General features: G+C 37.6%; 53 protein-coding genes (1 of these 53 running past the window's edge). 22 read left to right on the top strand and 31 right to left on the bottom strand.

What is annotated here, in order from left to right; genetic code table 11:
* The 5 genes from IQ226_RS08800 to IQ226_RS08780 form a co-directional block, all read left to right on the top strand.
* Nucleotides 1-465, top strand: partial view of a virulence factor SrfB gene (locus IQ226_RS08800; RefSeq protein ID WP_193894595.1) — the 3' end only. It extends 2,949 nt beyond the left edge of the window; the window shows 465 of its 3,414 coding nt (coding positions 2,950-3,414); its start codon lies beyond the left edge, outside the window; it ends in the stop codon at nt 463-465.
* A 68-nt stretch (nt 466-533) separates the two neighbouring features.
* Nucleotides 534-1,658: a hypothetical protein gene (locus IQ226_RS08795; protein ID WP_193894593.1), complete on the top strand. Its 1,125-nt coding sequence runs from the start codon at nt 534-536 to the stop codon at nt 1,656-1,658.
* 327 nt (nt 1,659-1,985) lie between these two features.
* Entirely contained in the window at nt 1,986-2,561 is a 576-nt protein-coding gene (locus tag IQ226_RS08790) for a Uma2 family endonuclease (protein ID WP_193894591.1), read from the top strand.
* 51 nt (nt 2,562-2,612) lie between these two features.
* The gene (locus tag IQ226_RS08785; protein WP_193894589.1) at nt 2,613-3,347 is read left to right on the top strand and encodes a Uma2 family endonuclease; all 735 of its coding nucleotides are present in this window, start codon (nt 2,613-2,615) and stop codon (nt 3,345-3,347) included.
* Nucleotides 3,348-3,575: 228 nt separating this feature from the next.
* Nucleotides 3,576-4,130: a Uma2 family endonuclease gene (locus IQ226_RS08780; protein WP_228039327.1), complete on the top strand. Its 555-nt coding sequence runs from the start codon at nt 3,576-3,578 to the stop codon at nt 4,128-4,130.
* A gap of 105 nt (nt 4,131-4,235) precedes the next feature.
* Here IQ226_RS08780 and IQ226_RS08775 read toward each other — a convergent pair whose 3' ends face one another.
* Nucleotides 4,236-7,001: an ATP-binding protein gene (locus IQ226_RS08775; protein ID WP_193894587.1), complete on the bottom strand. Its 2,766-nt coding sequence runs from the start codon at nt 6,999-7,001 to the stop codon at nt 4,236-4,238.
* 67 nt (nt 7,002-7,068) lie between these two features.
* On the bottom strand, nt 7,069-8,235 hold the full coding sequence (locus tag IQ226_RS08770) for an ATP-binding protein (RefSeq protein ID WP_193894585.1): 1,167 nt from the start codon (nt 8,233-8,235) through the stop codon (nt 7,069-7,071).
* A 123-nt stretch (nt 8,236-8,358) separates the two neighbouring features.
* Between IQ226_RS08770 and IQ226_RS08765 the strand changes: the two genes are divergently transcribed.
* A complete protein-coding gene (locus IQ226_RS08765; protein ID WP_193894583.1) occupies nt 8,359-8,664 on the top strand; it encodes a hypothetical protein in 306 nt (101 codons plus the stop codon).
* Nucleotides 8,665-8,769: 105 nt separating this feature from the next.
* On the opposite strand, the gene IQ226_RS08760 is transcribed toward IQ226_RS08765, so the two are convergent.
* Nucleotides 8,770-11,028 (bottom strand): DUF839 domain-containing protein, encoded by a 2,259-nt coding sequence (locus tag IQ226_RS08760; protein ID WP_193894581.1) that lies wholly within the window; start codon nt 11,026-11,028, stop codon nt 8,770-8,772.
* Between the two features lie 193 nt (nt 11,029-11,221).
* Nucleotides 11,222-11,827: a TIGR02466 family protein gene (locus IQ226_RS08755; protein WP_027401426.1), complete on the bottom strand. Its 606-nt coding sequence runs from the start codon at nt 11,825-11,827 to the stop codon at nt 11,222-11,224.
* A gap of 126 nt (nt 11,828-11,953) precedes the next feature.
* On the opposite strand from IQ226_RS08755, the gene IQ226_RS08750 reads away from it, so the two are divergent.
* Complete coding sequence (locus tag IQ226_RS08750) at nt 11,954-12,412, top strand: DUF4079 domain-containing protein (protein WP_193894579.1); 459 nt, start codon at nt 11,954-11,956, stop codon at nt 12,410-12,412.
* A gap of 174 nt (nt 12,413-12,586) precedes the next feature.
* On the opposite strand, the gene IQ226_RS08745 is transcribed toward IQ226_RS08750, so the two are convergent.
* Nucleotides 12,587-13,885, bottom strand: coding sequence for a sugar ABC transporter substrate-binding protein (locus tag IQ226_RS08745; RefSeq protein WP_193894623.1), 1,299 nt, complete (start codon nt 13,883-13,885; stop codon nt 12,587-12,589).
* Between the two features lie 339 nt (nt 13,886-14,224).
* Here IQ226_RS08745 and pilM point away from each other — a divergent pair, with 339 nt between their 5' ends.
* From pilM to IQ226_RS08725, 4 genes are all read left to right on the top strand, one after another.
* Entirely contained in the window at nt 14,225-15,334 is a 1,110-nt protein-coding gene (gene pilM, locus IQ226_RS08740) for a type IV pilus biogenesis protein PilM (RefSeq protein WP_193894577.1), read from the top strand.
* A gap of 1 nt (nt 15,335) precedes the next feature.
* Entirely contained in the window at nt 15,336-16,136 is an 801-nt protein-coding gene (locus tag IQ226_RS08735) for a PilN domain-containing protein (protein ID WP_193894575.1), read from the top strand.
* Nucleotides 16,133-16,894, top strand: a complete 762-nt coding sequence (locus IQ226_RS08730; RefSeq protein ID WP_193894573.1) for a pilus assembly protein PilO — start codon at nt 16,133-16,135, stop codon at nt 16,892-16,894. Before IQ226_RS08735 ends, IQ226_RS08730 begins: the two co-directional genes overlap by 4 nt.
* A 169-nt stretch (nt 16,895-17,063) precedes the next feature.
* Nucleotides 17,064-19,385, top strand: coding sequence for a type IV pilus secretin family protein (locus tag IQ226_RS08725; protein ID WP_193894571.1), 2,322 nt, complete (start codon nt 17,064-17,066; stop codon nt 19,383-19,385).
* A gap of 352 nt (nt 19,386-19,737) precedes the next feature.
* Here IQ226_RS08725 and IQ226_RS08720 read toward each other — a convergent pair whose 3' ends face one another.
* The 4 genes from IQ226_RS08720 to IQ226_RS08705 form a co-directional block, all read right to left on the bottom strand.
* On the bottom strand, nt 19,738-20,148 hold the full coding sequence (locus IQ226_RS08720; RefSeq protein WP_193894569.1) for a hypothetical protein: 411 nt from the start codon (nt 20,146-20,148) through the stop codon (nt 19,738-19,740).
* A 177-nt stretch (nt 20,149-20,325) separates the two neighbouring features.
* Entirely contained in the window at nt 20,326-21,294 is a 969-nt protein-coding gene (gene secF, locus IQ226_RS08715) for a protein translocase subunit SecF (protein ID WP_193894567.1), read from the bottom strand.
* A complete protein-coding gene (gene secD, locus IQ226_RS08710) occupies nt 21,291-22,703 on the bottom strand; it encodes a protein translocase subunit SecD (RefSeq protein WP_193894621.1) in 1,413 nt (470 codons plus the stop codon). Before secD ends, secF begins: the two co-directional genes overlap by 4 nt.
* Before the next feature lie 151 nt (nt 22,704-22,854).
* Nucleotides 22,855-23,838 (bottom strand): alpha-ketoacid dehydrogenase subunit beta, encoded by a 984-nt coding sequence (locus IQ226_RS08705; RefSeq protein WP_039204864.1) that lies wholly within the window; start codon nt 23,836-23,838, stop codon nt 22,855-22,857.
* 533 nt (nt 23,839-24,371) lie between these two features.
* Between IQ226_RS08705 and IQ226_RS08700 the strand changes: the two genes are divergently transcribed.
* Entirely contained in the window at nt 24,372-24,905 is a 534-nt protein-coding gene (locus IQ226_RS08700) for a hypothetical protein (protein WP_228039326.1), read from the top strand.
* On the opposite strand, the gene IQ226_RS08695 is transcribed toward IQ226_RS08700, so the two are convergent.
* Nucleotides 24,902-26,032, bottom strand: a complete 1,131-nt coding sequence (locus IQ226_RS08695) for an extracellular solute-binding protein (protein ID WP_193894565.1) — start codon at nt 26,030-26,032, stop codon at nt 24,902-24,904. The two genes, IQ226_RS08700 and IQ226_RS08695, sit on opposite strands and share 4 nt — an antisense overlap.
* Nucleotides 26,033-26,216: 184 nt before the next feature.
* Between IQ226_RS08695 and IQ226_RS08690 the strand changes: the two genes are divergently transcribed.
* Complete coding sequence (locus IQ226_RS08690) at nt 26,217-26,564, top strand: hypothetical protein (RefSeq protein WP_193894563.1); 348 nt, start codon at nt 26,217-26,219, stop codon at nt 26,562-26,564.
* Here the strand turns inward: IQ226_RS08690 and cobT are convergent.
* The 3 genes from cobT to IQ226_RS08675 form a co-directional block, all read right to left on the bottom strand.
* Entirely contained in the window at nt 26,558-27,661 is a 1,104-nt protein-coding gene (gene cobT, locus IQ226_RS08685) for a nicotinate mononucleotide-dependent phosphoribosyltransferase CobT (protein WP_193894618.1), read from the bottom strand. The genes IQ226_RS08690 and cobT overlap by 7 nt on opposite strands.
* A gap of 112 nt (nt 27,662-27,773) precedes the next feature.
* Complete coding sequence (locus IQ226_RS08680; RefSeq protein WP_193894561.1) at nt 27,774-28,484, bottom strand: DUF2232 domain-containing protein; 711 nt, start codon at nt 28,482-28,484, stop codon at nt 27,774-27,776.
* A 64-nt stretch (nt 28,485-28,548) separates the two neighbouring features.
* Nucleotides 28,549-29,247, bottom strand: a complete 699-nt coding sequence (locus IQ226_RS08675; RefSeq protein ID WP_193894559.1) for a Crp/Fnr family transcriptional regulator — start codon at nt 29,245-29,247, stop codon at nt 28,549-28,551.
* A gap of 611 nt (nt 29,248-29,858) precedes the next feature.
* Between IQ226_RS08675 and IQ226_RS08670 the strand changes: the two genes are divergently transcribed.
* Nucleotides 29,859-33,587 carry a hypothetical protein gene (locus tag IQ226_RS08670; protein ID WP_193894557.1) on the top strand — a complete coding sequence of 1,243 codons (3,729 nt, stop codon included), beginning with the start codon at nt 29,859-29,861 and terminating at the stop codon, nt 33,585-33,587.
* Between the two features lie 269 nt (nt 33,588-33,856).
* Here the strand turns inward: IQ226_RS08670 and IQ226_RS08665 are convergent, their stop codons facing one another.
* A complete protein-coding gene (locus IQ226_RS08665) occupies nt 33,857-34,108 on the bottom strand; it encodes a WG repeat-containing protein (RefSeq protein ID WP_193894556.1) in 252 nt (83 codons plus the stop codon).
* Between the two features lie 225 nt (nt 34,109-34,333).
* Nucleotides 34,334-34,843: an allophycocyanin subunit beta gene (gene apcB / locus IQ226_RS08660; protein WP_193894555.1), complete on the bottom strand. Its 510-nt coding sequence runs from the start codon at nt 34,841-34,843 to the stop codon at nt 34,334-34,336.
* A 370-nt stretch (nt 34,844-35,213) separates the two neighbouring features.
* On the opposite strand from apcB, the gene glnA reads away from it, so the two are divergent.
* Complete coding sequence (gene glnA / locus IQ226_RS08655; protein WP_193894554.1) at nt 35,214-36,629, top strand: type I glutamate--ammonia ligase; 1,416 nt, start codon at nt 35,214-35,216, stop codon at nt 36,627-36,629.
* A gap of 68 nt (nt 36,630-36,697) precedes the next feature.
* Here glnA and IQ226_RS08650 read toward each other — a convergent pair whose 3' ends face one another.
* The 4 genes from IQ226_RS08650 to IQ226_RS08635 form a co-directional block, all read right to left on the bottom strand.
* Nucleotides 36,698-36,898 carry a hypothetical protein gene (locus IQ226_RS08650; protein ID WP_096669614.1) on the bottom strand — a complete coding sequence of 67 codons (201 nt, stop codon included), beginning with the start codon at nt 36,896-36,898 and terminating at the stop codon, nt 36,698-36,700.
* A 393-nt stretch (nt 36,899-37,291) separates the two neighbouring features.
* A complete protein-coding gene (locus tag IQ226_RS08645; RefSeq protein ID WP_193894552.1) occupies nt 37,292-38,338 on the bottom strand; it encodes a zinc-dependent dehydrogenase in 1,047 nt (348 codons plus the stop codon).
* Between the two features lie 56 nt (nt 38,339-38,394).
* On the bottom strand, nt 38,395-39,246 hold the full coding sequence (locus IQ226_RS08640) for a PIN domain-containing protein (protein ID WP_193894549.1): 852 nt from the start codon (nt 39,244-39,246) through the stop codon (nt 38,395-38,397).
* A gap of 1 nt (nt 39,247) precedes the next feature.
* Nucleotides 39,248-39,724 carry a helix-turn-helix domain-containing protein gene (locus tag IQ226_RS08635; RefSeq protein WP_193894547.1) on the bottom strand — a complete coding sequence of 159 codons (477 nt, stop codon included), beginning with the start codon at nt 39,722-39,724 and terminating at the stop codon, nt 39,248-39,250.
* Nucleotides 39,725-40,195: 471 nt separating this feature from the next.
* On the opposite strand from IQ226_RS08635, the gene IQ226_RS08630 reads away from it, so the two are divergent.
* Nucleotides 40,196-42,337 carry a serine/threonine-protein kinase gene (locus IQ226_RS08630; protein WP_193894545.1) on the top strand — a complete coding sequence of 714 codons (2,142 nt, stop codon included), beginning with the start codon at nt 40,196-40,198 and terminating at the stop codon, nt 42,335-42,337.
* A gap of 64 nt (nt 42,338-42,401) precedes the next feature.
* On the opposite strand, the gene IQ226_RS08625 is transcribed toward IQ226_RS08630, so the two are convergent.
* A complete protein-coding gene (locus IQ226_RS08625) occupies nt 42,402-43,232 on the bottom strand; it encodes a DUF1828 domain-containing protein (protein ID WP_193894543.1) in 831 nt (276 codons plus the stop codon).
* 234 nt (nt 43,233-43,466) lie between these two features.
* On the opposite strand from IQ226_RS08625, the gene IQ226_RS08620 reads away from it, so the two are divergent.
* Together IQ226_RS08620 and IQ226_RS08615 are read left to right on the top strand one after the other, a co-directional pair.
* Nucleotides 43,467-44,846, top strand: a complete 1,380-nt coding sequence (locus tag IQ226_RS08620) for an AAA family ATPase (protein WP_193894541.1) — start codon at nt 43,467-43,469, stop codon at nt 44,844-44,846.
* Entirely contained in the window at nt 44,836-45,399 is a 564-nt protein-coding gene (locus IQ226_RS08615) for a hypothetical protein (protein ID WP_193894538.1), read from the top strand. Before IQ226_RS08620 ends, IQ226_RS08615 begins: the two co-directional genes overlap by 11 nt.
* A gap of 105 nt (nt 45,400-45,504) precedes the next feature.
* Here the strand turns inward: IQ226_RS08615 and IQ226_RS08610 are convergent, their stop codons facing one another.
* From IQ226_RS08610 to IQ226_RS08565, 10 genes are all read right to left on the bottom strand, one after another.
* On the bottom strand, nt 45,505-45,759 hold the full coding sequence (locus IQ226_RS08610) for an excisionase family DNA-binding protein (RefSeq protein ID WP_193894536.1): 255 nt from the start codon (nt 45,757-45,759) through the stop codon (nt 45,505-45,507).
* 27 nt (nt 45,760-45,786) lie between these two features.
* Nucleotides 45,787-46,743, bottom strand: a complete 957-nt coding sequence (locus IQ226_RS08605) for a hypothetical protein (RefSeq protein ID WP_193894534.1) — start codon at nt 46,741-46,743, stop codon at nt 45,787-45,789.
* Between the two features lie 17 nt (nt 46,744-46,760).
* A complete protein-coding gene (locus IQ226_RS08600) occupies nt 46,761-47,951 on the bottom strand; it encodes an AAA family ATPase (protein ID WP_193894532.1) in 1,191 nt (396 codons plus the stop codon).
* Between the two features lie 220 nt (nt 47,952-48,171).
* Complete coding sequence (locus IQ226_RS08595) at nt 48,172-48,840, bottom strand: MAE_28990/MAE_18760 family HEPN-like nuclease (protein WP_193894530.1); 669 nt, start codon at nt 48,838-48,840, stop codon at nt 48,172-48,174.
* Nucleotides 48,840-49,919, bottom strand: coding sequence for a DUF262 domain-containing protein (locus tag IQ226_RS08590; protein ID WP_193894528.1), 1,080 nt, complete (start codon nt 49,917-49,919; stop codon nt 48,840-48,842). The genes IQ226_RS08595 and IQ226_RS08590 overlap by 1 nt, the downstream gene beginning before the upstream one ends.
* A 138-nt stretch (nt 49,920-50,057) precedes the next feature.
* Complete coding sequence (gene leuS, locus IQ226_RS08585; protein ID WP_193894526.1) at nt 50,058-52,634, bottom strand: leucine--tRNA ligase; 2,577 nt, start codon at nt 52,632-52,634, stop codon at nt 50,058-50,060.
* Nucleotides 52,635-52,769: 135 nt separating this feature from the next.
* Nucleotides 52,770-53,498 carry a DUF4351 domain-containing protein gene (locus tag IQ226_RS08580; protein WP_228039325.1) on the bottom strand — a complete coding sequence of 243 codons (729 nt, stop codon included), beginning with the start codon at nt 53,496-53,498 and terminating at the stop codon, nt 52,770-52,772.
* Nucleotides 53,456-53,914 (bottom strand): caspase family protein, encoded by a 459-nt coding sequence (locus IQ226_RS08575; RefSeq protein WP_193894524.1) that lies wholly within the window; start codon nt 53,912-53,914, stop codon nt 53,456-53,458. Before IQ226_RS08575 ends, IQ226_RS08580 begins: the two co-directional genes overlap by 43 nt.
* On the bottom strand, nt 53,907-54,089 hold the full coding sequence (locus IQ226_RS08570; protein ID WP_228039324.1) for a hypothetical protein: 183 nt from the start codon (nt 54,087-54,089) through the stop codon (nt 53,907-53,909). The genes IQ226_RS08575 and IQ226_RS08570 overlap by 8 nt, the downstream gene beginning before the upstream one ends.
* A gap of 279 nt (nt 54,090-54,368) precedes the next feature.
* Complete coding sequence (locus tag IQ226_RS08565) at nt 54,369-55,157, bottom strand: TIGR01548 family HAD-type hydrolase (RefSeq protein ID WP_193894522.1); 789 nt, start codon at nt 55,155-55,157, stop codon at nt 54,369-54,371.
* 494 nt (nt 55,158-55,651) lie between these two features.
* Between IQ226_RS08565 and IQ226_RS08560 the strand changes: the two genes are divergently transcribed.
* The 4 genes from IQ226_RS08560 (at nt 55,652) to IQ226_RS08545 (ending at nt 57,275) form a co-directional block, all read left to right on the top strand.
* The gene (locus IQ226_RS08560; protein ID WP_193894520.1) at nt 55,652-55,987 is read left to right on the top strand and encodes a hypothetical protein; all 336 of its coding nucleotides are present in this window, start codon (nt 55,652-55,654) and stop codon (nt 55,985-55,987) included.
* A 20-nt stretch (nt 55,988-56,007) separates the two neighbouring features.
* A complete protein-coding gene (locus tag IQ226_RS08555) occupies nt 56,008-56,244 on the top strand; it encodes a DNA-directed RNA polymerase subunit omega (RefSeq protein WP_015079483.1) in 237 nt (78 codons plus the stop codon).
* 156 nt (nt 56,245-56,400) lie between these two features.
* The gene (locus tag IQ226_RS08550; RefSeq protein ID WP_193894518.1) at nt 56,401-56,901 is read left to right on the top strand and encodes a hypothetical protein; all 501 of its coding nucleotides are present in this window, start codon (nt 56,401-56,403) and stop codon (nt 56,899-56,901) included.
* A gap of 11 nt (nt 56,902-56,912) precedes the next feature.
* Nucleotides 56,913-57,275, top strand: coding sequence for a hypothetical protein (locus IQ226_RS08545; protein WP_193894516.1), 363 nt, complete (start codon nt 56,913-56,915; stop codon nt 57,273-57,275).
* 285 nt (nt 57,276-57,560) lie between these two features.
* On the opposite strand, the gene IQ226_RS08540 is transcribed toward IQ226_RS08545, so the two are convergent.
* A partial coding sequence (locus IQ226_RS08540) for a transposase (RefSeq protein WP_143336292.1) occupies nt 57,561-57,671 on the bottom strand: 111 nt, incomplete at its 5' end.

The raw sequence follows: 57,671 nt of genomic DNA, 5'->3' as shown, positions 1-57,671 counted from the left end.
ATTGCTGTCAATGTTTTAGAATCTGCCACAGTTGATCAACCTCATGCTTATCATTTGGTATTTGCCGTTGATAATCATGAAAATAAATCAATGGAAATATTTCATTATTTACAAGATGGTGTGAAGCAACCAGGAACAGGATTAATTAGTAAACCTTTGCCATCATTTCCCCAAAGTGGTCAACATACTTTCTACATTTATCAAACTGATAGTGAGACAAATACTAAAAAATGGCTACGGATTGGTACACTCAGTAAACCGGATATTATCACAGATTATCCCTGTCAATATCATGTAACTCTTGATAATACAGGCATATTAAGAATGCACGCGGGGGCAGTTCCTTATTGGACATCTAATAATCAAGAATGTCTTGAACAAGAAGGATGTGTTTATCGTGCTGAATTGGAATTACAACCCAATGAAGTTGATAAAGAACGTGATCCTTTTTGCGGTATTCATTAAGTTCAAGATCCCCGACTTCTTCAAGAAGTCGGGGATCTAAAATCTTTTATTTTCATCCTGATAAAATTATGCAGAATCTACATAAACTATTAACTATAGAAAACTCAGAATTAGCCAAAATATTGCGGTTTAATTTATATGGATTAGCTGCAACTTTAACAAAAGCAAATCAAGAATATCCATTTGATGCCGGATGTCAGATATGCGAAGAACTGTTGCAAGAACTTCATCAATTATTAGAACCTGTACCATTCCCAGATCCCCGACTTCTTCAAGAAGTCGGGGATCTAAAACAACCTGAATTAACAAATGAATTAAAATTATTAAAATTAAAAGAAATTTTCAATAACAATTCAGAATTAAATTCTTATTTAGGTAATTCTCATATTCAAGGTCAAACTGATGCAGAGATATGGAACGAAATTCATAGGAAACTATTGCGAGTTCCTGAAGATGTAGCGATATCTTGGCGACATAAGGCTTTAGAATTAGCACAGGAAGCAGGTGCAGTTGTAGATAATATCAATCTGGATGAATTGCCATTTGTACGTGATGAAATTATTTATCCGGGGTTGAGTGGTACAGTTCAAGCTAAAGGACTATGTTTATCTCAAACAGCTTTGATAAATTCAGAAATTTCCCAAACTCATCTTGCCGATAATTTATATTTAATCGCCGGATTTTTACTTTTATATATTAAGTTTATAGAAATAGATCCAGACTTACATCATGCTTTAAAAAGTGTTTTTAGCTTTGATGTGGTTTCTTTATCTGCCAAATTGGAACAACGTCATCAATATATTGATGCTTTAAGCGATCGCTTGCACCGCATCCAAAAAATAGATGAAAATACTGACATAGTTCTTAATTTATGTGCTTGGATTGACATGGATGAAGCCATTCATTCCTTAGTATTTATCCCTCCTGCTGAACGTTATTCTTGGTGGGGAAAATTACAAAAAGAATCCCGGCATCTGTTAAAAAAAGCCGCTGATAAAGCAGTTAAAGCAGGTAATGAAGTCCGACTCAAACAATTATCAGGACTATATGCTGATGTTTGTGAATTTTCTAAAGATGACCTACAGTTAGACTGTGGTGGCAATCCTGGCGAGGTATTAACCTGTTTACGAGTCTATGCCAAAATTAATCAGCAACAGTATCCAGGAAGGGTAATATTTCGGACTTTACGCTAAAAAAAAGAACTTTGTCCGTAATACTGGAATAGCTGAGTAATCAAAATTCTCCTCCTAGTGAATCAAGTTCAGATATTGTACTAGTTTTGATATGTATAATTAGTCCCTTGATGGGAGCGATCGCCATCTATCTAACTGCTTTGTACCTATAGATTTAAAGTAATGGTCAAGTTACCTATGACTTAGCGCAGTTAATAGAACCACCTGTACAAACATTAGAATGTTCTGAATTTGCAGACGCAATCATCAAACATTGCGGCTAATTTCTATTAACCGTGCCTTTGATACTATAATATATTTATCACCATCACTAACCAGGTTATTTGTATGGTTATCACTCCTTTGAAACTAAACTTCAACACAGTTAATTTTACCGATGAACAGTTTTATCAACTATGTCAAAAAAACAGCGATTTAAAATTTGAACGCACATCTACCGGAGAATTAATTATTATGCCACCAGTAGGAGGAGAAAGTGGTAATAGAGAAGCTGATTTGATTACTGATTTAGGTATTTGGAATCGTCAAACAGGACTCGGTTACACCTTTAGTTCTTCCACTATATTTAAATTACCCAATGGTAGCGATCGTTCCCCTGATGCAGCTTGGATTAAAAAAGAACGCTGGGAAGCACTCACCCCCGAACAAAAACGCAAATTTCCCCCCATTGCACCGGATTTTGTCATTGAATTAAGGTCAGCAACAGATGATTTAAAAACTCTGCGTCAGAAAATGCAAGAATATATAGATGCAGGAGTGAAACTGGGATGGTTAATAAATCCTCAACAGCAACAAATAGAAATTTATCGTTTAGGAAAAGATGCGGAATTGCGAGATTTGCCTACAGAATTATTAGGAGAAGAGATATTACCAGGATTTAGTTTGAGTTTAGATTGTTATTAAAATCTCAAGTAAAGTGTTATAATTTCCATACCTCAACTAGTGGATACAATCATGATTGACCAACTTCTCATCAAAACTGAAATTGATGATTGTGATGTACCAGATGCCAACCTGCTAGTCACTGAAGATGATACACCTGTGGATAATCTCGCATCTGAAAAACAACAACGCCTTTTAGTCGGTTCTCTTTACAGTTCTTTACAAAATCAGATTTTTTTAGCAGCAGCTAATGTTGGTGTTTACCATACTTATGGTGAACCTGCGATAGTTCCTGATGTATTTGTTAGTTTTGATGTACAAACTCCGCAAAACTGGTGGGAAAAACAAAATCGTTGTTATCTAGTTTGGAAATTTGGTAAATCACCAGAAGTTGTCATTGAAATTGTATCAAATCAAGAAGGTGCAGAACTAGATAAAAAGTTGCAAATTTATGAAAAAATGCGAGTTTCTTACTATATTGTCTATGACCCACATCAAAATTTAGGAGAAGACATTCTCAGAATTTATTCTATCAAGGGTAGACGTTATATAGAAACTACAAATAATTGGTTAGAAGATATTGGTTTAGGAGTAACTTTATGGACTGGAGAATTTGAAGGTAGAAATGATTCTTGGTTGCGTTGGTGTGATCAAAATGGTAATATTTTACTAACCGGTGATGAACTCGCAAAAGCCGCAGAAGAACGAGCTAAAAATGCCGAAGCACGCACCAAAAATGCCGAAGCACGCGCTCAATTATTAGCAGAAAAGTTAAAGGCTTTGGGTGTAGATCCTGATAGTATTTAAATCTGACTTAATGATTTTTAGCAAAAGTAGCAAAAGTAGGGTGTGTTAGCGACAGCGTAACGCACCATTCCAGCTTAAATAAGAATTGCAGGTTATTAAATTTGCATTCATAAATACTAATTACAAAAAGTACAGGATTAAAGGATGAACAGGATTGGATTGAGAAAATGTATAAAAATTCTATTTGAGTCATAATATTAATAATATATGTATTGAAAAGGAGAATAGATGATTATGGTAATGACACCAATTAAAGAAGATGTATTAAAAAATTATTCCCTAGAAGATTGGATGCAAAGTTCCCCAGAGGGTACAGAATGGGTAAATGGGGAATTATTGGAGAAAGAAGAAGTGACACTGAAACATAGCCGCATACAGGGTAATTTATACTTTTACTGGAGAAGTTACAAAGATTCTAGTGGTCAAGGTGGAGAAGTGTATACAGAAGCACCCTGTCGCACAAATCAACAAGGCCGTCGTCCTGATGTTGCTTATATTACGCCAGAATTGATACAGCAGTTTGGTGAACCTGCTGTTTTACCCCAAAGTTTTCCCCTCGTAGCAGAAATTATTTCTCCCACAGATTTAGCAGAGGATATGATTGCTAAATCTCAAGAATATTTGCAATCAGGAAGTGAGGAAATTTGGTTAGTTTTTCCTGAAAATCGGTGGATTATGGTAATTACTAAAAATCAACGTCTTGTGTTTATTGCTGGTGAAATAGTGAGGACTCAAACTGTACTAACAGGTTTTAATATTGCAGTAGATGAATTATTGGGTTAAGACAACAGAATTGCATTTAGTTTGAGTTTCACGTCGGAGAGGGGTTGGGGAAAGCTTTATCGAACTCACTCACGTTGAGTTTAGATTGTTATTGAAATACTCAATTTAAGGATGTGATTTTTCAACCCAACGCTGAAATAGTTCTACTATTATTCTCCAGCGTCCCTGATTTTCTACAACGACATCATGACGTTTCAAAACTTCTAAAGCATTCTGTAAATCAGTTTCATCTATTCCCGTCAACTCAATTAATTCATTTATTGTTAATCCTGCGGTGTGTTTTGCCAGATGACTTAAAATTACTTGTTGAGTGTTATCATTATTTTCCCCAGCTTGACCCCAAACACCATTAAAGTAATTACTACCTCTTTGGAAAAACTCCGGTTTTTTGACAATTGCTTCCACATCTTCCACAGTAAAAACAGATTCGCGGGGTTTTCCTTGTTCAAAAACAAAATCATTATATAGTCGGACTAAATGAAAACCTACCAACTGCACTAAATAAGGTTGTCCATAGGTTAAATCATAAATTTTATCTAGTGCTTCTGGTGTGTAGTCTAATAAAAATTCTTCAATAGCTGGGTTAGCAAGAATTTCACCTGTTCCACCACGACTTAAAAAACCCACGCGAATAGGTAGAACACTCGCAAAAAAAGGTTGAAAATAATCTGCTGTCATTTCATCTAAGGTATGCAAACCAGCAAAAGCAAAAGCGACTTGAGAATGTGCTTGTACTAAACTACGCAAAAAACCCATAAAATCTGGGCTAATTTTTCCGGCTTTAATTAAATCTTCAATTTTTTCAAATTCATCTATCGCAATAATTAACCCACCGGATAAATTTTTAATTACTTTTTCAAAATAGCGGTTAAAAGTCCGTTCGGGAAGTTTTAATAAATCATCATCATTGGGAGGTTCAATATTCACAACTTGGGAAATTTCATCACTAATAGCCATTAATACTTCACCTACTCCTTGGGTGACATCTCCTAATTTTAGTAAATTCACATAAACGACTTTTACTTGATTATCTAAAGAGTTAGCAGCATTGAGTAAAATCGAAGTTTTACCCATGCGTCTATGACCATAAATGACTACAGACTGGAGTTGAATACCTCTAAGCCAAAGTTCTTCTAATTGTCTGATGATATCTTCTCTCCCAATAAATAAATTACCCATTACAGGGTCGCCGATAACATAATGATTATTGACAGGTTTATCAATAACAACTTTCCCAACTTCCCCAGCAATTTGTAATAGTTGCTGTTGCCAGTTGTTAGCAATATCTATAATTAATTTTTTTTCTGCTTTGGGTAGGGTATCGGCTGTATTTAAAATAGTTGTCAGTTCGCCTAATGCGCGATTTAAAGCAGAAGAACGAGATACACGGGAGACACTACCGTTAATGATTTTTATATCTTCAATTATTTTGACAAATCTATCTAATGTTTGCCAAGTGGTAGGACGTAATAAACCTGATGTGGGAAATGTAGGTATTTCTAGATTAGCAATAGAATCTAAATCTTTTACATCGTTAAATACTGCTAAATTTTGAGCAAGAATATACATTTCTTCCCCATACAGAAGAGAACGAACAACGGCAAATGCTTTTGTGGCTTTATTGGGTTGTTTTTCATGCAGATACCAAAAACCAGCAGCAGCAGCACGGGAGGGAGTATCAAGGCGGGTATTTGTTTTTTTACTTAAATCAGCAGATGTAAAATATATTAATTTCCAATCATAGGTAGTTTCTGCTAACTGAGAAATAGACCAAATTATTTCTTCTTCTGGCTTTATGTCCAGTGCCTTATTTACTGCCTCAACTACAGGAGTAGATTGCCTGGTATACGCCAATAGTTGATTAACATTATGTATACCGTTTTCCCAGTCCTGTAATAACCAGTTTTTTAAGCGTGAATCTAAATAAGGTAAAGGAAGAGTAGTAATTCTGGGTAGTAAAAAACTGCTATTTCGGAAATAACCCAAGTTTAACAGTAAGCCAAATAACCAATTTTCCAGGCGTAAGATTCCCACAAGTAGCACCACAAGTCGCGCCACAAGTAGCACCGCAAGTAGCATCACAAGTAGCATCAGAATGTACCAAAGAAGTCCCGCGATTATAAGTCCCACAACGATGTACGCGTATATGTTGTTTACGGACTCCACACCTTCCGCTACATCTTCCGCTACATCTTCCGCTACATCTTCCGCCACACCTTCCGCTACATTTTCCGCTACATCTTCCGCCATACCTCCTGCCACACCTCCCGCCACACCTAGCGCCATAAGTACCGCCACACCGAGAGGCACAATGTACGGCACAATGTACGCCACACCTAGCACCACAATGAACGTTACACCTTTCATGTTAGGTTCTGGTATATTACTCGCCAGACCTCTCGCCACACCTAGCACTACACCGAACGCCACACCAAATACTACACCGAACACCACACCAAATACTACACCGAACACCACACCGAACGCCACACCAAATACTATACCGAACACCACACCAAATACTACACCGAACACCACACCTATGGCTAGACCTAGCCAGTTAATAGACAAGCCTAATGCTTGGAGAAACAAACAAACCAATATGGGTGTAATTATTTTTAAAATAACACCTTGAAATAATAATTGACGTTGAACAGGATTTTGCCGTAATGCCTTCAGTCCTTTATTCCAATTCATTTCTTTTGTAGGAATATAACCCCCGCCAAAGGTATCAACATACCACCGCAAAGCCTGGGGAAAATAAAACACCCAACACAGCAATAGTAGGTAATCTAAAGGATTCCATAAAGAGAGAGGACGGCGTAATTTAGGGGCTAAATCTAAACGAGGTACGGGTGATTTGGTAGTCATAATATGGTTTTGGTGTTGCTTAATCCGTGTATGATTTTGGAATGTAGAGACGTTCCATGTAACGTCTCTACAAAGTTTTTTCTTTATACAAATCATAACAAAGCTGGGTTAATTTTTGCGGGTGTCCACCGCTTGCTTGAATAAGTTCTTGAATATCTGTTTCTGTAAAATCAATTGTGGTTGGTTGTAACCGCTTGGCAATAAAATCACGGATAGTTTTTTCCTTCCAAGGTTGAATATCTACTTGTTGACAAATATCGGCTAATGGAGATGTTTCATAACTATCATTAAATAATGTTTTTAGAGATTCATTTGCGGCTAAAACTAATTTTAAACAAGCATTTTCACCCTCAGCTAAACCCCGTAAATGATCTCTCAGATCTCTTGTAAATCCTACTCCATTCAATTTACCAACATTATCTAAAATTAATAATACTCTTTTATCTTCTAAATTTCTAGTAAATCTATAACCTGTGTTCTCTGGTATATCAAGTTTTTCACAGATAGCAAAATAAAAATCTTCTTGATTATGAATATTATTCATATCGAGAAAAACATTTTGACGTAGTGATTTTAAAAAATTGATTGATTGTTGATAAACTGCATATAATAAAGATGATTTACCAATTCCTTGTTCACCAATAATGGCAACGCTGCTGGCACTATTGAGAAGTTCAAATATTTGCTTTATTTCTTGGTCTCTACCAAGAAACTTTTCTAGGTTCTCTATTCTTCCTGTTGTGGGAACAAAGGGATTTTGATTATCTGTATTTGTGAAATTTACATTAGAAGTTTGTATGGGGGTATTATAATTACCTATATCTGTAAGATTTACATTAGGTGTTTGTATGGGTTGATTATTAACATTTCTATTTAAAAATATTTCTATCTCTTCCTTAAACTCAGTCTTGTTAATATCTTGGATATTTAGGCGATTTCTAATTTTATCAATTAGTTCTGTACCTATTTCTTTCAAATATTCGTATGAATATGGCTTTCCATTAGCTTTAAATATAAAAGCTGGCATTTCATTATAAGTTTTGCCGTCCCAAATCTGTACAAAAACTTTTGATTCTATAGGACTAAGTGAAATTAATCCTCTTGTTCTTTCTTTTAATATTTCTTTAATATATTCTAATGCTTCTTTCGCTTCCATCTTACACTGGTTGAGTTGGTAGAGTAGGTTTTGTCTTGAAGTTCTATATTTTACAACAAAACCCACAAAATCCCACATTTACCTACAAATTTTTGAGATTTCCCACAAAATCCTACATTTACCCAAATCCCACTTAATCATATATCCCAGGTGAAATGATAGAGACGTAAACAAAAAACACGCACTTGAGGAGTGTAAGCCATGTCTCAACAATCCACTGAAAAAAATAATCTTCCTACCCAGTCCAACAACACCACCAAAATTTTAGACACTGCGGAGAAGATAGTTGATAAATTCACTAAATCGGAAACCGTAGAATTAACAGAAGTTGCAGCCAAAACAACAGAGAAAATTATAACAGTGTTAGTCGCATCTGGAGGTAAACTTGTTGCGGTGATTTTAGCGATCGCCATTTTAATTGTAGCAACTGCAATACCCATTGTGGCTATAAAACTATCCCCAAGTCAAATCAATCCACCTACAAATAATTCCCATTTGACTCTGTGATTCCTAACTCCTACCATCATAAAAAACCTTGGCAAAACCTCGAAAAATATCAAGTCCTGCCAAGGTATTTAGTTATCAGTAATTACTATGAAATCCCAGCTTTAATTAAACTAGGACAAACTGATTAGGATTAGCTACACTCAAAGCGCTGGCTTGAATACCAGTTAAGGTGGCTAAAGTTTGACCACCAAAGATAACCGCAGTATCAGCACCAACTTGAGTCAAAGTTAGATTAGCTGTAGTGATACCTAAACTAGCAGCGCCCTTAATACCAATCACATCCGAACCAACTTGGAAATCTAGAATGGTGTTAGTAGCTTTGGTTAATTCACCAAAAACAATCCAGAATTGGTCAGCGCCAGCACCACCAGATAGGGTGTGACCGCCACCAAGACCGATTTCAAAGGTATCATTACCATCACCACCCAAGGCACGACCATTAGAACCATTACCCAGGAAGAACAGATCATTACCAGCGCCACCAGAGGCACGGAAATTACTGGCTTCATCTCCGAAAAATGTGTCATTGCCATCACTACCAAAAGCGCGATCGCCATTGGCTAAAAACACGGTATCATTGCCACTACCACTGTCAATAGTGTTATTGCTGGCAAGAGCGCCCGCAGCCGCACTATCAATCTCATCATCACCAGCACCACTAAACACGACATCATTAATACCACCAAAGCCAGGAGTTTGTTTGGCTACAATTATCTCGGCATTAGGTGTACCAGCATGGAATTGTGTATCCTGAATCAAATTGGCATTAGGCGCAATCAAGAAAGATAACTGACCACCTTCAACCAGGTTTTCTTGTCTAGTTTTAGTTCCATCACCATTACCATCAATGTCAGTTGCAGTAATGATTGTGCCAGAACGAATACTATGCGCCTGGACATCAAACACAAACTGTGTACCAGGAGCGTTACCAAACAGATCGGAAACGTCTAGAATACCTGAAGTTTCCCAGTTACCGATATCAGTGGGGCTAGAGTCAGTTTGACCAGAAGGAACAGCCGAGCGATCAACTTGTGCAATTCGGGTCAGGGTTGAGGAAGGATCAGCAACTGAAGGATCAATTCTCCAAATGGAAGCTTCTTCCTTCGATGTTCCCGCAAAAATAGTTGCAGTAGCTGCCCGATCTTCGTTAAAGTAGATTTTGCCATCATCAGCCCAGTCAAGGTTATCAGGGTTACGGAGACTGGCATCTTTGGTTAAGTTACCATCAAAGAGAATGTCTATTTTGGCTGAGATGTCACCAGTATTGATATTATTGAAGTCAATATCAATTTTATAGGTCGTTCCATAGGTATCTACACCATCAAATATAGTTTCACGTCCTGTGGAAGCTAGGACTACTTGTGTACCGTCTTTAGGATTAGTAGATAAATCTTCAGGACGAGAAAACAAGAATGCTTTGACATCTGCGGCTAATTTATCTTGCTGTGCTTGGGTGGCAAAGCCTTGAGCATCATAACCAAGTTCATTTTGAATGCTTGTATCTGAGTCTGGTCCATCAACAGCAGTATTAGCAAGAGCAGGGTCATAATATTTGATCTCTACAAACTTACCAACGGTAGAGTTGTTTGTACCTTTGAAGTCTCTAGGATCAGCTTCGATCGCATCAGTAGCATTACTGGGGTCATCAGCAACCCAAACATAGAGCTTACCTTGTCCAAGTCCATTCCGGTCTAAGAAACTACCATCATTCTTGGCATTCTTGTCACCAATATAGAGAATCAGAGGTGCAGGTCCGCGATCATCACCAATTAAAAAAGCAACTTTGTCAGTGCGGCCTGTGTTCAACTCAGTGACGTTTTCCCATGCAGCCCGACCAAACCAAGGAAGAGTATATAAGACATTGGTTTTGGTATCTAAAGCAAATTGTGTCCCACCATAGGTTTCTTCACCAGAGAAGAAAATACGATCAGCTAAACCAATACCCGCACCAAACTGGTTGGCTTCAAACAAAGCAGCAGAACAAAAACGTTGAATACCACCAAATTCTAAGTCAGCAGCAGCATCAACAACTTCACCTTTGCGGTTGATAATGGTGTCATGGGCTAATCCAGCATCAACGATTTGCAATGTGCGCTTGTCAACATCAAAATAGTTAACTCTTGCACCGGGGAGTTGAGTACCGTTTTTCAGGGTGTACTTATAACCATCAGCAGCCCCTACCTCATTAACAACTAATAAACGAACGGTTGTGTCGTTGAGTGAGTAAGCGCCAATACCGTCAAGAATACCGGGAGCAACATAGTTCCCAATTTTGTCACCAACTGTAAAAATAGGGTCAACGGTGTAACCATTTAATCCTTTTACTTGAGACGGTTGGGTTGTATCGAATGGTGTGTTAGCCATAAAATCCCTCAGTTTTCTTTGTAATGCTTACTGAATCAATGCTTGGTAAATTTAGGAAAACCTATATTTACTGAATATGAATATTACCTTCCAGTAGAATCTCACGCAGAGGTTAAGAAGGCACTATGATTTAGCTATTTCTTGATTAAAAATTTTTCTAGAAGTTAATTTTAGATTAAGAAAAGAGAAAAGATTATCTATTGATCGGTACTATGCCAATATTAAAACTAATACACACCCGATCTTCATCACTCATATTCATTTCCACACCATGTAACAGCCAACTGGGAAATATTAACATTGTCCCTTCACGAGCTTTATAAGTGATTTTGGGGAAAGTCCAGAGATTAAACTCTATGGAAGGTGGTACTATCATCTGTGAAGCTGGTCGCGGATCAGAGAAAAATATGCCACCACAATTTTCAGGAGTTTTCAGATAATAAACTCCACTTAAAATTGAGTTGGGATGATTATGTACAGAGTTGGAGGCAAGTTTACGATTAATAATTCCCCAACAAGTTGTAATTTTGAGACTAAACTTTTGTAAGTCCCATTGTAAAAATGTGGCAACTTCTAAGACATTTTGATTAATGATTTGTATCAGGTTGTCAAAACTATCCCTTTCATGCAACCTATCTGTACTATGCCATCCTAGTATATTTGACCACTTCTCACCCTGACTATCTCGACGTTCTTCCGCATAGATAGTTTCTAAGAGTGGAGGATTTAATTGTTGATAATTTTCTAGGGAAAAATGCCAAACAGAAGTGGGAAACCAATCATTTCTAGAACCAGCCATAATTTTGATTTACGTTTATGTTGACTTGTAATCTCTGTAGTGGGGCAAAAACATGGACGGCTAAAAACAAAAAAAGCCGAAGTCCTGTTAAGCTCAATAAGTAACTTTCTGGAACTGAACTGTTTTATGCACCTACCTTCCTTTCTATGGTTATGGAAAATAGCCGCTTGGTCAATGGGATTATCTTTACTAGCCTATTTATTTTTAGCCATAACTGGTATTTGGATGTTACGGGTCAGAACAAACCCAGAATCTTTCGGTATTCTCTTACCTTGGTATCGTCAGCAGGTGCGATCGCTCCATTATATAATCGGCATAACTATGGTTAGTCTAGTATTACTACTCCTAGCCGTTGGCATTGTTGGTACATTAGGACACTTCGGTTCACTAGGACATTCACCACATTTAATCGCTGGGTTAATAGTCGTCATCTTAGTTTTAGTATCCGCCTTTAGTGCCACTCAAATTAGTACCATAAAACCTTGGGCTAGACCATTACATCTTGGGTGTAATTTCTGCTTATTATTAGGATTTGCTTGGGTATCCTTCAGCGGTTGGACAGTGGTACAAAAGTATTTGCCTTAATTCTCAGTTTCCACCATGCTTCTGTTATGACTGGGAAATTGTGCAGACCACACACAAATAATTTATCCTGTCAATCCTAAAAATCCTGAAAGTCCTGATATCCTGATTCAGACAAAATCATCCCCAAAATAGCCACTGAGCTTTACGCTTACCGGATATCCCTGTATCTCCCAATCACCTATTATCCCACTGCCGCGCCGCATCCTCCACAGCTTTATCTACAGTCTTTTGTCCTAACATTGCCGCCTGTAAATTTTCGTAAATTGATTTTTGCAAAAGTTTAGAATCTTTGAGTTTGGGGGTTAATATCTCCGCTTGTTTTAATTGTGCCGCACTAATCACCCGCCCTTTTTCCGCCCACGTAGCATTAATAGGAACTTCCTGGAAATAAGTATCAGACAAAGCCTTAACCGTAGAAGGTAGCACATTAGCAGCTTTAGCAAAGGCTAATTGGTTTTCATCATTTGTAACAAATAAAGCGAACTTCACAGCCTGATCAGGATATTTACTATCACGAGGAATAACTATATTCATCACGGCAACATTTTTCTTACCAGTATCACCCGTAATTTGTGGCGCGATTGCCGAAGCTTGGGCAACCTTGGGAGCATTATTGGCAATAGTTTTCAGAAATTCAGGACCAGAAGCTAAAAAAGCTGTTTCTCCAGACTGGTATAAATCTATAGCATGACGATGCCCTTGAGTTAAAGACTCCTTGGGTAACAAACCTTTTTTATACAAATCTACCCAATATTGAAAAGCAGCTTTTCCTTGCGGGGTATTAAAACCGGCTTTACCTTCAGCATTAACAAGGGTGACACCCATTTGTACCAAAGATTCCAGTACCTCACCAGAGTCCTGGGGGACAAAAGTAGCAAATATTGCATACTTACCAGTTTTATCCTTAATTTGTTGTGCTGCTTGCCCTAATTGTGCGTAAGTGGCAGGAGGTTTTGTCATACCCCCTTGTTTTAACAAATCGGTGTTATAAATAGTTAGTCGCGTGGTGAGATACCAAGGAATCCCAAAACTCTTACCATTGAGGCTACTTGCTTGCCAGATATTTGGTAAATAGGTAGAACGGACTTGACTGGCAACTTTAGCATCTAAATCTAACCAAGCATTTTTACCTGCTAATTGGGACGCAAAGTCAGGATTAAGGTTAACAACATCTGGTGGCGTTTTTGCTGAGACTGCTGTTAGAATCTTGTTCTCCATTGCCGACCAAGGCACATCTACCCATTTAACTTTGATACTTGGGTTTTGTGATTCAAATGTCTGAATCAGACCTTGGAAATACTCGGTAAATTGCGGTTGGAGTTGCATTGTCCAAAACTCAATGGTGGCAACCCCAGCAGCCGCAGGTTTGGGATTATTATTAACATTACTTATGCTACAACTAACAATCCAGCTAGTAAAGAAGCCTAGTAATGCTAAACAAAACAGTTGTTTAAATTTTGGCAATCGAATCATCATCGTAGGTGGTAGTATTTTTAGAATTAATCTTGGTAAAATACCTTGTCCAAATCGAAAAAAGTCTTGATTTGTAGGTTGGGTTGAGGTACGTTCACGTCCGCGGAGCGTGGCGTTAGCCATAGTGTGGCGATAGCCATAACCCAACAAATGCGTCGGGTTGCGCTGTCGCTTAACCCGACCTACAAAAAATGGACAAGGTATTGGTAAGCAAAGGATATATCAATTATGGTAATGGGTAATGGGTAATGGGTAATTTTCTTCCTTCTTTCTTCTTCCTTCTTTCTTTCTTCATCCTGACTCCTGACTCCTTATTTTTGTAATCTAGCGGGTAAAACAGTGGTTAAAGCCTTTACTAGTTTCTTTGATAAATCCAATAAAGGTATTGGGATTGAACTAGCACCGGAACGGGTGAACGTAGTCCAACTACGCAAACAACGCCAAAACTTAAAAATTGAATCTTTGACAACCTTACCAGTACCAGAGGGTATATTTATTGATGGTAAAATTACTGATTCTCCAGGAATGTCCGAAATCATTCAAGAAGCGATCGCCCAAAGCAAAATCAAAGCTACACGGGTGGCTACTTGTATTCCAGGAAGAGATGCGATCGTTCGCTTAATTCCCGTCCCCTCAGAATTAGATGACCAAGAATTGCGAGAAATGGTACTTAACAATGAAGCCTGCTTATATTTGCCCTATGACCGCCAAGAAGCTGATGTTGATTATCAAAAACTTGGGCATTTTATAGACGAAGACGGCATCGAGAAAGTACAGGTATTATTAGTGGCGACTCGTAAAGATGTCACACAGACCTATTTGAATACCTTTGAACAGGCAGGATTAGCCGTTGATATCTTAGAAATTAACAGTTTTGCCCTCATTCGCACTATCCGTGATCAACTGCGGCTATTTGGCCCAGAAGAAGCAGCCGTATTAGTTGATATTGAATTTGACAGTACAGAAATTGCCATCATCATCAATGGTGTGCCACAATTTTCTCGAACAGTGCCAATTGGAACTTATCAACTACAATCAGCACTGTCAAAAGCCATGAACCTACCCACATCACGGGATATGGATATATTAGAAAGCATGACAATTCCCATAATCTCACCAGATGGAATCAATTCTGGGGTAACAGGTAGTAATCCTGGCATGGCTTCTATGTTGAGGGTTTTGGGAGAATTAGCCGATGAACTGCGCCGTTCCATTGATTTTTACCTCAATCAAAGTGAAAATCTAGAAGTTGCACAGATTCTTTTAGCAGGTCCAGGAGGAGGAATACCACAAATTGACGAGTTTTTTACTCAAAGATTGAGTTTACCAACCACCCAAATAGATCCAATTACTTCCTTGTCTTTGGAGGTGGATGCTGAAAAATATCCTTTAATTAAACGTCCTGGGTTGGGTATTATCCTGGGTTTAGGAATGCGAGGGGTATTATAAAATGTACAGTTTAGATATTAACTTTCTTAAAGATCGTCCAGAATATCACCAGCAAACCGCAAGGAAAGTTCAAAAACAACCTATTCAACTAGGGAATTTAATCCCAGTTTATCTAGGAGTGGCAATAGGTTTAGTATTCCCAGGTTTAATATTTATTGGTTTATCCATCCTGGAAGGGAAAACCGCTGAATTAACCCAAGAAATCACCAAGTTAGAGGAGGAAGGTAAGAGCTTAGATAGCAGAATAGCCAACATTGCCAAAATCAAAGCAGAAACAGCCGACATTAATAGCCAAAATAAAGCCTTAGTAACAGTGTTCGATCAAATACGTCCTTGGTCAGCAATGTTACAGGATTTGCGCGATCGCATTCCTAACAAAGTGCAAATCGAAACCATTAAGCAAATTGCCCCCCTTCTCCCTGGTAAAGATGCCGTAGCTGCCACCACCCCCAACAACACCAACACCGCTGGATTCTTAGAAATTTCTGGTTTTGCCATTTCCTATCCCTTAGTTAACGATTTTGCCCTAAGTCTAGGACAATCTAAATTTTTCAATAAAGAAGAAACCAGAATCATCACAGCAGAATTAATAGATGCACCAGCCATAACAGGATTTCTGCCCCCAAAAACTGATAAATCTGATCTAAAAATTAAACCCATTCAAGTAGTTAAATACACTATTAAAACAGGTTTAAGTAATGTGCCAGCATCTGATTTAATTCAAGAATTAGAGAAAAAAGGTACAGTCGGACTAGTAGATAGACTTCGCAATATCAAAAAAGTAGGAGTCATTGCCCAATGACATTCAGTGATGATTTAAATTTCCCCAATCAAGGCACAGAGATTCAAAATTCTGGTCCTGTTGTTTTTGGTGTCACCTTAACACCAACTATTATTGGTGGTTTAGTCGGCTTCCTAGGTGTAGCAGGTGCAGGTTATATGCTATTGAACATTGCCCTTCCTGTTTGGGATACCTATCAACAACTGCAAACCAAACAAGATCAACTGCAAACAGAAGTTAATCAAAAGAAAACCCAAGCTCAACAAATCGGTAAAATAGAAGCCAATTTAACCGAAGCTAAACAACAACAACAACAAATTCTAGCTTTATTTGCAGATGAAAAAAGTTTGGATACTCTATTACTAGATACCAGTCGCTTAATAGATTCCAGTAATGGTAAAGCTTTTGGTAATGCCATTAGAGCCAAACTAAAAAGATTTGTCCCGACCTCTGAAAAACCTGTTCTCGTAGAAGATGGCAGTTTTGGGGTAGAAGTTAACAATAAACTCAAACACAGTATTATCACTGTGGACATTGAAGGGGATTTTGAACAAACCCAATCAATCATACGAAACATTGAGCGATTACAGCCTTTATTGTTAGTTAAAAACTATGACTCTAGATTATCTACACCAGAAATGTCCGATGATAAAGACAACCCCGTGCAAATTGGTATCGGTAAACTAACAACAACTTTTGCCCTAGAAGCTTTAATGCCACTAACTCCCGAAGAAATAACTAATTTAGCCGCTAAAACAGCAGCAACACCGAAAAAATAATCAAATTTGAGGCAAGAGGCAAGAGGCAAGGGGCAAGGGGCAAGAGGCAAGAGGCAAGAGGCAAAATGAAATATTCTCCCTATTCCCTATTCCCTATTCCCTATTCCCTATTCCCTATTCCCTGCTATACGTGACAATTTAGACTTTTATTTTATGTGAGGAATGAACTGTGAAACAGTTTCATAATAGTGTTTTCGTATCAAGTGCAGCGGCTTGTGTACTCTTAGCCGCCCAACCAGTCCTGGCACAATTAACACAAATTACTGATGTCAAACTCAATCCCATTGAGGGCGGAATCAGTGTCATTTTAAAAACTGCTGCCGGCGATCGCCCCCAAGTATTTACAACTAAAAAAGACAAATCCTTAGTTGCAGATGTAATTAATGCCCAACTGCGTCTACCCAAAGGTGATAACTTCCGTCAAGAAAACCCCGCACCGGGAATCAAGATTATTGAAGTTAAACAATTAGACACTAATAGCATTCGGGTGATAGTCACAGGTGTTGATGATGCACCCAGCAATCAGCCCGTCATGCGAAAAGATAATAATCTTACCCTTGGCTTTACCACCACCACAAATTCAACAGCATCAACCGCCACTAAGCCTACAGAAAAAGTATCAGCAGCCCCAGCTACCACACCTGAATCTAAACCCGAACCCGGTAAACGTCCAGATGTCCTAGTCCCTAATCCCCAAGTCACCATTGACGGTAAAATTGCCCAATCAGCAGGACCAAATCAACCTTATAACCAAGCGCCTCCTTTCTTACCCAGAGCCGTCGCTCCACCAGTAGGAGATATTACCCAATCGAATATTGATACATCACCCACAGTAATTGATTTAGGTACTCAAGAACGAGTTCCCCGGTTAGTATTACGTGATGCACCCGTGAGAGAAGTTTTATCACTGTTAGCGCGGGCTGCGGGGCTGAATTTGGCTTATGTTGGACAGGGAGGAGATGATAAGACAACTAGCACATCAACTCAAAACACTGGTGACACTGACAAACCAATTACATACGAGAAAATATCCATAGATATAGAGAATGAACCTGTACAAGATGTATTTAATTATGTCCTGCGTCTAAGTGGTTTAGAGGCTAATCGCAGTGGGCGCACTATTTTTGTGGGAACTAAATTGCCTAATACTACTCGTGATATCGTTATGCGTAACTTAAGACTTAACCAAGCAAAGGTAAAAGAAGTTTTAAGGATTTTAGTTAATTTAGGTGCGGAAAGTGCTTTTAGTGCTGAACCTAAGATAACTAGGGTCACTACAGAGGTAATTGGTAAAGAAGAAGGAAAGAAATCAGAGTCTGCGACAGATACTGGTCTTGTCGCTCAACGGATTAAATTTATTGACTCAATTCCTTTACTCAGAGGTTTACAAGTATCAGGGGACGAAAGAACTAATACTCTTACGTTGATTGGAACTCCTAAGTTAGTTGAAATGGCAATGTCTCAAATAGTTCCCCTTGATCTACGCCGTCGTCAAGTGGTAATTAATGTCAAAATAATTGATGTTAACCTTGCCGGAACCCAAGGTTACAACACCAGTTTTTCTTTTGGGGTCGGTAATAACTTCTTTACAAATGATGGTGGTGCAGCAAGTTTCAATTTCGGTGGTTCTAAGCCTGCTAGTGCCGCTGATGTGTCAAATATTATTGCTGGGACTCCTACTGCTACTAATCCACTGAGTAGTGCAAATATTTTTCTCAACCAAACAAATCCAACGACAGGACTACCTAGTGCGGGGATAAACTCTAATCCAACACAACCAGGGTTGACAGAATTTACTGAAGGAACTGCTGGAACTCCCCCTAAATATACTTACAGTTTGCCCACTTTATACCAGTTCCCTAAAAAGTTTCTGGCTAGTTTGACAGCACAAGTACAAAGTGGCAATGCCAAGATTTTGACCGACCCAACCCTAATTGTCCAAGAAGGCCAAACTGCTGATGTACAACTAACGCAGGACGTTATAGGAGATATAACAAGAACTGTAACTGACACTCCCGGAGGCTCTAGAGAAGATAGAAAGATAACAAAAGAACCTATAGGGCTTAAACTTGCTGTAGTAGTAGAAAGAATTGATGATAATGGTTTTGTGTCTTTACAAGTTGCTCCGCAGGTTAAATCTCCTGCTGGTACGGCAGACACAGGTAATGGCCAAATCATTTTAGTTTCTACTCGCGCCATTACTTCCGGTACAATTCGCTTGCGAGATGGTCAAACACTTATTCTCTCAGGTATTATCCAGGATCAAGATCGGACAACTGTTTCTAAGCTGCCTATTTTGGGTGATATTCCCCTGCTGGGTGCGCTTTTCAGAAAAACCAATAGAACTAATGAGCGCAGAGAGGTAATTGTCTTACTCACACCTCAAGTTATGGATGACTCAGAGCGTTCTAGCTATGGTTATAATTACACACCCAGTCCCCAGATACGGCAAATCTTAGAACGTCGGGGGTTGAAGGTTCAGCCTCGCTAGTAAGTAGGTTGGCGTTAAAAATTGTCGTTGGGGCAAGGGAACTCTTAACTGGAAAGAGGAAGAGAGTTTTAGGCGATTTTACTTTTCTTCACATACCTTTAAATTTTTCGGTTCACCTACTTAGTCTCTCGAGAACTAATTGACGGGTAAATAAATTTTTCCTCTTCCTTCTTCCTTCGCGCTCTTTGTGTCCTTCGTGGTTCAATACTGTTCGGTTAACGAAATTTTCTACTTAGATTTTTTAACCTTAACCGAACAGTATTGGGTTTTGTTTGTATAGCCGCGATTTCTAATCGCCCAAAAGAATATGAATTTAGACTTTAAATTAATTTGCTTCGTGCCTATTTCCTGATTATTGACAAACCCATTTCCATAAAGGATGAGAAGATCCTTGTTGACGAATCCGATAAACTTGCTTTTTTAAATTCTCCTGTTCTTGTAATGATAGTCCCCACAGAATATTACGACTTTGCCAAACTAAAACACAAACCGTCATACCAATACATAAACTTAAACCTAGTGTGGATAGAGGATGAAAAATCAGTGTATATTGTAGTCCTACCCAGGTAAAATATTCTTGTAACAAAGAAATTTCAGTCCGTAAATTCCATAAACAAAAAGGCGCAATAGTCAGCCACAGACAACCGGCAAATAACCATCGGCCATACACTGTTAGCCTATGTAGTTTTTGTAATTGTTGAGCAAAAGCCGGGTCTAATTCCACTGCTTCTGGTTCAATTTGTGGTTCTTCAGGTTTATACATAGGAAAGGTATAGTGTGCGCGGACTTACACAACTGGAACATTGGTAGGGTGCGTCAGATATCAAGAATCTGTTTATTGGCAAGATTTATGCGGTCTGACGCACCCTACAAGTAATTCGTTAAGGAGTCAGCGCCTCAACTTAGACATTCCTCGCCAAAGGTTAGGAATGAGTGAAATTTAACTTTCTTGGGAATTTATAGGAGTTGCAACTGAGTAATTTTCACTGCGTTCTCGCCACCAAATTAGGAGTGTACTCGCAATAAAAATACTAGAATAAGCTCCCATTACAAAGCCCACAATTAACGCCAGAGAGAAATAATGGAGGGTTTCTCCACCAAATAGGAAAATAGCAGTTAATGTCAGTAAGGTTGTTAAGGTGGTGTTGATTGACCTAGACAAAGTTTGGTTAACGGCATCATCAACAACTTCAGCAATTGGTTGTTCGGGATGAAGTTTAATAGTTTCGCGAATGCGGTCATAAATGACCACAGTATCATTGACAGAGAAACCTGTGATAGTTAGCAAAGCAACAATGAAAAGACTATCTACTTCAACGCCGAAAACTAAGCCTAAAATTGAGAAAACTCCAGTTGTTACCAGAATGTCGTGAAACAAAGCCACAATAGCTAATAAGGCATAGTCCAACTGAAATCGGAAAGCCATATAAACAGTTATTCCGACAAAGGAAACTATTAAAGCTAAGATTCCCGAAGTAAATAATTCCTTTCCTAAAGTTGCACCAACGGAGTCAATTTGATTTTTTTGGGGGTCGAAAGCACCGATTTTTTCAGTTAAGGCATTTTGCAAATTACTCCGCTGTTCCGTTTCCAGGTTTTTGGTGCGAATAGTAATGCCATTTTCCTGTCCATCTTCCGAGATTAACTGTATGCTACTATCTCCAAGTCCCTGAGATTTAGCCACTTCTCGCACAACGTTTATATCTATGGGTTGGTCACAGTTACCAGGTTTGCCACAGTCTCGCACAAATTGCAACCTGGTTCCGCCGATAAAGTCTAAGCTGGGACGCAGAGGTGCTTTGATGCTGGGATTGAGGGTGGATATCACCATAGAGATGATACCCACCAGAATAATCACAGCGGAAATAGTCCACCAAGTACCCCGTGCTTTGTTAATATCTAATCTCATTGCGCCACTCCTGTCTTATTTGCTACTGGCACATTAGGAGCATAAAGTTGTGTGTTCCGCAAAGAGGGAATAGAAATAACTAAAAACATCAATGTGCGACTACAAGTAATTGCGGTAAACATACTCACCCCTACGCCTAAAGCTAAGGTAAGTGCAAAGCCTTTGACTAATCCTGAACCTAACCAAAATAATGCAGCACAAGCAATCCAGGTAGTGACGTTACTATCTAAAATACTGGAAAAGGCGCGGTAAAAACCAGATTCTACAGAACGATATAAAGATTTACCTGCTTGTAATTCTTCCCTGGTGCGTTCAAAAATCAAGACGTTAGCATCAACAGCCATACCAATGCTGAGAATAAAACCTGCAATTCCCGGCAAAGTGAGGGTAACACTTAGTAAACAAAATGCAGCCCAAGTCAGTATGGAGTAAATTATTAGTGAAACATTGGCTATCATTCCCGGTAGGCGATAGTACCACACCATAAATATTAATACTAAAGTCAGACCACCAATACCAGCGTAGATACTTCTTTGAATACTATCTTTTCCTAAAGTAGCGCCTACTGTTCTTCTTTCCGCAATTTCCACAGGAACGGGTAATGCACCACCGCGCAATTGTACCCCTAAATCATTAGCCTCTTGGGCTTGAAAACGACCCGTAATAATAGCAGAACCACCAGTGATTCCAGTAGCAGCGTGTTCTGGTCCTACGGTGGGTGAACTGATCATTTCATTATCCAGAAAAATACCAATACTCCGACCTGTTCCAGCAAGCTGTTTGGTGAGTCCAGCAAAGAGTTCTCCACCTTTTTGATCAAAACGGATAGCCACATTCCAGTTAGTGCCTTGATTGGGTTCACCGTAGGCATCCTTGAGATATTTGCCAGTCAGGGGTGGGTTAGTACTTTCAAACAATTCGGCGATCGCTTGATTATTCTTTTGAAACTCTTCCTTATTTTTATCAATCGCGGCTTGATCTTTGGATTTTTTCAACGCTTCTCGCTTGGTTTTCAGATCGTTGCGTGTAATCTGGAAAGCAAAAAGTTGTGTTTCTGTATTCGGTTTTTGGATACGGAACTCTAATTGCGCTGTACCACCTAATACTCGTTCTGCTTGTTCTGGGTCATTTACACCTGGTAGTTGTACGGATATTTTATCCGTACCGATAGTTTGAATTAATGGCTCAGAAACACCAAGACCATTAATTCGCCCCTCGACTACTTTTTGCACAGCTTCCAATTCTCTTTCGGTGATTTGGGGAATTTCCGCCGTTGGTTTCACCTGAATAGTCAGCTGTGAACCACCTCGTAAATCCAACCCCAAGGGGACAGGAATTGTCACAATCACCGTAATAGCGGCGATGACCAAAACTATAATTAACGCTAATAGCGATCGCTGTTTTTGCATACTATCACTCACAACTAACAAAGGTTATAATAACGTTCTTTGATTGCGTTGTGAGTAGAAGTTTGAGGTGGTAATTGGTAATTGGTAATTGGTCATTAGTCAGTGGTTATTGGTCATTGGTTCACAGCAACGAACAACTGACAACTGACAACTAAACTCGCAAAGCCATCATCTTCTGGACGGCTTCTACGATTTGTTCTGGTTGGACAATAGTTAGGCGCTCAAGATTACCGTTGTAAGGTGTGGGAATATCTTGAGAAGAAAGCCGCAATACAGGTGCATCCAATTCATCAAATAAGCGGTCATTAATCGAAGCGGTTAATTCTGCACCAATACCCCCGGTTCGCATACACTCTTCCACAACAATCACCCGGTGAGTCTTGCGAATTGATGCACCAATAGTTTCAAAATCAAGAGGTTTCAGGGAAATTAAGTCAATAACTTCTGGATCATAACCTTGTTTTTCCAAAGCTTTCACAGCTTGCAGCACATGATACCGCATCCGCGAATAAGTTAAAATCGTCACATCTTTACCTTGACGAACAACCTCAGCCTTGTCTAGCGGTAGTACATATTCTGTTTCTGGCAGGTCTTCTTTTAAATTATAAAGTAAAACGTGTTCAAAAAATAACACAGGGTTGTCATCGCGGATAGCTGCTTTTAGCAATCCTTTAGCGTTATAAGGTGTGGAACAAGCCACAATTTTTAAACCGGGAACAGCTTGGAAATAAGCTTCGAGACGTTGGGAATGTTCCGCACCTAGCTGTCTACCCACACCCCCAGGACCACGAATCACCATAGGGATTTTAAAGTTACCACCGGAGGTGTAGCGTAACATACCCGCGTTGTTAGAAATTTGGTTGAAGGCGAGGAGCAAAAAGCCCATATTCATCCCTTCAATAATCGGTCTTAACCCAGTCATAGCAGCCCCTACAGCTATCCCTGTAAAGCTATTTTCTGCAATGGGGGTATCTAAAACTCGTAGATCACCATACTTTTGGTGTAAGTCTTTAGTAACTTTATAAGAACCGCCGTAGTGTCCCACGTCCTCGCCTAGAACGAATACGCTAGAATCGCGTGCCATTTCTTCGTCAATAGCTTCCCGCAGGGCGTTGAAAAATAGTGTTTCTGCCATTTAGACCTTTATTACATTTTATCGTTATAGAATTTTATCGTGCCATTGCCCCGAATACCGTCAAGCGTAGCACTGTTGTTGAGAACAAGAAATAATTTTCATATATTTTACAGCAGGTGACAGGTGACAGGTGACAGGTGACAGGTGACAGGTGACAGGTGACAGGTGACAGGTGACAGGTGACAGGTGACAGGTTACAGGTGACAGGTGACAGGTTACAGGTTACAGGTTACAGGTGACAGGTGACAGGTGACAGGTGACAGGTGACAGGTTACAGGTTACAGGTTACAGGTTACAGGTTACAGGTTACAGGTGACAGGTTACAGGTTACAGGTGACAGGTGACAGGTGACAGGTTACAGGTGACAGGTTACAGGTTACAGGTTATTGGTCATTGGCTAACTTCTTTCTTCCTCCTGACAACTGACAACTGACCACTGACTCCTACTCTTCAATAAAATTTTTATATTTCAATCAGGATTTTCTCGATTTAACTATGAACATTATGGGAAATAAATATAAAATATCAAAGCTATGACTAACAATAAGTTATTTCCCCGTAAAGAACCACTGTTATTATTAGCAATGGGGGTTTTTACGTCTTTGTTTTTACCCATTTTTCCATCAAAAGCAGAAAATATTTTTCTCCCATCTAATGCACCTTTGCAGTTATATCTACTTACCGAACCAAAGGATAATATCATCACAGCTAAAACTATTGATCCCCAAAAATTAACAGTTCCTAGTTTATGGTGGGCTAAGGAAAATTCAGAAAAACAACTTTTAGATAATTGGATAGTTTACCCACCTTCGCAAACAGAACCACCCCGTGCAGATTTAATTGTTAATCAGCAAATTTGGGGATTATTAGACTATTTTGGCAAGTATGTCTTTGTGAATCGGTTAGGTAGCCTAGCTAGTAAATATGGTTACAATATCCGAATTTTTAACTATCAAAAAGAACCTTTAGCAACTTACACCTGTAATTTTCCTCAAAGTCCTGCTTCCTGTCGGCTTCAGATGAATCATCAAAGTCAAGTCGGTTTCAGTTTTGCTTCGTCAAATTAGGATTGTTTGATCTTCATAAATAAATCTTCGTACTCTTTCACCACTGCTGAAGGGAAAGGCAGTAAAAATTCACTTTTGGCAAAAGTTTCTGAATCAGTTAATAATAAGTTCTGTAACTGCTTCTGAATATCCCCATTAACCATAGTCTTGTCAATGGGAGAATTGCTTTTAGTGAGTAGGGCAATTTGTTTAGATGTATTGGGTTGTAAACAAAAATCTAGCCATTGATATGCTAAACTGTCATTATTAACACCTGTGGGACTTACCCATAAATCAGCCCAAATTGCTGTTCCTGATTTGGGGACAACTGCGGCAAATTTTGGATAACGACTGATGATGGGGATAATATCATCAGACCAACCAACTGCTAACCAAGTGTCTCCAATGATTAATGGTTCTAGATAATTTTTAGAATCATAGAATTTCACTTGTTGATTTAATATTTTTAATTCCGTTTCTAAGGCAGAAATTTGATTAATGTTGTCTGTATTATAGGATTTTCCTAATTTCTTCAAAACTAAACCAATGACTTCTCTGGGATGATTTAGTAAAGAAATGCGATTTTGCAATTCACTCCGCCATAAATCACTCCAATCTGTTGGTGTCCAACCCAATTGTTGAAACTTTTCTTGATTATAAATAATTACTGTGTTTCCCCACCGATAAGGAACGCCCCAAATTTTATCCTCTTGGTCATGCTTAATTATCTGTTGCCACTTTTGATTGAGGTTAACTAGATTTTTGATATTTGCTGTTGCTAATGGTTGAATTAATTTTTGATCAATTGCTGCTTGTAACCAATAATCTCCCAATGTGATTAAATTGGCAGTTGGTGATTTTTGATTTTGATTGAAAGGTAAATAACGAGTCCATTCTTGCTGATGATTAGTTGGTGGTTGCTGCCAAGTTTGTAATAATTTAAATAAATCCTCAAGCTGATTAATGGGAGTAAATTTTAACTTTCCCCCTTGAGTTACGGTTTTCCGAAACTGATTAACTACCTGACCAGGGATAGAATTTTTTAATAATTGGACATTTAAGAGTGGTTGCTGGTTTGTTCCGCAGCCGGCGATCGCCTGAGAAAGCGCTAGAATACTTGTGCCTAATAGAAAAGATCGTCTATCCATAGTTTTATCTCTATAATCACGGTTGATAATTATCAGTTTAACTAATGAATATGCTTGATTTCTATAAAAACTCCAGCATCCCATGAGTAAAAAAGCCATGAAAAGTTAAATGATCCATAAGTATAGCTAGAATCGCCAGTAAAGTGAATAACATAGAGAAAATATTTTTTGGTGCAGGTATTAAATGGAATCATTAGAAAAACAAATTCTTACCTTAAGTCAGAAGGTTAGTGCTGTCTATGAAGTGATTGAAAGGCTTGATATGCGGCTATCTCAAGCTTTATCCGATTCATCTTTGCGGCAATTACCAGCCATAGAACATTATTTGGAAAAAAAGCCGCCAGTCAATGAGTTAAAAGAATTGAAGCATAAGGATATTTTGCTTGATGGTGTTCCCGAAATGAATTATCACACTACAGATAAACACATAACACCAGAAATTCAAATTCAACGCTTAACAACACAGTTAACTGCCGCATATCATCGGATTGCCGCCTTAGAAGAGCAGTTACTCAGACAAAGAGTTTATTGATAGGTGCTAAGTTGCTCAAGTTGGGCTTCAATGGCTGCTAATAGTTGATGTTGTTGCCAATTTCCACTTAAAGCAGCAGCAATACAAGCCGCACCAGCACCAACACCTTCTTTAACAAAACCCCGTTCATAAGCTTGAAGTTGGGGATATCGGGAATTAGCAAAACTCAATTGTGTGGCTAACAAGGGGGGAATGCTATTTTTATTTAAACTTTGGGCTAGGTCAATGGTTGCACCGGTGGAGTCTTCTGCTACCCAACGGGTTGTACCAATGACAATTTCTGCGGGTTGCCAAGATAGGTTATATTTGTGAGCGATCGCTTGAATTAAAGCATAAACTGCTAACATTTGCGTCCCTCCACCTAATAATACCCCACAACTTCGACTCGCAGCGATCGCCATTCCTGCTACTACCACCTGCATAGGATCACCTACCGCCGCTACTAATGCTAAAGGATCAACGGACGGAGGAGTTTTTGCCAATCCAGTCTGCACCAAATCCCATTTTTGCCCATGATTACACACAGGATGGCTACTATTAACTTTGCCAGCAGCATCAATCCCCAAACCAGTTAAAATTGCCAAAGCCGTTGTTGTGCCACCGACAACGCACTCACTCAAAATTAAATACCCATCATAATTTAACTGAGAACTTAATTGATTACCCCAAGCTAATCCTTCCGCTAGTAAATGTTTCACAGTATTTAAATCTATCGCCGCACCCCCACTTAAACACCTCGCCGGCGCACCACCCAAATCAATTAATGGTACAGGTGGAATATGTAGTAATCCCGCATTAAACAAGTAAACAGGGATATTTAAATCAGCCACCACCGCCCGCGAAATCAGCACAGGAGAAGCCCCCGAAGTCAAAGGTGGCAGAGGGTACTTAGGTTGATATTCAGCACCGTAATAGAGAAATTCCGCATCAGCACAAGCCGTATATCGGCGATCATCGGGAGTCAACCCAGCCGCAGAAATCCCCGGAATCAACCCAGTTTCTGTAAATCCTAAAACACAGGCAAATATCGGTAATTTACCCCGATAACGATTGAGCCATACTTCGCCCTGAGTAACTTGGGTATAAATATTAATCATATAGCAGGGAATAGGGAATTGGTAATTGGTGAAAACTATTCTTCTTCCTCCTGAACTCCTGATAGCGCAGCGTGGCGTTAGCCATACTCCTGAACTCCTGACTCCGAAATCCTTACTCATAATCCATCAACACCTGCACCCAACGAGGTGGACGGGGGATGGGATTACCTAAACGGTCTAAAAGTAACCAAGCCGTAAGATGAACTATAAACAAGTAAATAAAATTATTGAGAAGAATCAGAGCGATCGCTCCTAATTGAATTAATAGTAAATTGGGAGTCATTAACAATTCCAACTTTAAAAAAATCCATTCAATAATTTCCGTCACCTGAGTAATCACATAAACCCACAAATCTTCCCCCGATAGCACCGACAAAAACCACAGGCGAAAAAACACCCCCAGCGTCCCCAACAGCGTCCCTAAAGCAATAGAAACAATCCATGGTACACGACGATACCAAGTCGCCCCTAACAGCACACCCATCAAGGCGAATGGCATGACAAATAATAGACTCCGAACCGGACCCATCAACACAGACAACAACAACCCAGAAGTTACCGCTGCCATCCAAGCTGCCCGTTTACCCCAACGTAAATAAACCAAAGCAATAGGAATAGGAAAAAACACCCGCAATACTGGACCCAAAGGAAAATAAAAATTAATAAACCAAATTAAACTCGCCGTACTGGCTAAAAAAGCCGTTTCCACCATCCTTAAGGTACTTTCAACCTTCAGTGGTTGGTACTGTAATCGCGGCTGGGAAAGAGATTCAGGAGATGAATCTTGCCCTGGTTCTTCTGGTAGGGAATCAACGATACTCATGCCAAATAACTAAAATCAACTACCCCATCTTACTTTGTTGAAGATGGGGTTTCTACCCCCTTCCTTAAACTATAGTTTTTTCCAAAGCTGACCAATCTGGAATACGAATTCTATCTTGATCCCTCATAATCAAACCCTTTTTTTCTAGCTTTGTCAGCACTCTTGTCACAGTTTCCCGTGCCAATCCACTTAAACTACTTAACTCCCGGTGCGGTAAATTAGGAATTTCCGTGCCGGCATTCTCTTGTTTTCCTTGTCCCTCTGCCAAAAATAGCAACGTATCCGCCACCCGTGACTGACTATCCGATTCCCGAAGACGTAATCTTCTATTAACCTGTCGCAACCTTTTAGCCATTAATTGAGCCAATCTCACCCCGGCTAAAGGTTCTGTTTGCAGCAAATTCACAAAATCTTGAGCAGGTATACTCGCAATCGTCGTCGCCGCCAGAGTAATAACATCAGTAGAACGGGGAACTTCATCTAGCGCTGCCATTTCCCCAAATAATTCCCCTTTACCAATAATATTTAGCGTTACCTCTTTCCCATCTAAATTATACGTACGGATTTTTATCCATCCATTTACGATAAAGTATACAGAGTTACCCCAGTCATTTTCTAATAAAATTACTTGGTTGGCTGGATGGGTACGAGTAACAAGATGAGTTAGAGCCTTTTCTATGCCCAGTTCTGACAAGCCTTGAAAAAATGGCGCTGTAATCATCCATGTATGAGATGTGTTATTTGTATTATATCGCTCTTCCATCAGGGCATTTTGATTATTAAAGTTGCTATCATCACAACACTAAGACTGTTATTACCTGAGTTCGGTGTTAGGAGTTCCTCCTTCGGAGACGCTACGCGAACGAAGTTATAATTTTTTCAACGAGATCATAAGGGTTTGAGACTCATGGCGAGTTTTCCACAAATTATCTTATGTCGAACTCAGGTGAGTAAAGGAATTATCTCCTAAAGCGTTGCTCATGTCTAGCATGAAAGTGACCGTATCCCTACCGTACTCAGCCCTCGACCAAGGATGTTTCTATCTGCGTTTTCCTCTCTGTATAGGGTTTGCTGAATAAACCTAAAATCCAGACCCTTTTTTCGGGGATTGTTGTCACCGTTGTGGTAAATACTGATTGACAATATTGACTAATATAGACGTATTATTTGATTTTCGTGTATCCTGAAAACATTTTTGAACCAAACAAAAATTTCTGTATTCCTTCCCCGTTCCCTGTTCCCTATAATTTATTTTGCACGACTACTTAACATAATTAGCCCTAGAAGTGTCAGTGACAAATTTTAATCATGGAAACTTCTGTAATTGTCAGTCCCTTACAAATCAACGTACATTTTTAACTAAGGTAATTTAACGTGACTTACCATACTGATGAAATTCACCAACTAATTGCAGATATTGATCACTTACTGTCTCATAGTGCCAAAGGTATTTCTAAGTTCCTTTCTAACCAGAGACAACAGGAAAAAGAGGTTTTGCAACGAGTACGGAGCTTTTTAGTGCAATTGGAGGAGGATGAAGTATCAAAGAATGATGTCCTACCGGAAACCACTAAATCATCTGCCACACCAGCATTTTCATCTCTGTTGACACAATTTAACCAACAGAATCTCCCATCTGTTTTAGAGTCTTCTGGACACCCGCCAGAGACAATTAGTAGTGAAACAGCACAAACCAGAGAACAAATAACGGCTTTGCTTCAGCCATTGCAAGCGGAATTATCCAGGCTATTGGCGGAAAGAGCAGATTTGCTTCAGGAAATTAGACAACTAGAGCAAAAGCGACTACAAAACTCTTTGTTAAGCCAGCAGTTAGCTGACCAAGAGGGAATGATTTCTGATTTTTTAGAGGTCCTCATGGGTCGTTTAGTACCACACCTAAAATCCAATTCTGGGTTGATACTTAATGCTAATGTCCAGAATCTAGACGCAATTACTTCTGGTATTCAACCTATTTTAGAATCAGCAGAACGAGTAGAACAGTTAGCAAATTTAGCCCGGAATTTAGATCAGCGGTTACTGTCTCTGGATGGAACTGTTAATAGTATTTTTGAAGCCCTAGAACGTAATATTAACGCCTATTATCATTCCCTATCCCAGGCATTAGCTAAAATGCACGACCAGGGGATACAGGGTGAACAATTGATGGCAAATTTCCTCAATAATTTGACGCAATATTTACAACAGCAAGTTTTGATTAATGAGTCTGCTATTTCCTCAGTTGTCAATCCTCAAATAGTATCGGCATCACTATCATTAGCTGAATCTTCGGTTGTTGAGGAATCAAAAACTTCAGAAGATATATCTCTAGAAAGTTCTGGGGCGGAAATATTGCCAATTAATCTAGCTACAGAGTTGTTAGAGAATCAATCACAGTCGGCCAAAGATTTACAGTTAACAAATACTGATGAAGTAGATGAACTTTATGCGAGTTTCTTTAATACTGAAATTTCCTCATCGTTAAATTTCTCATTTTCTCCCGATCTGACATTTAGGAAATATGAAAATTTAGCCATTGCTTCTGAAGATATCAGTAATGATTTATCAGTGCTGGAAATTAACGGTTCAACAGTTTCTAGTATAGCTGACAGTGCTGTGTTAGCAGAACCAAAAGACGATGATAAAAACTACGAGCCGCAAACAATAATTTCTCCCGCTCCTACAGAAGTTAAAGTCCCACTTTCACCCGAAGAAAAAGAAATAGTAGAGCAAATTCAAAAAGAACCCGATCCTGTTGATACAATCACAGTTTTAACTGATTTGTTGGTGGATACTGGTAATGAAATAGTACCGTTAGAATTTATCAATCAATTAGATAATGCAGACAGAGAAACAGAAAATCAGCAATTAGCATTGAGTAACTTTGTTGCTGCTTCTGCTGAGGAAAATTTGCTGTCTGTGTTAGATAATGATGTTTCAGAAATACCAGAAATTGTTTTAGATGCCAAGCAGTTGCAACAATTAGACCAAGATCTAGCTACTTTTGATCAGCAATTAAATTATGCGGGAGAATCTATAACTAAGTTAGATGCTACGAGTCAAGTTGATAGTGTAAATATAGTTTCTGATCAGGAAGTAGATTTAAGTTTAACAACTCAGACAAATGTAGAGGGTGAACCAGAATATTTTACCCAATCTCCACTAACTGAGGGGCAATTTCCAACTACCAATAATCAAACATCAATTCACCATGAAGAAGAGAAAGAGCTTATTCCTGGTGATACTTTGGAGGCCACTTGGTATTTAGGAATTGATATTGGGACAACGGGAATTTCTGCGGCTTTATTAAATCGCTCTCAATTGATAGTTTATCCAATTTATTGGTCAGCCGAAAGTCAAGTTGATGGTTCTAATTTTCAGCAATCATTCCGGTTACCCGCAGAAGTTTATTTACCTACTAATTCAGGTTCTCATCAGGGGAAAAGTGGAGAATCAGATTTTTCCCCTCATCTTTATTCAGCACAGTTAAAGCCTTATTTGCAAATAGCAGTTCCCTATCAGCAAGAACGGCAAAAATGGGAGCCGATGTTGCAATTGAACGAGTTTTCTGCAGGTCCGTTAATTTGGGTGGTGCGATCGCTCTCTAAGTTATTATCAACTCTCAGGTCTAGTCAAACTAGTACCACACCGGCGTTAATTGCTAATGCTGTGGGTATGAGTACAGCAGCCTTTTCAGGAATAATTAAGAATATCGCTGGTGTGATCTGTACTTGTCCTTCCAGTTGGACTGAACAATATCGTTTTAATGTGCGGGAAGCGATTGTCACCAGTGAACTGGTCTCTCATCCCCAACAAATCTTGTTTGTCGAAGAAGCGATCGCCAGTTTGCTGCCAGAATTAGACAGTGCCAATGGTCAATCTATCCAAATTAGCGAAAATCAAGGTTTACGCCCTTTAAAAACCAGCGATTATCCCCTATTAGGTAACACTTTAGCCATTAATATTGGCGCAACTCAAGTAGAAATGACCTTGGTAGATATACCAGCAAATTTAGAAAAATTGACACACAAAGACTTCATACTGCACAATTTTCCCTACTCTGGCAAAGGCATTGAACAGGACATTATTTGTCAATTACTGCTACCTCCAAAATCTCGCCAACCCCGTCAACCCGGACAATCTCACCCTGAACCAACCAACACAAATCCTTGGCACTGGCAACCCTCGATTCCTGGTTTAGACCAAATGCAATTTTCTGATTTGGGTTTAGAAGCCTTATCATTACCCAAAGTCGGTGAACCAGACACAGAAGCACGAATTCGTCTTCAACAGCGCCTAGAAAGTTCCCTCCTGGGACAAGCTTTATTAGACGCAGCCTTGGCGTTGAAACTAATTTTACAGCACCAAGAAACCTTTACCCTAGAATTTGCCGACCAACGTTGGGTACTGCAGCGTCGAGACCTGGAAAGTCAAGTCTTTGTGCCCTTTGTCCGTCGTCTCAATCGAGAACTTAACAAGTTACTAGTAGTTCGTGGTATTCCCACCGAAGCCATTAATCAAGCTGTCCTCAGCGGTGGTGTGGCTTCCGTTGGCACAATTAACCGTTGGTTACGGCAAAAACTGCCTAATGCCAAAATTATTCAAGACTTATACCTGGGTGAAAACGGCACTCCTAATTGTAGTCGCGTAGCATTAGGTTTGACTATGTTACCTTTGCATCCCCAAGTTTTAGACATACCTAAACAACAATACACAGATTATTTCCTGTTTTCTGAACTGCTAAAACTATTACCTAACCGTTCTTTATCCTTTGGTGAAGTCTTACAGCTATTTGAAAGTCGTGGTATCAATACCCGCATCTGTCAACAGCGATTATTAGCTTTCTTAGAAGGTGAACTACCACCAGGCTTAATTCCTGCCACTTCAGATCACCTTTGGCTGACCCATCACTCCCAGGAAAACCTCGATTATAAAGCGATTGATGCCCTGAAAATAGGCATAAACTCTCCACCACTATTTGAAAAACAAGGCAATCTTTCCTATCGTCCCAATCTTCAACAAGTCCAGTTATTACTACGTCATTTAGCTACCATTAAATCCAGTACCGTACAATCACTAGAAGAACCATATAGTTACCTACTTTAATCACCAAAAAGATGATTCAATCTTGTGGGATGGGCATCTTGCCCGTCCTGGTAAAGTAACAGGCTATTTTGATTCAACTTTTGAAAATGTATTAATAACAACAATATCTCTAGTGTCAAATACTGCTGTTCACTCAAATGCTTTCGGAAAATTGTTTGATATGATTGTGGTAAAATTTTTTGCTTCGGGGGCTTCTTTGTCCCTATTTTTTTACTCCCTTATTTTCTCAAATTATTGCCACATCTCATCTTCAACCGCCTTGTCACCCGTTAAGAAAATTTTCCTACTTTATCAAACTGAGGTTCAATAACCAACTGTGCAGCCTGGTTGACATATCCATATCCCTTACCGCTAAAATTGATGGGGTATAAGTTTTCAGTCTTGGTTTCATATCCCTTTTGCAACATACTCATGGGATATGATTTTTCAGTTTTAGATATTTGGACTATATGAAAAGCGATCGCACCTACCAATGCCAGCAATAATAGAATCAGCAGCCAAGACCTTTTCTGAAACACCATTAGTATATGTTCTCCTCAGCATTGGTAGATGTAACAACCAAATTTATCTACTATCCAGTAATATACAATACATTACTCAAACAAACATCCTGTAAATCCTGATTCTGACAATTATTAAAAAAAATAAACGCACCTTGCCAAAAGAGTCAAAGTGCGATCATTATTTAGTCCGCGAAGGCGGACTTTGTTTGTGTAGCCGCGATTTCTAATCGCCAGGTCTATGAATTAAACATCAATCTCACTCAATTCACGAGTGATATAGTCAAAAGGCTCGTCAACAAAAGCAGTATTAGCAACACCAGCAGCCGCCACCTGTTCCTTAACGATACCCTTCATAATTTGGATACCTTGAACAGTTGAACCAATGGGTACACCCAAAGAATTGTAAGTTTCCCTAAGTCCTTGCAATACACGCTCATCAAGAACATTCATATTACCAGCCACTAGTGCATAGGTAGCATAGCGCAGGTAATAGTCCATATCCCGTAAACAAGCGGCAAAGCGACGAGTTGTGTAAGCATTACCACCAGGACGAATTAATTCTGGTAGTTCTTCAAATAACTTTGCACCGGCTTGTTTAACAATCGCGGCTGCATTGGAATTAATTGCGGCTGCGGCTTGGACTCTAGCTGTTCCACTATCAAAGTATGATTTGAGACTATCAATGGCATTCCGGTCAAAATAACGTCCGGTTAGGTCATAATTCTTAATTAAAGTTGTAACGGCATCACGCATTCTTGTTTCTCCCAATCATTTAGCTATTTATGGTTTGATATTAATTTGGTTGCTACTAAAGCACCCACAAAATTCCGTGCCAACTCACATAAAATAGTTACCGGCACAAAACTATCCATCTGCTATTTAAGGATTTTATGCCAAAGTTGACCCCTGAGCATGAATTTTCTGATTTGAGACAGATTAAGAAAGAAAGGTTAACATAACCTGTAATCCAGGCAATCTGTGACAAACATGACAAAATCATGTCAAGTTAACTATTTAGGATATTCCTGGTAGTGTGTGACAACTTGGGTTAGGATAACGGCTTGAGGTTGAGCAGACTTTAGGTTTATACTGGATAATTGGCTACATCAGGAGTAAAGTAAAAATGACAACCGCAAAAGAAATCTTGAAGAAGATTCAAGACGAGAAAATTCAGATGATTGATCTGAAATTCATTGATACATTGGGAACTTGGCAACATTTGACCATGTACCAAGACCAGATTGATGAAAGTTCATTCACTGATGGCGTGCCTTTCGATGGTTCTAGTATTCGGGGTTGGAAAGGTATCGAAGAATCTGACATGACAATGGTACTCGATCCCAATACTGCTTGGATTGACCCATTCATGAAAGAGCCAACTCTAAGTATTATTTGTAGTATTAAAGAACCCCGCACAGGCCAATGGTATAACCGTTGTCCCCGCGTTATTGCCCAAAAAGCCATAGATTACCTAGCTTCTACAGGACTTGGTGACACTGCTTTCTTTGGTCCTGAAGCTGAATTCTTCATCTTTGATGATGTCCGCTACGATCAAACCACCAACTCTGGTTACTACTACGTAGATTCCGTAGAAGGTCGTTGGAATACTGGGAGAGAAGAAGGTCCTAACCTGGGTTACAAAACCCGCGTTAAAGAAGGTTACTTCCCAGTTCCTCCCACTGACAGCTTTCAAGATATGCGGACAGAAATGCTGCTAATCATGAAAGATTGTGGCGTACCCATCGAAAAACAACACCATGAAGTTGCGACAGGTGGTCAGTGCGAACTTGGCTTTAGATTTGGTAAGTTAATCGAAGCTGCTGACTGGTTGATGACTTACAAGTATGTCATCAAAAACGTTGCTAGAAAATACGGCAAAACCGTCACCTTCATGCCCAAACCCATTTTTGGTGATAATGGTTCTGGTATGCACTGTCACCAATCCATTTGGAAAAATGGTCAGCCTCTATTTGCAGGTGACAAGTACGCTGGCATGAGCGAAATGGGACTTTACTACATCGGTGGTATTCTTAAACACGCTCCAGCATTGTTGGCAATCACCAACCCCACCACCAACTCCTACAAACGCCTCGTACCTGGTTATGAAGCACCTGTGAACTTGGCTTATTCCCAAGGTAATCGTTCTGCTTCTGTGCGGATTCCTCTTTCTGGAAATAACCCCAAAGCCAAGCGTTTAGAATTCCGTTGTCCAGACGCTACTTCTAATCCTTACTTGGCTTTTGCGGCAATGCTTTGCGCTGGTATTGATGGTATCAAAAACAAAATCCATCCTGGTGAACCCCTAGATAAGAATATCTATGAACTTTCTCCAGAGGAATTGTCTAAGATTCCTTCTACTCCTGGTTCTTTGGAGTTAGCTTTGGAAGCTTTGGAAAATGATCACGCTTTCTTGACTGAAAGTGGCGTTTTCTCTGAAGACTTTATCCAAAATTGGATTGATTATAAGGTTGCTAACGAAGTTAAGCAAATGCAATTGCGTCCACATCCTTATGAATTCTTCCTATATTACGATTGCTAATTGCAACAGGTACTAAAGCTAAATCTAGCAATTCTTTAGCCACCCTCTGGGGTGGCTTTCTTTGTCACTTAACTCATAGTTGCTTGGCTACGTCCATAAAGTGTCTGGGTAGCTGAATCCATTTTACCTTGAATGGGATTCCAATAGTGAGACATTCCTTCATGTAAACCAAGTTCTTGTGCAGCACGCATCAGCATGGACTGCTGACGGTTTTTAGCTTGCTGATGTTGACGCACCATCAATTGACGAGCTTTTTCTTGAATAGACATGACGCTACCTCCTCCATATTTATTTACTAAGAAATAACTTACTATTTCCCGCAATCGAATCATAACACAAAAATCTGTAACGTAAACTACAAAATTCAAAATATAGATGATTACATTTCCTCTATGCTGCTTGCATTTTCGATGAGAACATAAAAATCTGTAGCATAAACTACAAAATTAAGAAATGATATAAAACTTAATAAGTTCTTTCCCCCTCTCCCCTGCTCCATTACGGATAAATTAAAATTTTATAAGTTTCTGCCGTAGGGGCGTAGGCGCAGCCCGTCGTAGACATCGCTTGATCTACGGCTTGTGGTAAATCTTGTAGTTGTCAGAATCAGGATTTCCAGGATTTAAGGATTAACAGGATTAATCCCCAAATCCTAAATTGATTTACGGATAAATTAAAATTTTATAAGTTTCTGCCGTAGGAGCGATCGCTTGGTCTACGGCTTGTGATAAATCTTGGAGGGGATAGCGATCGCTAATTAAGGCTTTCACATCAATGCGGCGATTGAATACAATGTCCGCAGAAAGGCTTTGCAGACGGTAGGATGAGCTATAACTGCCCATTAAGTCTATTTCCCGACGGTAGAGAGTATTGGGGTTAATGGGGATGGTTAACTCGTCTGGGAACTCTGCAAAGAAGAGAATTTTTCCACCCTTGCGAGTACAGTCTAAAGCTTGAAAAAATGCTTTATCACTGGGAACAGCTAACAAGGTGACATCTACACCCATTCCCCCAGTTAAAGCTTGAATTTTGGCAGGTAAATCAGGATCACGGGCATCAAAAGCCGCTTCTGCACCTACTTCCAGAGCTTTTTCAATTCTAGATGGTAAGAGGTCGGTAGCGATCGCTGTTGCCCCAAAATGCTTCACCAACATCATAAACATTAACCCAATTGGACCTGCCCCAGTTACTAATACAGTTTGTCCCGGTGCAATTTGAGCTTTTTTAACAGCCTTTAAACAGCAATTAGTCGGTTCAACAAAACTCGCCTCCTCAAAACTGATATCATCAGGAATGGGAATTAAGCCACCATTCTCCACAATATGTCCTGGAACTTTCACATACTCCGCAAAACCGCCACCACTGGCGTTAAAACCTGCCGTAGTCGAGATATTTTTATAAACATCGCACATCGAGAAATTATCATTCAAGCAGTAAGCGCAACGCATACATGGTATATGGTGCATCACCGCTACCCGTTGTCCTACAGTCCATCCTTTAACCTGTGAACCAACAGCCGCAATAGTTCCAGCCGTTTCATGTCCAAATATGCGTGGCGGTTCATACAAAGGATAACGAATCTTTTTAATATCTGACTGACACAAACCCACAACCCGCACCTGTACCAGCACCTCATCTGCTTCTAGGGTAGGAACTGGGACTTCTTCGTAGGATAATTGATTTACGCCTCTAAATACTTGTGCTTTCACGTTAGTTTTCCACTATTCAACGTTACTAGATGTAACATTTTGTGGTCAACTTTAGGTTAGGTCGTTTGATCTTTCTGTCTTTTAGCTTCTTCTAATTGCTGCTTTAAACTTTGTTCAAAAATTTGGAATGCTTCAACATCTGCTGATGAAAGATATCCTCCGATTTCCCCATTCTCAAATCTGAGAATCTCACCACGATTGTCTTTAGCAGTAATTGTTAAAATTTCCCCTTTTTGCCAAAGGCTATATCGCTTACCTTCATAGTACCGCCCACCATCTGGTGCTACTTTACCTAGTTTATCTAATGTTTTTTTGGCACTTTGCACAATTTCGTCACCATAGAATTGGCAGCGAATAGTACGAGTAAATTTTGGTACTCTATTCTTTCTATTTAAATTAGTTGTTTCTAACTTGTCAATAATCTCAGGAACACTTTTTGGATCTTTAAGCTCATTAGACTGTTCCCAAATAATTTTAATCATTGTTCCTGGATTTTGCTCATCAAGGTACACCAGAAAATCATCCGCGTGCCAAGCTTCAATACCCCAAGGATCTAAAGCTTGTGTGGGAAAACCATCCATATCAACAGTAACGATGACTTTTGCATTAGCAACTATAGCAGCAGCAATAACATGATGATCCCTGGGATTGTTGGTCATTGCTGCTATTAACTGTGAAGGTACTTCCACCATCGCATCAGGAAAGTTTGTCTTGATTTGTTCTTGAAAGTATGCTGCTTGAGCATCAGTTTTCATTCTTCCATTTTTTATCAGGTTACGAGTAGCACCATCCAGAATTTCTTGTGAAAAATGAAGTTCGTATAATTCTGCCTCAGCAGCACGCATCAAAGTATCACATAAAGGCATAGGGTAGATGACACAGGAATCTAAAATTACAGAGAGTACCATTTTACTGATCTAATTCGCTACTCTCATCATCATAGAACCCTTCAGCTTCCAAAAACTGAGTAAATTGCTTAATTCCTTCCCTACGCTTAGTATCACGTTGTTCTTTATATTTCATCAAATCATCAAAACGGACACGGCGATGTGTTCCTACCCTAATACAAGGAATTTCACCCTGGTCTAATAACTTAATCAGGTAAGGACGGGAAACCTTGAGAATGTCTGCGGCTTTTTGTGTTGTTAGTTCTCTATCCTGAATAACTACAGATATTACTTTACCCGATGCCAGTGCATGAACAGCTTGATGTAAAATCTGATAAACCGATTCGGGAATGGGAATTTCTTGACCGTCTACTCCTACTAATTTTGGTTGAGAGCCTTCAAGCTGGAGTATACTTTCCAGATGTTTGATAGATGATTTTTCCGGTTCTTGAGCCATAACTGACTCTAAAGGAGGGTTTTGCTCAGTAATAGTCTTCATAATGAATATATATTTGATATCCATATCATATATTCTATATCCTCTAAACGCAATATCCGAAACAGTAATCAGATAAAATATGCTTTATAAACCGTTGTGACAAAGCAATAGGTTTTGTTTATTTTTTGGACATTTTTATTGAGAAGCTATATAAAACTTTGTAAATTCTCATCACAATTTTACATATCTGTAACCCAAAATACAGATTAATAAATCATCTTAATTAGAAAACCCAAATAAAGAAATAATTGTTTTTACCTAAAATATAAACTTAATTTCCACCAAAATATACATCATCATAATAATGGCAAAATGCCGTTATTTTCTATTTCTCATGAGATATCATCAAAATAATTGGCAATAATATATCTTCCATGCTTGTGAAGTTCCAGGTTAAATATAATTACTAATTGCTGTAGTCAAATCTAGGTTTATCTATATATTTTATCATGCAGATGCACCATATAGATTATGATCTGCTGTCTAAATCCCGATTGTTCAAATCCTCAAAATCCCGATCATCATCAACTTTGTCAAACTTGTCACACTCCGTTAGTGCCACTTTTGAGAAATCGGTTTCGTGTTCTCCGTGTTCTTTCTGACGAAGGAGGATTTGGCAGAACTTATATATCCGAAGATATTGATAAATTAAATGAATTATGCGTAGTTAAACAACTAGCACCAAAATTCCAAGGTACTTGGTCACAAAAAAAAGCAACTCAACTATTCTCAGAAGAAGCCAGACGACTGCAAGAATTAGGAGAACATCCCCAAATTCCCACACTTATAGCTTATTTTCAGCAAGACAATTGTTTGTATTTAGTACAACAATTTATTGATGGTCAAAATTTATTCAATGAATTGAAATCTCGAAGAATTTATAAAGATTGGGATATTCAATCTATTTTATTAGATTTATTACCAATTATCAAATTTGTGCATCAACATGGAGTAATTCATCGTGATATTAAACCAGAAAATATTATTCGCCGAAAAACTGATGGGAGATTAACACTCATTGATTTTGGTTCTTCCAAACAATTAACCGCACAGGTACAGCGAAAAAATGGTACTTCTATCGGTTCACATGGTTATTCTCCCATTGAACAAATTAGAGATGGAAAAGCCTATCCCGCAAGTGATTTATTTAGTTTAGGTGCTACTTGTTTTCATCTATTAACAGGAATTTCTCCTTTTCAATTATGGATGGAATATGGTTATGCTTGGGTAGGAAATTGGCAGCAGTATTTAGGCTTTCCTTTGAGTTCAGAGTTATCAGAAATCATAGATAAATTACTCCAAAAAGAAATAGCTAGTCGCTATCAATCGGCTGATGAAGTAATTAGAGATTTGATGAAAAAGCATACTCATATTCTACCAGCAGCAAATCATAAAATCATAAAATCACCTGGGAAAAAATCTCAATCACATTCATCAAAATATACTTGGGTCAGAAATTTAATTTTCATATCGGGGATAATTGTCTTTTTCGCATTAGCAGAATCGGGTTATCGAGAATTTCGCAAATTAAAAACCAACTTCTCATTTAGTTGGAGTCAACCTCGCAATAGTCCACCAATCTCGGCAATATCAGAAAAAAAATTATCTTTAGTTAATACTTTCTCTGGACATAAAAGCAAAGTTCTATCCGTAGTTATGAGTTCAAATGGTAAACTAATTATCAGTGGTGGTGATTGCGAGAAAAGTAATAATAGTCAATGTCATAATCTTAAATCATGGGATGTCATTACAGGTAAAGAAATTGCCAGTCTTCAGGGACATTCCCAAAATGTCAATGCAGTAGCTATCACTCCTAATGGGAAAACTTTAGTTAGTGCTAGTGATGATAAAACTATTAAAGTTTGGAACTTACAAACAAATCAATTAATTCACACTTTAAATGGTCATACAGATGCGGTGCATAGTTTAGTTATTAGTGGTGATGGGAAAACTTTAATTAGTGCTAGTGATGATAAAACTATTAAAGTTTGGAACTTACAAACAAATCAATTAATTCGCACTTTAATTGGTCATAAATATTGGGTGCGTTCTGTAGATATTAGTCCTGATGGTGTTACCTTAGCAAGTGGTAGTTTTGATAAAACGATTAAATTATGGAATCTTAATCAAGAAGCACCAATTCTGAATTTAGCTACCAGTTCACAAACAGTTATAGCTGTGGCTTTTAGTCCTAACGATAAAATTTTAGCAAGTTCCAGCCGCGATCGCGTAAGCGCTGACCGAAGGTATCGCACAATTAAATTGTGGAATCTGCAAACCCTCAAAGAAATTCGGACTCTCATGGTAGGAGATAATAGTGTGAATACTATTGCTTTTAGTCCCGATGGTAAAATTTTAGCAAGCGCTGGACGAAATATTTCTGAAGAACAAATCTATCACACCATTAAACTCTGGAACGTAGCTACAGGAGAGGAAATACTAACATTGACGGGACATAGTAATGCTGTCACCTCCCTTGCTTTTAGTGCTGACGGGAAGTTTATAGTTAGTGGTGGTGAAGATAATTTAATTAAAATTTGGCAGATTCCAGTCAATGATGATAAAAATTTTCCCCGGCGAGGTTTGGTACTTGATAAAACTAAATTTCGGTAGCCTGGGAATTAATTCCCAGTCTAATAGCAAAAGTCGGCTGAAGCCGACTGGAAGACTTTTATTTTTATTCAAGAAACTTTTGAAGATCATCCCTGTTAGACCACTTCACTACATCAGATACACGATTTAACAAAGTGATATTATTTTCATTCCACAAATTTTTACTATCGTCAATTAATGAAATAAAGTTATATTTACTTTCCTTTAAATAGCTAATCTCCGACCAGGTAGTAAAAACTTTATCTACTCTCATCCTCGCCGTTCGGAGAGCAGGTGTACTAAGCGTATTAATTAAAGTAGTACCATGAGGACGATGTACACAAAAATCTACACTCCTAGCAGTTCCAGACATTCCTGTAATTTTTTTGTTTCTTTCAACATTTAGCTTCTTCTTATTTAAAAACTTTGTTACTTCTTCAGTAATAGGCTCAAAAGTTGGTACTTTGAGTTTCGTATTAGTATCAGCAACTCTAATTATTGCTTGAGATAAACGAAGAACTGCATCAGCTAAATTATCATCTTTTTTTAAACGAGTAATTAGCATCCCATTAAATTGTTCAACTCCATGAGTAATAACTATATCTTTAATAATTATTTCTTGGTTTTTTAATAAGCTGTAGGCAGCAGTTTGTAAATAAAGCCAACCAAAGGTTTCACCTAAGTCAGTTAATACGTAGGATTCTTCTTTCTCTTTTAAAAATAAATCTATTACACTACCATCAGGAAGAATAAAAGGAGTAGATATTTGTACAAATTCATTTACGGGTGAGCAAACAAATAGCTTTCCAATGGTTTGATTAATTCTTTCACAAATATTGAGTGTCATAAATCTAATGCTACGATAAGACTTTTCTCCATTGGCATTTGATGTAGGTACAATAGCAACTGTAGTCATAATGCTAATTAAGGATATCTGTTATTTATGAATTATAGTAGTAAATTGGTGTATTTTTCTCTCTTTGTGATAAACTTGCTATAAACTACCACAATAAATCTACCAGTAGTGATATATAACAAGGCAATAAACTTTGTTAATTACCCACACAAGTAAATATAGCTGCACCACGCAACCTATCAGAAATCACAGAGTATTATTATAATATAAACTGAAATTAGGGAAAGTCGAATTATGAATCAATCTGATTCCAATAATGGCAAACAAAACAAAAATGTCAAAGGAATTACAAAAATTTCTGTCAGTGGTTATAAGTCACTTTATGATGAATGCAGTATTGAAGTACGCCCGTTAACAATTCTTGCAGGTGCTAATAGTTCGGGAAAATCTAGCATCATGCAACCTTTATTGTTGATGAAACAAACTCTAGAAGCAACTTATGATCCTGGTGCATTATTACTTAATGGACCCAATGTTAAGTTTACTTCAGCCACACAATTATTCTCTAAAATATCTGGAATCAAACCTAATAATAAGTTTACCGTTGGTATCGGTATAGAGAATGATCAAATTATTAGTAATGTATTTACAACACATAAAAAAGAAGCGATAGAAATTGTTGAAATGATATATAAAGGAAATGAACAAGAGTTTTCCCTTTTACCAGATATGTTGCCAGGAGATGTAATGAATGTTTTACCAAAGCCATATATAGAAATATATAATGCAATTCAAGATACAGAAGCATTAAAAAATAAAATGGTATGGGTTGTTGATAGAAATCGGTGTTTTTTAGAGTTTTGCTTATCAGCAAGTGAAAAATATATTATTTCTCAAAATCCCTTCTTTAACTTCTTATATTCCAGTCCTTGGGAAGTTTTTGGTAATTATATCCGTCAAATAATTCATGTACCAGGATTAAGGGGAAATCCTGAACGAAATTATAAAATTACAGCTATAGGTGATGAATTTCCAGGTACATTTGAAAATTACGTTGCTAGTGTGATCAATTATTGGCAAAAAGGTAAAAATAACAAAACTATTAAAGAATTATGTGCTGCATTAGAAACACTAGGATTAACTTGTAAAGTACAAGCAAGACAAGTTAATGATACACAAGTAGAATTAAGAGTAGGTCGTCTGCCAACACCTTCTAAGTCTAAAGATGATATGGTGAATATTGCTGATGTTGGATTTGGTGTTTCCCAAACCTTACCTGTTTTAGTTGCTTTATTAGTAGCAAAACCAGGACAATTAGTATATATTGAACAACCAGAAATTCACCTTCATCCTCGCGCTCAAATTGCTATGGCAGAAATATTATCTAATGCAGCAAAAAGAGGTGTTAAAGTAGTTGTAGAAACTCATAGCGATAAATTAATTCTAGCAATTCAATCTTTAGTTGCCGAAGGTAATTTATCACCAGATATAGTAAAACTGCACTGGTTTACGCGGCAAGAAAATGGTATAACAAATGTCAATAGTGCTGATTTAGATGAAACAGGCGCTTTTGGAGATTGGCCAGAAGATTTTGGTGATTTATCTCTACAATTAGAAAACCGTTATTTAAGTGCTGCGGAAGCTCGTTTAATGCAGGGTGTACATGGTGGCTAAAGTAAATTCTCAACGTTTGGTAATTGATGCTTCTGTAGCTCGTTCTGCTGGTGATAAAAATGCTACTTATCCCCAGTCGGTTCATTGTCGTGAATTTTTATTAGCAGTTTTAGATATTTGTCATCAAATTGTGATGACACCAGCTATAAAATCAGAATGGGATAAACATCAATCAAAATTTGCCCTAACTTGGCGACGACAAATGGTAGCAAAGAAAAAATGGAACTATCTGGAAATATCAATAAATGATAGTTTATGGACTGAAATAGAAAGTATTGCTGCTAATGTTGGTAATAAAAGAATTGCGGAAATGACAAAAGATTTATGTTTAATAGAAGCAGCACTAGCAACAGATAAAATTGTTATATCATTGGATGATAATACTGCTAGAAAATTTTTTAGTGAAGCATCTGTAAAAATTGATGAACTCAAGGATATTGTATGGGTAAATCCAGATAAAGTAGATGAAGAACAACCAATTGAATGGTTAAGAAATGGAGCAAAAGTAGAAAGCGATCGCCTACTAATGAATTATTCTGACAAAAAAATATAGAATCTGTAGGTTGGTTTAACCCAAGGAAACCCAACATCAATCAATAATAATACATAAGTCGGGTTGCATTTCATTTAACCTAATCTACAAATTACTTGCTTGCATTTAATATCCCATATTTAATTCTTGAGCTTGATTTGCCAATTCTGCTAAAGTTTCTCTACGTTTAGCATCAATTATATTTTTATACCCTATCAAATCTTGATAGAATATTCGGCGATGATTTCCCACTTTATGATAAGAGATTTCACCAGAGTCTAATAATTGAATCAAATAAGGATGGGAAACATTGAGAATTTTAGTCGCTTCTTGTGTTGTTATTTGATCAGAAGTAGCAAGATTTTCTTTTCTGGTTTGCATTTCATTTAACCTAATCTACAAAATTATTTATTCTTCAATTAATTTGTATAGCGTCTTAAAGAAAAAAGGAATATGATTTTCAACAATACAATCTTGTTTTGAATAAAACTTACCAATTTCTAGAGATAATTGTTCTCTAAATTTATAAGGTGAATGAGTCCAATTATCATCAGGTAAAATTTGCCGCCAATATTCTTTAGATTTGACAAGCATTAGTACAGCATTTATTAACTGAGTTTTATAATGTAAATCTTGATTATTTGCATACTCTTCTTGCCAAGAATATTGAAATTTATCTATTTCCATATCATCAAAATTAGAAAGGTGGCTGATTCTCTTAATTACTCTTTCCCAATGAATTTGTAAATCAGCATCATTAGTCATATCATTAACCATATCTAAATAAATATTTTCTAAATTAACAGGAATTTCTTTATATAAAGGAGGAATAATATATTGGTTATCAAAAACTTCCTGAATATCAGGTTTTAAAAAGTAAGCTTCCTTATGAATTAAACCAGTAACCCATATACGATGATGGTTTAGAAGCGTTTCATTAATCTTTGTTTCATTATAAATGCTATAGAAAATATCATCCGTATTTTTAAACTCGTAATCTTCTTTTATATCTGCAAATTGAATATCTAAATCTACAATCGCAAAAAGTTTATCAGGATTTAAAAATGATTGGCTGCTATCAGCATTATGTAAATCTAAAATTCTAAAGAATGTATTTAAAACATCATTTCTATCTCCACAATTAAAAAAAATTGGTCTATATTCCTTCCACCATGTTGGTACACAAGCATTATAAAAGTTAGCATCTGGCATTTGTTCCATTTGCTTATATAATTGAGGTGAGCGTCTACCTTCTACTTTTGGGGGAATAAGACCTTCACAGAGAATGACAATTTTATTTTTAATTCTGCTATCTCGAATAATCTTTAAACAATGTTCTTTTAGTTCCTGCTCATTAAGACTCATATTTTTGATTAGGTTGATTATTGAATTGTTCTTGCTTGTAATTTTGGATCTAATTCCTTCACATGAGCAGGTGTAACTGCATTACATAATTCATAGGAATGAGTTGCAAGAATATATTGATTAGTCGCACCCCATTCTTCTAAATCTCTAACTATTTGATATTGCCAATCTGGGTGAAATGATATTTCCAATTCATCCATTAATACAATAGCATCTTCTATTTTATTATGTTTTAGCCACATATATATACATAATCTTTTTAATTCTCCATGACTTAAATCTTCTGGATAAAGTTCTGTTTCATCACCATCAATTTTAAAATTAATTCCAGACAAATCTGGTTCTACATTAATTTTCTTGTTACTCAAAAGATTGTTAAGTTCATCTAATAGTTTTACATAATTATTACCATAATTTCCTCTTTGTTTTACAGCTTGTGCAAAATCATCATTTCGTGCTTTTTTAAAGGCTTCAATCAGAATATCTATTGCTAGGAAATCATAGGTAAAAAATCCAGGTAATTTAGAATTAGCTGTTTTAATTTGTTGATAATAGTTAGTTTGATTGTTTGCTTGAGTTTTAAATAGTGACTTTCTGTTATCTGGTTGTAGAAATAAAAATATTTGTGAAATATGAGCAGTTAGAAATATTTTATTTGATAATTCAATTACAAACTTACTTACATCATGTATATCATCTATTCCATCTACTTGACAAACTAATCTCTCTATAAAATTTTCAGCGGACTGAAAATTATAAATAAAGAATAAACTAATATATTTTTCTAATTTTTCTTCATAAAAACTAGTTAATTTAACTTGTTCGTCATCTTGATTTAACGAATTAACAATATAAGATTCACTATGTAGATCATCTTGATTTAACAAATTAACAATATAAGATTCACTACAAATAAAAAAATCAAGTGTTACAGTTTTATTACCATCCCAAATATCAATGATAGCTAATTTTCTTTTACCAGATTCATCATTAACATGAAAACCATATAGTAAATTTTGTATAAACTCCACTCTATCAGGATTACCAGCACAATGTAACAGCACAAAAATCAATTGTAATAATGTACTTTTACCACCACCATTTTGACTCCCAAAGGGAAAAATACGCGGAGTAAATTCCTTCTCAAAAGTAATATCTACATTTTTTAAAGCCCGAAAATCAGGTACTTGGATTCTTTGTATGTGCATAAATTATAGTGTTTTAACTTTACAAGTATACCACACCCATTATACTCTCTTCCCAGCGAAATATTACTTATCTTCTTCTTTTCTTCCTTCGTGTTCTTCGTCCCTTCGTGGTTCATTCACTCTTATTCCATGTTGTAGGTTGGTTTGACGCAAGGAAACCCAACATTAACCAACAATAATAAATGTATTGGGTTGCATTTCATTTAACTCAACTTAAAAACTATTTAAGATATGACCTATTGATAAACCCAGTTTTAATTCTATCAAACACTAAATCCATCAGTTTATCAACCAGTTTAATTGCTCTCTCTAAATCTTCTCTCTTTACTACTATAGAACTTTGTTGTCCATGAGCAACTGTATTTCTAATTTTGAGGAGGAATTTATCGAGTTCCTCTTCTAATGAATATCTAGGTTCTGGATATTCTGGAATTTTCTCCAAATTAAACTCAGTTAATATTCTATTTAAAACCTTAAAACCAACATTGCTTTCTGTATTTATATTTGGATTAATTTCCAGTGGATTAGTTTTATAAAACACCCTCAACTTATTAAAGAAACTTACTTTTTTCTTAAATTTCTCTGCATCTGGATATTGTTTAAATTGGGGAAATGTAGATTCAATATGATATATGGTTATTGAGTCACACACTTGATCAATAGTAAGTTCTAATTTATTTAACTCTTGAATATATATTTTAAAAGCAGTTTGAATAAAACCTTCCCAAATAGAATAAATTATTGGGATTGAATGGTAAAGAAATAATTCTTCATCTCTTGGCGAAAATCCATATCTGACATACAGCAATCTTAACCGTGACATTAATTCTCTTCTTTCCTCAATGTCTGACATTATTTGTTGTTCTAAAAGAGTGATCTGATTAGTCATTATTCATTGATGTTTCCAAATATTCTCTTTGCTTCTGTCAGACGATTGATAATTCTGTCTTTTTGATTATTTCCTCCTCTTCTGGAAAACTTGATTAAAACAGAGTCTTTATCAACTTCTTTAAGTTTATTCCGTATTACTTCTAAATCTTGAGATTTGTAATAATCATAATTTTCACCTACACCAATCGTAATCACATCATAAAGAGCAGTGGCAAAATTTCCATCTTTCTGACGAAAAATTTCTCTTCCTAAAGGTTGCAGCAATGCAAATACTTGAGTAAATATTCTTTCATAACCTTCATAATCAAAATTTTCTTTTTCTAAAGCATCTTTCATGAACTTAGTCATGTGTTGTGAAATACTGGTGCGGACTTCTTTGAGATTTTTGTAAAGAGAAATAAATCTCAAAGCCAATTCTTCATCATACAATTCCTCATACTGCTCATTGCTCAAATCAATTAATTTCCGAAAATCTTGATTAGCTGCAAGCTTTTTGAGAAAATCATTAAACTTAGGTGAAATATCCCTGTAAATACAATTTCTAATCTCCTGAGTAGTCAACGGAGAACCACCGGTATTCAGTCTATTAAAGAGTTCAAATCGCATATCATAATTACTATTCCATCTCAGAATTTCAACTCTGCAAGTTGATCTTTTTATGTTTAGTCGAAACTGATTTGGTATTGTTTCATAAGTGAATCCTTCTAAAGATTCTACTCGTTCACCTTTCATCAACTCCCAATTATTTTTATTCCTAATACCTTCATCTTCACTTTTCAAAACTCCAAAAAACGAAAGTACAGTAGAAATTCTTTGGAGACCATCAACTAATTCCCATACTCCATCCCCATCTTCAGCTACAAATATGGGAGGAATGGGAATACCTAAAAGTATAGACTCAATAAACCGTGTTCTCTGTTCTTCATCCCAACGAAAGTATCTTTGAAATGCAGGTTTAATAACAATTTCTTTATCTTCATACATACGCATTATTTCTCCGAAAGATACATCAAGTCTATCAGTGTGTAATAAATTTCTCTGTTCTTCAATTTGTGTTTTCAGTTTTTCAGTATCCATGTTATTTACCGTTAGCAATGGGTAATTGTTATTATCCAATTATATCAAGTGTATAATAAATAGGTGGGTTAACTAATTGTGTAGTGTAACCCACCCTACAAACTCTCCGCGCCTCTGCGTCTCTGCGAGAAACAAAAACTAACCCAAAACGAAATTCACCAACTTACCAGGAACAACGATCGCCTTTTTAACTTCCTTACCTTCAAGATAACGTTGTCCAACCTCCGACTCCCGCGCATATTTTTCCAATTCCGCCTTATCAGATTTTGCAGGAACTTGAATAGCACCGCGAGTTTTACCCATAATTTGAATCACCAAAGTAATTTCATCAGCTATCAAAGCCGTAGGATCAAAACTTGGCCAAGTTTGAGTATGCACCGTCCCCTTATTCCCCAATAATTGCCATAATTCATCAGCAATATGGGGGGCAAAAGGCGCTAACATAATCACTAAAGTTTGCATCCCTTCCGCGTAAATCGGGGAATTATGACAATCAGCATCAGTCAAGGCATTATTTAACTTCATTAATTCCGAAATTGCGGTATTGAATTGATATTCATCTACCACATCTTCCGTAATTGCTTGAATGGCAATATGAATGAAGCGACGCAAATCTTTTTCGGATTTTGTCAGTTGTCCGTTGTTAGTTGTAACTTGTTCTGTTTGTACTACATAATCAGTCACCAACCGCCAAACGCGATTTAAAAAGCGGAATTGTCCCTCAACATCAGCCTCATCCCATTCCAAATCTTTCTCAGGAGGTGCTTTAAATAAAATGAACATCCGCGCCGTATCAATGCCATATTTATTAATCACATCTTCCGGCGCAACCCCATTGCCTTTGGATTTGGACATGGTAGCATAGAGACGTTGTAAAGGTTCTCCAGTTTGGGGATCTACAGGATTATTAGCATCAACTAAATTTGAAGGAATCCATTTATCCTTACCACCTTTATTCGGGTTCATGTAAGTTAAACCTTGCACCATTCCCTGAGTTAATAACTTTTGAAATGGTTCATCAAAGTTAAATAAACCTCTATCTCTCAATACCTTAGTGAAGAAACGCGAATACAATAGATGTAAAATTGCGTGTTCAATTCCTCCCACATATTGATCTACAGGCATCCAATCATTTACTTTACCAGAATCAAAAATCTTTTCTGCATTTTGAGCATCTGGATAACGCAAGAAATACCAAGAAGAATCAATAAAAGTATCCATTGTATCGGTTTCCCGTTTCGCAGGAGTACCGCAAGTTGGACAAGGCACATTTACCCAACTTTCTAATTGTGCTAAAGGTGAACCACCACGACCACTTAATTCAATATCTTCCGGTAATTGTACAGGTAAATCTTTGTCGGGGACAGGCACAATTCCACATTCAGGACAGTGAATCACAGGGATAGGTGCGCCCCAATAACGTTGTCGAGAAATTAACCAATCTCTGAGGCGATATTGTACTCTTAATTTACCGAAGTTCTGTTTTTCTGCAAATTCGATAATGGCTTTTTTCGCATCTACAGAATTCATGCCATTAAAGTCACCAGAATTAACTAAAATTCCCGCTTCTGTATATGCTGATTTTAAAGTTTCCTCTGCACCAATTTCTGGAACAATTACAACTTTAATAGCTAAATTTTGTTCTTTGGCAAATTTGAAATCTCGGACATCATGTGCTGGTACACCCATTACCGCACCTGTACCATATTCATAAAGAACATAATCTGCAATCCAAATCGGTACTTCTTCCCCAGTGAAGGGGTTAATAACTTGACCACCTGTAGGAATACCGCGTTTGGGTTTGTCTTCCGCAGTGCGTTCTAGCTCGCTTTGGTTGCTGACTTCCTTGATAAAGGCTGCTACTGCTGCTTTTTGGTCTGATGTGGTAACAACCTGAGTTAAGGGGTGTTCTGGGGCTAAAACGACGTAACTCACACCATAAACAGTGTCGGGACGGGTAGTATAAACGCCGATTTTTTCATCTAAGCCGACAATAGGAAATTCTAAATAAGCACCTGTGGATTTTCCTATCCAGTTGGCTTGCATTAATTTAACTCGTTCTGGCCAACCTGTGAGTTTATCTAAGTCATTTAATAATTCTTCGGCGTAGTCGGTAATCTTGAAAAACCATTGACGTAGTAATTTACGTTCTACAATTGCCCCACTGCGCCAAGAACGTCCTTCATTATCAACTTGTTCGTTTGCTAATACAGTTTGGTCAATGGGGTCCCAATTAACTGCGGCTTCTCTTTGGTAAGCTAAACCTGCTTGTAAAAATTGCAGAAATATCCATTGCGTCCATTTGTAATAATCGGGGGAACAGGTAGCAAGTTCAGTTTCCCAATCTAAGGATAAACCCAGACGTTGTAATTGTTGCCGCATTTGGGCTATATTTTGATAAGTCCATTTGGCAGGAGGTACACCTCTATCAATGGCGGCGTTTTCTGCGGGTAGTCCGAAAGCATCCCAACCCATTGGATGTAATACCCGATACCCTTGCATCCGTTTGAGGCGGGCAATCACATCTGTAATTGTATAATTTCGTACATGACCCATGTGCAAGCTACCGGATGGGTAAGGGAACATGGAAAGCGCGTAGAATTTTGGCTTATTTTGATCTTGAGGTGTTTTATCTAAGCCAAGTTCTGACCATGTTTTTTGCCATTTTTCCTCAATCGTGGCTGGTTGGTATGACGGTTTTTGGGGGGACTCCACAATTAAAACTCCTAATGCTTTTATCTAGTTTCGCTATTGTGGCATAATCTAGATATATTTTTTTCTCACGCAAAGGCGCAAAGACGCAAAGGTAAGAGTTTTTAGAATTAATTTCAGCGAAGTTCGTCCCATGATTTAGCAATGTTCCAGCCAAGTTTCTAAGTCTGTAACTGATGTGAAATCTAATAAAGCTTCTCCTAATTCTTCTAGTTTCTCCACAGTTAACTCTTGGACTTTTTGAATTAATAATGAATCAATTTCCCCAACTCGGCGATTTAAGAGACGGATAATTAGACGTTGTTCTCCCTCTTGTTTAGCAAGTTCTCTGTCTTGTTGGTAAAGTGGTGCTAATCGCATAATCAACTCCTGATCTTCTGTTTGTGAACTTTGATTGATTTTTAAGTTTTTCTGGAGGTTGTAGAGTAGTTCTAAGGTGATTTTGACGTAAGGTTGATTTAATGGTAACGCAGCTAATTCATCAATTGCTCGTTTTTGGACTGTACCTCTACCTAAAAGTCTTAACCATAGTGTTTCTTGAGTTTGGGGTAATTGATGAATAACAACAATTGCGGCGTGTAATGATTTTGCTAAATAGTATATTCCGGGTAAGGAATCTGGTTTTGTTGTCTCGCTAAATCCTGATATGATGTTCTTTGATGCGGTGGGGGTGAGAATCCACAATTTAGGGATCTCAATTTTTATGTTGGTGGTTTGTTCGCGTTTGGCTGCTCTTCGTAATGCACTTCTGACTTCTAATGATTTTAACAGACAATCACAAATTTCTTCTGTTGATGCTGGGTTACGAAATGGCTCAAATATAGCTATTGCTTTTTGATATCTACTCCAATACTTTTTGTGTGCCAACCACTAGCAAAAGCACCACTGTAACAAGCATCTAAAATTAAAACTTGGCGTTTAGAATAACAATTTTTTGATTGTGTTTGAATAAAATTTGCATCTACAGCAGTGGCTTCAAAGTCATCTTTTGCTGTGTTGCGAGTTGCTAAATAGAGATGATTATCATCATTAGTAATTCCATGTCCAGAAAAAAAGAATAATAATAAATCCTCTTTACTTGCATTCCTAAATAGCTTTTGAATTGCTATTCTCATAGCTACTGTATCAGGATTCAGCAGCCGTTCCACCTGTGCAAAGTTTCCCAAGTTAGGATTTTGCAAAACTCGTTCCATAGCCTCGACATCATTGAGTGCAGATAATAGGGGTGGGATACCTGCACCATACTCACTGACTCCAATCAGCAGCGCTATTTTTTTAGCCATTGTTACCACCCATTGCGGCTAATAGGTCTTTGGCTATTTTTTCGCTTTCTAGCAGTTCTTGGCGGCTTTTGGCTTTGATACTGACTTCTTTATCACCGACTTTGACAGTCAGTTCGATGGGTTTATCTCCCAGGCGATCGCCTAAAAAGCTCAAAAATGTTTTAATATTTTTCATACTGACTTGTGCTGTCAGCACTCCGAAAAATATAAATAACCAAAAAGAAGAATTTGAGTTTCTTCTTTGTGAATAATGACTTTTATTTTCATAGTTTGAAGTTCAAGTTTTTCAGTAGGGGATGATTTTAAATCATTATATCTTAATAATACGGTTGAGAGCCTGTTGTTGGTACTTTTGGAAAAACTTCCCCAATTTGCCATTTACTAGTTTTAAATTAGACATTTTGATAAATTTTCTATTGTTCTAGATAATTCAGAAGAATCGGCGGGGATGAGTTCACGATTCTAATTGAGAAATCGTTTTCATTGTTAATTCTTGCACATTTTTAAACACTATTTTTGCTCCAGCTTGCATCAGTTTTTGTGTATAAGCTTCACTAACTGCTGTTGTTTCCTGAACGTGGGGAGGTAATACTCCAACACCTAACCAAATCCGAGAATTATCTATGGCTTTGGCTTTTTCTACAGTGTGCATATCTGCTACAGTATCACCTACATAGACAACTGTTTGTTTTTGATTATTACCATTTTCTAAGATGTTAATAGTCGCAAAAAGTCCGGTAGGATCTGGTTTACCGGGTGCGTCTTCCATAGCAATTAGGATGGGAGATTGTAAACCTAAGCGTTTTTCTAAAACGTAGTTAGCACTCAAGCGAGTAGCACCACTAAAAAACCCCCAAGCAATACCAGATTGCGTGAGTTCTTGAAAATAACTAGGCTGTGCTAATAAAGGTTCATGACAAATGTAGCCGTTCCAATTTTCGGAGTCTGTACCGCGATAACGACTTTGAAAATAAGTGATAATATCTTCATAATCTAATTGGAGTTGTTCTCGCTGTTGTCCTTGACTGACAAAATGGCGGTAAATTAATTCTTGGGAGGCTTCCCAATCGTTATTCCAAATTCCTTCTGATTTGAGGTTGTCAATGTCTGTTGGTGTGGGACGATAGGCTTGGGAGGTAAAATGTTCGACTGTATCGGATATTGCGCGACGATATGAACCGCTAACGTCACGAATTACCCCATCTATATCAAATACAACTATTGCTTTTGTGTTTGCGGTCATGACAGAAACTAGAAAAGGAGGATATATAAAATTCTATAGTAATCCTAATTTGATTTTTGGTATTGCTGATTAAATGTAGGGCTTACGCATTGACAAAGTTTTCTAAATATGTAATGTGGATTTTATCTCTTGTAGGGTGCGTCAGACCCAATAATTTGGTAAAAAACAGATTTCCTCTATCTGACGCACCCTACTCAATAAGTTATTCCCAAAGCCAAAAACGACGCAACTTCGTTCATTCATATGATGGTAAGTTAGTGAGCGTGCGTAAGTCCTAAAATATATGAATATGTCTCACGCCAAGGCGCAAAGGCGCAAAGAATTAAGGTTGCAAAGGTTAAATTTACCAATTTCATCTTTCCATATGGCGATCGCCACGCAGGCTATCAGTAACGCCTAATTTTTTCATGCAAATAGATAAAAGGCTAAAAACTGACAATGCTGATATAATAAGGCTACGATTGCGATTAAATCAGTGGCAAACAATATAAAGTATGGTAACTATCGTTGTCCTGATTAACATCTTTATTTCTATTATGCTCTTTTATTTAGCTCAACAATTACGAAAAGCCAAAAATACTCTAGCATTGATAACGGATATATTTAATCAATATGAATGTGCTAGTTATGCGGCTTTACATACATTACCAGATAATATTTATTTAGCTAAGGAAAAGATGGAAAATCTCTATCTAGAGAACCAAATTTTTAACCAAAAAATCCAACAATTCCGGCAAATTCTCAGTCTCATTATCCTAGTTAGGCAAATTTCTCAAGGATCGTTGCCGTTTCCATGTCTAAATTTGAAAAATCCGAGTAAACTAGGATAGAATCTCCAGAGTCATCAATTATGCTTAAGCGTTCCAAATTCGAGACAACTCAGTCTCAAATCATGCACCGTGCAGAAGAATTAATTAGTGCTGCGTCAAACCGCTATCGCATTACTGTACAGGTGGCAAATCGTGCTAAACGGCGACGTTATGAAGATTTTGAAAATAATGAGGATTCTATCATGAAGCCTGTACTCAGAGCAATTATTGAAATGTCTGATGAATTAAATCAGCCAGAAATTATCGGTGAATTGTAATTTAAAAAATCCTGGCGAATAGAATTCGCGGCTACACAAGCAAAGTCCACCTTCGTGGACTCATAGAAGTTTAACCCACAAAGGTGGGTTTTGTCTGTGTAGAAGCGAATTCTAGTTGCCCTACTTCTAAGTTTGGCGGTATTTTGGATAATGCAAATGAAACAGCAAAAACTTTTAAGAGGTCAATTTTTTTCACCATTTATTATTACTTTAATGACGGTGATCATAGTTGTTTTGGGAATAGGAAATACTAATTTATTGCATATTGCACCCGCAGCCGCGCAAATATTTACTCCTAGCGATGTCTGGCAAAAAGTATATCAACAAATTCCTGATTTTCCCCAAGAAAACCAATATGTTAGTAAAACAACTGGAACAATTGTGGCTACAAATACTTTGGCTAGTCGCCTAATTCGCTATCATATTTATAATAAGGGTAGATCCCCAATTTATCGCCTGGATTGGAAACTGACTTTGGCTGATTATTTGGATGCGAATGAGACTATATATGTTGATAGTTATCCAGGTAATAATATTTTAAAGCAAAATCCTTTAGTTGGCGATCGCATGGCAATTAGTAAACTTACTCGTCGTCAAAGAAACAACCTTGTCCAAGTTTTAGTCAATATTTTTAGTCCCCCTGTTCAAAAGATGTAACTTTACCAGATATGGCGGATAAAAACTTAGAAGATATAATCGTCAAAGTTGCGAAAAAGGTCATTAGAAAAGAGATTAAAAACGGCAATTTGAATAATTTACCAATTATTTCTCCTGAATCTCATCATGGATTGGATAATTGGCAAAATCCAGACACGACAGAGGAAGTTATTGATGATATCCAAATTATTCCTTACACTAGATTACCTGATCAACAAGATATAGAACTTGAGCGTAAATTACGAGAACTCAAGTTTAAACAGGAGTTGAGAAAAGATTGGATTTCTTTTTTAGTGAAAGATGTAATTGTCTATTCTACAACTATGATTTTTATTTTGGTACTGATTGGTTTTTATCTATTTCGGATTAATTGAAATTCAGAGGGAATAGGGAATAGTAATCGAGGGCGGGGAAACCCCGCCCCTACGGGTTTGACAATTTAATCACTGGTTCTCATATTGATTATTCATTACTGGTAGTTGATTCTAATGGAACTACCGTAGCAGGTAAATGTTGATCCATCCAATTAACTAAATCAGTGATTACTTGAAGATAATTAATATCGTAGTGTAAATCATGATAACCTCCAGGATATTCAATTCTTAATTTATCTGGATAGATAACATTTTGATAAAATATTTCAGGCTCTTGCGTCCCTTTTATGGAGAATTAATACTAAAGTGCCAGTTTAATAAACTACGTAATCTAAAATTACTAAAGTTGCGAAATCCATATCCAAGTCTTTTGATTAATTTGAGTTTATTATTAAT

The organism is Dolichospermum sp. LEGE 00240 (assembly GCF_015207875.1).
GTDB lineage: Bacteria > Cyanobacteriota > Cyanobacteriia > Cyanobacteriales > Nostocaceae > Dolichospermum > Dolichospermum gracile.
The sequence above is the reverse complement of the archived record's forward strand: the minus strand, read 5'-3'. Positions and strand labels throughout refer to the sequence as shown.

What these genes read in the sequence shown, in the direction of transcription:
- IQ226_RS08795 (WP_193894593.1), top strand. Translation starts at nt 534, where the DNA reads ATGCAGAATCTACATAAACTATTAACTATAGAAAACTCAGAATTAGCC.
- IQ226_RS08790 (WP_193894591.1), top strand. Translation starts at nt 1,986, where the DNA reads ATGGTTATCACTCCTTTGAAACTAAACTTCAACACAGTTAATTTTACC.
- IQ226_RS08785 (WP_193894589.1), top strand. Translation starts at nt 2,613, where the DNA reads ATGATTGACCAACTTCTCATCAAAACTGAAATTGATGATTGTGATGTA.
- IQ226_RS08780 (WP_228039327.1), top strand. Translation starts at nt 3,576, where the DNA reads ATGATTATGGTAATGACACCAATTAAAGAAGATGTATTAAAAAATTAT.
- IQ226_RS08775 (WP_193894587.1), bottom strand. Translation starts at nt 7,001, where the DNA reads ATGACTACCAAATCACCCGTACCTCGTTTAGATTTAGCCCCTAAATTA.
- IQ226_RS08770 (WP_193894585.1), bottom strand. Translation starts at nt 8,235, where the DNA reads ATGTGGGATTTTGTGGGTTTTGTTGTAAAATATAGAACTTCAAGACAA.
- IQ226_RS08765 (WP_193894583.1), top strand. Translation starts at nt 8,359, where the DNA reads ATGTCTCAACAATCCACTGAAAAAAATAATCTTCCTACCCAGTCCAAC.
- IQ226_RS08760 (WP_193894581.1), bottom strand. Translation starts at nt 11,028, where the DNA reads ATGGCTAACACACCATTCGATACAACCCAACCGTCTCAAGTAAAAGGA.
- IQ226_RS08755 (WP_027401426.1), bottom strand. Translation starts at nt 11,827, where the DNA reads ATGGCTGGTTCTAGAAATGATTGGTTTCCCACTTCTGTTTGGCATTTT.
- IQ226_RS08750 (WP_193894579.1), top strand. Translation starts at nt 11,954, where the DNA reads ATGCACCTACCTTCCTTTCTATGGTTATGGAAAATAGCCGCTTGGTCA.
- IQ226_RS08745 (WP_193894623.1), bottom strand. Translation starts at nt 13,885, where the DNA reads ATGATTCGATTGCCAAAATTTAAACAACTGTTTTGTTTAGCATTACTA.
- IQ226_RS08735 (WP_193894575.1), top strand. Translation starts at nt 15,336, where the DNA reads ATGTACAGTTTAGATATTAACTTTCTTAAAGATCGTCCAGAATATCAC.
- IQ226_RS08730 (WP_193894573.1), top strand. Translation starts at nt 16,133, where the DNA reads ATGACATTCAGTGATGATTTAAATTTCCCCAATCAAGGCACAGAGATT.
- IQ226_RS08720 (WP_193894569.1), bottom strand. Translation starts at nt 20,148, where the DNA reads ATGTATAAACCTGAAGAACCACAAATTGAACCAGAAGCAGTGGAATTA.
- secF (WP_193894567.1), bottom strand. Translation starts at nt 21,294, where the DNA reads ATGAGATTAGATATTAACAAAGCACGGGGTACTTGGTGGACTATTTCC.
- secD (WP_193894621.1), bottom strand. Translation starts at nt 22,703, where the DNA reads ATGCAAAAACAGCGATCGCTATTAGCGTTAATTATAGTTTTGGTCATC.
- IQ226_RS08705 (WP_039204864.1), bottom strand. Translation starts at nt 23,838, where the DNA reads ATGGCAGAAACACTATTTTTCAACGCCCTGCGGGAAGCTATTGACGAA.
- IQ226_RS08700 (WP_228039326.1), top strand. Translation starts at nt 24,372, where the DNA reads ATGACTAACAATAAGTTATTTCCCCGTAAAGAACCACTGTTATTATTA.
- IQ226_RS08695 (WP_193894565.1), bottom strand. Translation starts at nt 26,032, where the DNA reads ATGGATAGACGATCTTTTCTATTAGGCACAAGTATTCTAGCGCTTTCT.
- IQ226_RS08690 (WP_193894563.1), top strand. Translation starts at nt 26,217, where the DNA reads ATGGAATCATTAGAAAAACAAATTCTTACCTTAAGTCAGAAGGTTAGT.
- cobT (WP_193894618.1), bottom strand. Translation starts at nt 27,661, where the DNA reads ATGATTAATATTTATACCCAAGTTACTCAGGGCGAAGTATGGCTCAAT.
- IQ226_RS08680 (WP_193894561.1), bottom strand. Translation starts at nt 28,484, where the DNA reads ATGAGTATCGTTGATTCCCTACCAGAAGAACCAGGGCAAGATTCATCT.
- IQ226_RS08675 (WP_193894559.1), bottom strand. Translation starts at nt 29,247, where the DNA reads ATGGAAGAGCGATATAATACAAATAACACATCTCATACATGGATGATT.
- IQ226_RS08665 (WP_193894556.1), bottom strand. Translation starts at nt 34,108, where the DNA reads ATGGTGTTTCAGAAAAGGTCTTGGCTGCTGATTCTATTATTGCTGGCA.
- apcB (WP_193894555.1), bottom strand. Translation starts at nt 34,843, where the DNA reads ATGCGTGATGCCGTTACAACTTTAATTAAGAATTATGACCTAACCGGA.
- glnA (WP_193894554.1), top strand. Translation starts at nt 35,214, where the DNA reads ATGACAACCGCAAAAGAAATCTTGAAGAAGATTCAAGACGAGAAAATT.
- IQ226_RS08650 (WP_096669614.1), bottom strand. Translation starts at nt 36,898, where the DNA reads ATGTCTATTCAAGAAAAAGCTCGTCAATTGATGGTGCGTCAACATCAG.
- IQ226_RS08640 (WP_193894549.1), bottom strand. Translation starts at nt 39,246, where the DNA reads ATGGTACTCTCTGTAATTTTAGATTCCTGTGTCATCTACCCTATGCCT.
- IQ226_RS08635 (WP_193894547.1), bottom strand. Translation starts at nt 39,724, where the DNA reads ATGAAGACTATTACTGAGCAAAACCCTCCTTTAGAGTCAGTTATGGCT.
- IQ226_RS08630 (WP_193894545.1), top strand. Translation starts at nt 40,196, where the DNA reads ATGATCTGCTGTCTAAATCCCGATTGTTCAAATCCTCAAAATCCCGAT.
- IQ226_RS08625 (WP_193894543.1), bottom strand. Translation starts at nt 43,232, where the DNA reads ATGACTACAGTTGCTATTGTACCTACATCAAATGCCAATGGAGAAAAG.
- IQ226_RS08620 (WP_193894541.1), top strand. Translation starts at nt 43,467, where the DNA reads ATGAATCAATCTGATTCCAATAATGGCAAACAAAACAAAAATGTCAAA.
- IQ226_RS08615 (WP_193894538.1), top strand. Translation starts at nt 44,836, where the DNA reads ATGGTGGCTAAAGTAAATTCTCAACGTTTGGTAATTGATGCTTCTGTA.
- IQ226_RS08610 (WP_193894536.1), bottom strand. Translation starts at nt 45,759, where the DNA reads ATGCAAACCAGAAAAGAAAATCTTGCTACTTCTGATCAAATAACAACA.
- IQ226_RS08605 (WP_193894534.1), bottom strand. Translation starts at nt 46,743, where the DNA reads ATGAGTCTTAATGAGCAGGAACTAAAAGAACATTGTTTAAAGATTATT.
- IQ226_RS08600 (WP_193894532.1), bottom strand. Translation starts at nt 47,951, where the DNA reads ATGCACATACAAAGAATCCAAGTACCTGATTTTCGGGCTTTAAAAAAT.
- IQ226_RS08595 (WP_193894530.1), bottom strand. Translation starts at nt 48,840, where the DNA reads ATGACTAATCAGATCACTCTTTTAGAACAACAAATAATGTCAGACATT.
- IQ226_RS08590 (WP_193894528.1), bottom strand. Translation starts at nt 49,919, where the DNA reads ATGGATACTGAAAAACTGAAAACACAAATTGAAGAACAGAGAAATTTA.
- IQ226_RS08575 (WP_193894524.1), bottom strand. Translation starts at nt 53,914, where the DNA reads ATGGCTAAAAAAATAGCGCTGCTGATTGGAGTCAGTGAGTATGGTGCA.
- IQ226_RS08570 (WP_228039324.1), bottom strand. Translation starts at nt 54,089, where the DNA reads ATGAAAAATATTAAAACATTTTTGAGCTTTTTAGGCGATCGCCTGGGA.
- IQ226_RS08565 (WP_193894522.1), bottom strand. Translation starts at nt 55,157, where the DNA reads ATGACCGCAAACACAAAAGCAATAGTTGTATTTGATATAGATGGGGTA.
- IQ226_RS08560 (WP_193894520.1), top strand. Translation starts at nt 55,652, where the DNA reads ATGGTAACTATCGTTGTCCTGATTAACATCTTTATTTCTATTATGCTC.
- IQ226_RS08555 (WP_015079483.1), top strand. Translation starts at nt 56,008, where the DNA reads ATGCTTAAGCGTTCCAAATTCGAGACAACTCAGTCTCAAATCATGCAC.
- IQ226_RS08550 (WP_193894518.1), top strand. Translation starts at nt 56,401, where the DNA reads ATGAAACAGCAAAAACTTTTAAGAGGTCAATTTTTTTCACCATTTATT.
- IQ226_RS08545 (WP_193894516.1), top strand. Translation starts at nt 56,913, where the DNA reads ATGGCGGATAAAAACTTAGAAGATATAATCGTCAAAGTTGCGAAAAAG.